The sequence below is a fragment of the Candidatus Polarisedimenticolaceae bacterium genome, assembly GCA_036275915.1.
Lineage (GTDB): Bacteria > Acidobacteriota > Polarisedimenticolia > Polarisedimenticolales > DASRJG01 > DASRJG01.
In genome coordinates, this window is record DASUCV010000013.1 from 1 (window position 1) to 46984 (window position 46984).

At 69.0% G+C, this 46984-nt stretch carries 33 protein-coding genes; 21 read left to right on the forward strand and 12 right to left on the reverse strand.

Annotated elements, in window-relative coordinates; genetic code table 11:
- Both VFV19_11445 and VFV19_11450 read right to left on the reverse strand, forming a co-directional pair.
- A partial coding sequence (locus tag VFV19_11445; protein ID HEX4824913.1) for a proprotein convertase P-domain-containing protein occupies window positions 1–4017 on the reverse strand: 4017 nt, incomplete at its 3' end.
- Window positions 4018–4164: 147 nt separating this feature from the next.
- Complete coding sequence (locus VFV19_11450) at window positions 4165–5661, reverse strand: hypothetical protein (GenBank protein HEX4824914.1); 1497 nt, start codon at window positions 5659–5661, stop codon at window positions 4165–4167.
- 26 nt (window positions 5662–5687) lie between these two features.
- Here VFV19_11450 and VFV19_11455 point away from each other — a divergent pair, with 26 nt between their 5' ends.
- The 3 genes from VFV19_11455 to VFV19_11465 are packed head-to-tail and all read left to right on the forward strand — an operon-like array spanning window position 5688 to window position 12139.
- Window positions 5688–7217, forward strand: a complete 1530-nt coding sequence (locus VFV19_11455; GenBank protein ID HEX4824915.1) for a glycosyltransferase family 39 protein — start codon at window positions 5688–5690, stop codon at window positions 7215–7217.
- Window positions 7214–8737: a glycosyltransferase family 87 protein gene (locus VFV19_11460; GenBank protein HEX4824916.1), complete on the forward strand. Its 1524-nt coding sequence runs from the start codon at window positions 7214–7216 to the stop codon at window positions 8735–8737. The genes VFV19_11455 and VFV19_11460 overlap by 4 nt, the downstream gene beginning before the upstream one ends.
- A gap of 27 nt (window positions 8738–8764) precedes the next feature.
- A complete protein-coding gene (locus tag VFV19_11465; GenBank protein HEX4824917.1) occupies window positions 8765–12139 on the forward strand; it encodes an AAA family ATPase in 3375 nt (1124 codons plus the stop codon).
- An 8-nt stretch (window positions 12140–12147) separates the two neighbouring features.
- On the opposite strand, the gene VFV19_11470 is transcribed toward VFV19_11465, so the two are convergent.
- From VFV19_11470 to VFV19_11485, 4 genes are read right to left on the reverse strand one after another with little or no spacing between them, the layout of a single operon-like run.
- Window positions 12148–13989, reverse strand: coding sequence for a serine hydrolase (locus VFV19_11470; protein HEX4824918.1), 1842 nt, complete (start codon window positions 13987–13989; stop codon window positions 12148–12150).
- Window positions 13990–13994: 5 nt separating this feature from the next.
- On the reverse strand, window positions 13995–14345 hold the full coding sequence (locus VFV19_11475) for a cupin domain-containing protein (protein ID HEX4824919.1): 351 nt from the start codon (window positions 14343–14345) through the stop codon (window positions 13995–13997).
- A 29-nt stretch (window positions 14346–14374) separates the two neighbouring features.
- Entirely contained in the window at window positions 14375–14866 is a 492-nt protein-coding gene (locus VFV19_11480) for a hypothetical protein (protein HEX4824920.1), read from the reverse strand.
- The gene (locus tag VFV19_11485) at window positions 14863–17469 is read right to left on the reverse strand and encodes a PAS domain S-box protein (GenBank protein ID HEX4824921.1); all 2607 of its coding nucleotides are present in this window, start codon (window positions 17467–17469) and stop codon (window positions 14863–14865) included. Before VFV19_11485 ends, VFV19_11480 begins: the two co-directional genes overlap by 4 nt.
- A gap of 210 nt (window positions 17470–17679) precedes the next feature.
- On the opposite strand from VFV19_11485, the gene VFV19_11490 reads away from it, so the two are divergent.
- Genes VFV19_11490 through VFV19_11500 form a run of 3 tightly spaced genes read left to right on the forward strand, consistent with a single transcriptional unit; the run spans window position 17680 to window position 22618 of the window.
- Complete coding sequence (locus VFV19_11490; protein HEX4824922.1) at window positions 17680–18342, forward strand: TetR/AcrR family transcriptional regulator; 663 nt, start codon at window positions 17680–17682, stop codon at window positions 18340–18342.
- Entirely contained in the window at window positions 18339–19469 is a 1131-nt protein-coding gene (locus VFV19_11495) for an efflux RND transporter periplasmic adaptor subunit (GenBank protein HEX4824923.1), read from the forward strand. Before VFV19_11490 ends, VFV19_11495 begins: the two co-directional genes overlap by 4 nt.
- 11 nt (window positions 19470–19480) lie before the next feature.
- Entirely contained in the window at window positions 19481–22618 is a 3138-nt protein-coding gene (locus VFV19_11500) for an efflux RND transporter permease subunit (GenBank protein HEX4824924.1), read from the forward strand.
- Window positions 22619–22708: 90 nt separating this feature from the next.
- Here the strand turns inward: VFV19_11500 and VFV19_11505 are convergent, their stop codons facing one another.
- Together VFV19_11505 and VFV19_11510 are read right to left on the reverse strand one after the other, a co-directional pair.
- A complete protein-coding gene (locus VFV19_11505) occupies window positions 22709–23248 on the reverse strand; it encodes a Uma2 family endonuclease (GenBank protein HEX4824925.1) in 540 nt (179 codons plus the stop codon).
- Window positions 23249–23252: 4 nt separating this feature from the next.
- Window positions 23253–23720 (reverse strand): Uma2 family endonuclease, encoded by a 468-nt coding sequence (locus VFV19_11510; GenBank protein HEX4824926.1) that lies wholly within the window; start codon window positions 23718–23720, stop codon window positions 23253–23255.
- Here VFV19_11510 and VFV19_11515 point away from each other — a divergent pair.
- From VFV19_11515 to VFV19_11540, 6 genes are all read left to right on the forward strand, one after another.
- Entirely contained in the window at window positions 23604–23933 is a 330-nt protein-coding gene (locus VFV19_11515; GenBank protein HEX4824927.1) for a hypothetical protein, read from the forward strand. The genes VFV19_11510 and VFV19_11515 overlap by 117 nt on opposite strands.
- Entirely contained in the window at window positions 23933–27169 is a 3237-nt protein-coding gene (locus VFV19_11520) for a MopE-related protein (GenBank protein HEX4824928.1), read from the forward strand. Before VFV19_11515 ends, VFV19_11520 begins: the two co-directional genes overlap by 1 nt.
- The gene (locus tag VFV19_11525; GenBank protein HEX4824929.1) at window positions 27166–30411 is read left to right on the forward strand and encodes a MopE-related protein; all 3246 of its coding nucleotides are present in this window, start codon (window positions 27166–27168) and stop codon (window positions 30409–30411) included. The genes VFV19_11520 and VFV19_11525 overlap by 4 nt, the downstream gene beginning before the upstream one ends.
- Window positions 30412–30516: 105 nt before the next feature.
- Complete coding sequence (locus tag VFV19_11530) at window positions 30517–31356, forward strand: DUF6635 family protein (protein HEX4824930.1); 840 nt, start codon at window positions 30517–30519, stop codon at window positions 31354–31356.
- Window positions 31357–31391: 35 nt separating this feature from the next.
- The gene (locus tag VFV19_11535; protein ID HEX4824931.1) at window positions 31392–31991 is read left to right on the forward strand and encodes a hypothetical protein; all 600 of its coding nucleotides are present in this window, start codon (window positions 31392–31394) and stop codon (window positions 31989–31991) included.
- Between the two features lie 19 nt (window positions 31992–32010).
- On the forward strand, window positions 32011–33348 hold the full coding sequence (locus tag VFV19_11540) for an APC family permease (GenBank protein HEX4824932.1): 1338 nt from the start codon (window positions 32011–32013) through the stop codon (window positions 33346–33348).
- On the opposite strand, the gene VFV19_11545 is transcribed toward VFV19_11540, so the two are convergent.
- On the reverse strand, window positions 33340–34368 hold the full coding sequence (locus tag VFV19_11545) for a hypothetical protein (GenBank protein HEX4824933.1): 1029 nt from the start codon (window positions 34366–34368) through the stop codon (window positions 33340–33342). The genes VFV19_11540 and VFV19_11545 overlap by 9 nt on opposite strands.
- A gap of 101 nt (window positions 34369–34469) precedes the next feature.
- Between VFV19_11545 and VFV19_11550 the strand changes: the two genes are divergently transcribed.
- Window positions 34470–37103, forward strand: a complete 2634-nt coding sequence (locus VFV19_11550; protein ID HEX4824934.1) for a protein kinase — start codon at window positions 34470–34472, stop codon at window positions 37101–37103.
- A 37-nt stretch (window positions 37104–37140) separates the two neighbouring features.
- Here VFV19_11550 and VFV19_11555 read toward each other — a convergent pair whose 3' ends face one another.
- Window positions 37141–37365 carry a hypothetical protein gene (locus VFV19_11555; protein HEX4824935.1) on the reverse strand — a complete coding sequence of 75 codons (225 nt, stop codon included), beginning with the start codon at window positions 37363–37365 and terminating at the stop codon, window positions 37141–37143.
- 118 nt (window positions 37366–37483) lie between these two features.
- On the opposite strand from VFV19_11555, the gene VFV19_11560 reads away from it, so the two are divergent.
- From VFV19_11560 to VFV19_11570, 3 genes are read left to right on the forward strand one after another with little or no spacing between them, the layout of a single operon-like run.
- Window positions 37484–37732: a hypothetical protein gene (locus tag VFV19_11560; GenBank protein ID HEX4824936.1), complete on the forward strand. Its 249-nt coding sequence runs from the start codon at window positions 37484–37486 to the stop codon at window positions 37730–37732.
- 8 nt (window positions 37733–37740) lie between these two features.
- Window positions 37741–37917 (forward strand): hypothetical protein, encoded by a 177-nt coding sequence (locus VFV19_11565; GenBank protein ID HEX4824937.1) that lies wholly within the window; start codon window positions 37741–37743, stop codon window positions 37915–37917.
- Between the two features lie 15 nt (window positions 37918–37932).
- Complete coding sequence (locus tag VFV19_11570) at window positions 37933–38952, forward strand: tetratricopeptide repeat protein (GenBank protein ID HEX4824938.1); 1020 nt, start codon at window positions 37933–37935, stop codon at window positions 38950–38952.
- An 88-nt stretch (window positions 38953–39040) separates the two neighbouring features.
- Here VFV19_11570 and VFV19_11575 read toward each other — a convergent pair whose 3' ends face one another.
- Complete coding sequence (locus tag VFV19_11575; GenBank protein HEX4824939.1) at window positions 39041–39286, reverse strand: DUF6289 family protein; 246 nt, start codon at window positions 39284–39286, stop codon at window positions 39041–39043.
- A 116-nt stretch (window positions 39287–39402) separates the two neighbouring features.
- Here VFV19_11575 and VFV19_11580 point away from each other — a divergent pair, with 116 nt between their 5' ends.
- From VFV19_11580 to VFV19_11600, 5 genes are read left to right on the forward strand one after another with little or no spacing between them, the layout of a single operon-like run.
- Window positions 39403–41061, forward strand: coding sequence for an O-antigen ligase family protein (locus tag VFV19_11580; protein ID HEX4824940.1), 1659 nt, complete (start codon window positions 39403–39405; stop codon window positions 41059–41061).
- Window positions 41062–41066: 5 nt separating this feature from the next.
- On the forward strand, window positions 41067–42944 hold the full coding sequence (locus VFV19_11585; GenBank protein ID HEX4824941.1) for an O-antigen ligase family protein: 1878 nt from the start codon (window positions 41067–41069) through the stop codon (window positions 42942–42944).
- Between the two features lie 8 nt (window positions 42945–42952).
- The gene (locus VFV19_11590) at window positions 42953–43870 is read left to right on the forward strand and encodes a glycosyltransferase family A protein (GenBank protein ID HEX4824942.1); all 918 of its coding nucleotides are present in this window, start codon (window positions 42953–42955) and stop codon (window positions 43868–43870) included.
- The gene (locus VFV19_11595) at window positions 43852–44640 is read left to right on the forward strand and encodes an FkbM family methyltransferase (protein HEX4824943.1); all 789 of its coding nucleotides are present in this window, start codon (window positions 43852–43854) and stop codon (window positions 44638–44640) included. The genes VFV19_11590 and VFV19_11595 overlap by 19 nt, the downstream gene beginning before the upstream one ends.
- Window positions 44637–45995 (forward strand): lipid II flippase MurJ, encoded by a 1359-nt coding sequence (locus tag VFV19_11600; GenBank protein HEX4824944.1) that lies wholly within the window; start codon window positions 44637–44639, stop codon window positions 45993–45995. Before VFV19_11595 ends, VFV19_11600 begins: the two co-directional genes overlap by 4 nt.
- Window positions 45996–46011: 16 nt before the next feature.
- Here the strand turns inward: VFV19_11600 and VFV19_11605 are convergent.
- A partial coding sequence (locus VFV19_11605; protein HEX4824945.1) for an asparagine synthase-related protein occupies window positions 46012–46984 on the reverse strand: 973 nt, incomplete at its 5' end.

Genomic DNA, 46984 nt, shown 5'->3' on the forward strand with positions numbered 1-46984 from the left:
GGCGATCTCGTCGAGGCCGCCCGAATACCAGCGGAAGAACTGGTCGAACTGGAGGGTGACGACCGGCGAGCCGGTGAGGTCGAGGGCGGGGGTGATCAGCTCCTCGTCCTGCGTCGCCCCGACGCCGGCGGCGTCGCTGTCGACGATCGCGACCGGCGACTGCAGCGGGGCCGCAAAGACGCGGATGCCGGGGTTCCCCGTCGTCCAGCTCTGGGCCAAGCCGCCGCCGGTCCCGTTGTTGACGACCGTCCACGTGGGCGGGATGCCGGCGTTGAAGTTCTCGTTCAAGACCGTCCCCGTCGCCCCGAGCGGCCGCCCGAGCGGAACGGCGAAGCTGCCGTTCCAGCTTCCGAGGGACGAGCTGATCGTGATCTGGAACGGCACGGTGCCGCCGCACGACAGGTTCGTCGGAAGCTGCGCCGTGAAGTGAGGTGCCAGCGAGTCGGCCGACCCACCGATCGAGAGGGCCCCGAACGACGCGGTCCCGTTGACCATCGTGACGCCGGGCATCGGCGAGGTGATCGTCGCGGTGACGCCGGTGAGCTTCGACGTGCCCGTGTTCGTGAGCGTCACCTTGAATTGCACCTGCTCGCCCGCGTCCCAGAAACCGTTCCCGGAACCGGGGCCGCCACCGGGGCAGGTGTCGGCGACGACCGCGCTCGAGGTGTACGACGCGCGCGGCCCGCATGGTGTCGGCGGCACCGTGATCGTGACCTTCCAGTTGTTGAGTGTCCCGGTCTCGCCGGCGAAGTCGTCCTCGACCTTGAGCTTCCACGCCCCGGCGGAGTTCATGCCGTCGAGCACCGAGAGCGGGAACTCGGGGCGATAGGTGCCGGTGAACGGGGCGAGGCCGGTGCCGATCGAGGACGTCGCTTCGTCGTCCAGGACGGTCGTCGTGAAATTGTCGCCGCTGCCGCCGCGCTGCACGATGAGCGGGACCTGCGTCCCGTTCGGCGCGATGAGCGTGACGGTGAGATCGCTGTCGTTCGTGTGGGTGATCGTCAGCGTCACGTTGACGTCGAGGATCGTCGTCGCGTCCGGGACGTTGATCGTGCTGATCACGCCGTTCGAGCTGGCGTCCGGGATCGGGAGCGGCGTGTCCAGGCTCACGTAGTCCTTCTGTGAGATCTTGCCGGTCGTGAAGCTGTAATACGCGCCGGACGCGGTGTCGGTCGTCGCGTTGCCGACATTGTCGGTCGAGGCCGCCGAGAAGAAGTACGTCGTGCACTCGGCGAGTCCCGCGATGTCGACGGCGTGGTCGTAAACCTGCGCCGTGTTGCCGAGCGTCGTCGCCGGAGGCACGGCCGTGCCGTACTTGACGACGCTCGTCGAGGGCTCGTTGGTCTTCCACGCGACGCGGGCCGAGTCGAAGGAGACCCTCGACGCTTCGACCTTGGACAGCACCGGGCCAGAGCAATCGGCGAGCGCGGTCGTCTGGCGCGGGAGGTTCGTGCCTCCCTGTCCGTCGTCGGCGTCGATGTAGCTCGCCGTGATGAGGTCGCCGGTCGTGATCGAGAGCTGGCCGTCGGCGGCGGGGGCGTTCGTCGTCACGGCGATCGTGCCCGCGTAGGTCGAGCCGCCGGCCGGGCTCAACGTGACGATCTCGCCGCCCGGCTCCGTCGTCGAGGCGATCGTGACCGTGACGTTCGGCCCGGGGACGTTGCCGTCGACCACGGTGACGGCGATCGTCGCCGTGCAGTTGTAGGCGCCGGCGTCGAGCTTGATCGACCCCGCGAACGGCTGGGGCGTGATCGCGAGGCAGTTCGAGACCGGGCCGTCGCAAGCCTGGTTCGCCGTCCTCGCCTGGACCCGGTAGTACTCCGCGAACCCGTTGACGAGGCCGCCGTCGGTGTAGCTCGTCCCCACCGGCGACGCGACGATCGTCGAGCCGGCGGCGCAGGAGGCGTCGTTCCGCAGCACCGCGTACTTGGTCGCGCCGGGCACCGAGCCCCAGGAGAGCGCGGCGGACGCCGATCCGACAGTCCCCGAGAGCACCGGCGCCGTGAGCGCCGGGCAGCTCGTGTGGTTCTGGTTCGTCGTATCGGTCGCGAGGCCGCACGCGATCTTGTGCCGGTTGAACGCCGCGTAGATCGCCGCCGCGTGCGGGGTGCCGTTCGAGAGGTTGCCGTCGTCGTCGTCGGCGAAGCGCAGCTTCTGGAACCACGCCACCGCCGAGCAGCCATCGGAGTTCGGCGGAGCGCAGTTGAACGAGTTCCCGCCGGAGCCGTTCCGCGACGTGTACCAGATCCTGTCCGCGAGCTGCCACGCGCTCGCCGCGTCGAGGCCCGAGGCCGGCAGGTCGCGCGTCGCGAGGTCCCACATCGCCTCGCCGGGAACGTACGCCTCGCAGTGCACCTCCCGGCCGCAGGGGCCGCTGCCCGCCGGGCAGAAGCCGGTCGTGAAGCCGGTCGGCGTCGCCGGCGTCTGGCTCGCGTGGGCGGCCCAATCCATGTCGCGCAGGCCGGTGCACGAGAGGCACTGGTCGCCGTAGCCGCTGCAGTTCCTGCCCGGCTGAAAGCCGCGGCCGATGCAGGAGTTGTGCGTCGACATCAGCGCGGTGACGTCGGCGTACGCCTCCGACGGATTGTCGAATCCGCCGCCGTCGTTCTGGTCGAGGCCGTGGCCCCACTCGTGGAGGAAGACGCTGGCGATCTCGCCGGAGTTCGCGCATCCGCCGCCGGACTTGAAGAAGTTGACGCTGCTGCCGCTCCAGTACGCGTTGCAGGTCTGGTTGAGGTTGACGTTGTCGGTCAGCGTCTGGAAGAGCCACGGGCGGTTCGGCAGCCACGTGCGCGCGTGCTCGGCGATGCGGTTCAGATGGTAGAAGCTCGTGCGCGCCGCGTGCGTGTCGCCCGACGTCTGGCCCGGAGGCGTAAAGCAGTCGGTGCCGGTGGCCGTCGTGCCGAAGTCGATGCTCGCATCGCAGGTCGCCGACTGCAGGATGGCGCCGCACGTGTCGTTGACGCGGATGTACTGTCCGGAGAGCGTCGACGACACCGGCTGACCCGAGATGCAGGCGTAGAGCCCCATCGCGCTCGAGAATTGCGTCGATTCTCCGATCGTGAAGTCGGCATACGGCATCGGGTAGCCGGGCTGCTCGGTCCCCTCGGGTCCGATGTGATCGTTCGAGAACGGGTAGACGCCGCCCTTGACCTGCGCGTACTCGTTGTCGTCGAAGAAGGCGCGGACCGTGCCGTCGTGCGCGTCGACGAAGGCGACCCACGAGCCGGGCTGCCCTTCGATCTTGAGCGCGACGCGCCACACGAGCGCGGATCGGTAGCCGGCGCCGAGCGCTCCGTTGTACGCCGCCGGCGTCTCGCCCGCTGCGGTGTCCTCGCCGGGAAGCGGGACGATCTGGAGCGCGGGCCGCTCGACTTGCGTCACCGCGTCGTGCGCGTCGAGGCGCATATACGCCTCCATCCGGTCGAACGCCTCGGCGCCGGTGAGGTCCGGCACGGGGCTCACGTCGACCTTGCTCCACCGCGGCGCGCCGAAGGCGACGAGGCTGCCGTGGCCGACGAGGAAGACGTAGCGCTCGCCCGCGACCGGCACGCCCCCGACGGCGCGGTCGAAGACGACCTGCCACGCGTCGGGTGCGAGCGTCGTCGTGGCGTCCTTGTCGAAGACCAGCTCCGAATCGTCGGCGAGGAGGAGCGCCCTGTTCCCGCCCAGGAAGATCCGCGCCTTGGACGCGAGCGTGTCGGCCGTCGCCGATCCCGCTTCGACCCATCGGATCCCGCGACCCTGGACGAGGAGCGGCGCTCCCGACCGGCGGTCGAGGTAGACCTGCCAGTCGTTTCCGTTCCCGCGGCGGAAGCTCTCCCACCCCGCTCGCACCGGATCGGCGGCGGCGAGGCTCTCGACCGGCGTCGTCGCGACCCCGATCGACTCGGTCTTGTCGTAGAGGACGAGGTCGTCGAAGCGACCCTTCACTTGCGGGATCTGGAGCGCGTAGGCGCTCCCCGCGACGATGATCGCGACCCCGAGAGCCAGCCGCCGGACGCACGTCCCCCTCATCGATACCCTCCAGGATCCGCGGAAACTTACGGCGATTCCCGCCCCGACCCAACCACCATCGCCACCCGCAGGCCGGAAACCATAGCGGAAGTCGGCGCTCTCCGCCCTGGAAGAGGGGACAGCTTCCGAAACTCGGCGGGACGGCGTCTACCGTCCCCGCGTGAGGATCGCGGTCGTCGCGTCGCCGTAGACGAGGCTGAACCCCATCTTCTCGAGCGCCGCGACGTGCCCCTTGTCCTTCCAGTTCTTGAGATCGAGCGGGCGCGTCACGATCGTGCGGACATCGTAGCGGGCGAGGTACGCGACGAGGTCCTCGGGAGGACCGAGCGCCTTGTAGCTGCGGCCGCAGAGGTCGCGGTACTTCAGGTAGTAGCCCTCGCCGTAAGCGTCGATGCGCGAATCGATGACGACGCGGATCTTCGGGAAGAAGTTGAAGACGAGCTGGTCGCCGTGGCTGAAGGTGTTGAAGACGTTACCGGCGATTCCGTGGTCGCGGATGAATGCGATGGCCGCATCGCTCATCGGCGCTTGGTTCGCGAACCCGACGCGGTGGCCGCGCACGTCGCCGCGCGCGAGGACGGTCGCGATCCCGAGCAGGGCGAGAACGGTGCCGGCCGAGGCGAGCTTGCGTCCCGCAACCCCCGCGAGTGCCTTTCCCATCGCGTACGTCCCCGCGAGCGCGAGCCACGCGGTGAAGCGGATCGCGTCGGCGGCCATCCAGCCGAAGAGGGCGAGGAGCAGGAGCGCCGTTCCGTCGAGACGGCGCCAGCGGAAGGCGACGACCGCGATCAGGATCGCGGCATACGCGACGAAGGCCCAGAAGTACGGCGTGTGCCGCGCCTGCTCGCCAAAGGTCGAGGCGAACTCGACGATGTTGTCGCGGAGGTAGGCGAGGCGCGAGAACTGCGCGGCGTGGACGAAGAGGCGGACGCCGTATGGGTTGACGAGCGCGGCGAGCGCCATCGCGGTTCCGGTCGCCGCGAGCGGAAGCTGCACGGTCCTGATCCGGAACGGCCGCTTCGCGCGCAGGTCGTCGATCGCGCTCCCCGCGAGGAAGATCCACGGCAAGAGAAGCCCGAGCGTGATCGAGGCGTGCGTGTTCGCCCAGACGAGCGCGATCACTGGAAGAGGGGACAGCGAGAGATAAGGGGAATCGGTACCTGTCCCCCTACTCGCTTCCGCGAAGCGCGTGAGCAGGATCGTCGTGCCGAAGGCGAGGAGGAACGCGAAGATCTCGGGGCGCATCTGGAAGCGGAAGTTCATGACGGTGGCTGCGGCGAGCGCGATCAGTCCGGCCACCGTGGCGTCCGCGCCGAGTTCGCGCGCCAGGAGGAACGAGAGCAGGACGACGCCGCAGGCGAGCAGGCACTTGAAGACGATCATCCCGGCGTAGCCGGCGATCGGGTAGAGCGCGCTCGTCGCGACCGACGGCAGCCACTCGTGCGCCACGAACGGCAAATCGCGCGCCTCGGTGAAGGCGTACTCGATCGTCGGCGGGATTCCGTGCGTCGCCGTGATCTCGGCGCCGACTTTGAGCTGGAGCCAGAAGTCGCTCTCGGAGATCGGCGTCAGGTTCGAGAGGACGACCAGGAGTACCGCCGCGGCGAGGAAGACGACGGACGGCCGCTCGGAGCTCCGCTTCACGACGACACGTATACACTCCCCGCCGCGTGGGCTCCAAGCGACCGTTCGTTCCCGCATTGATCTTCCTCGCGGCCGCCGTCGTGCTGGTCGCCGGCGTGCGCCTTCGCCTCCGCACGATGCCTCTCGAGCGCGACGAGGGGGAGTACGCCTACTTCGGGCAGCTCCTCCTCCACGGCACGGCGCCGTATGCAGAGGCTTACAGCATGAAGCTCCCGGGGATCTTCGTCGCGAACGCGGCGATCGAGGGCGTCTTCGGACAGACGCCGGCCGGGATCCGCCTCGGGCTTCTCGCCGTGACGCTCGCGACGACGGCGTTCGTCTTTCTCGCGGGGTGGCGCCTCGCGGGTGCGGAGGCCGGCGCGATCGCCGCGGCGTCGTCGCTGCTCATGAGCGTGAGCGCTTCGGTCCTCGGATTCGCCGCGCACGCGACGCAGTTCGTCATCCTCTTCGCGGCGGCGGGGCTCTACGTCCTTCTCGAAGCGATCGAGCGCGAGAAGGCGGCGCTGTTCGCGCTCGCCGGTCTCCTCATGGGGGTCGCGATCACGATGAAGCAGCACGGCGCCGTCTTCGCCGCGTTCGGGCTCGTGTGGCTCCTCGTCTCGCGCGCGAGAGCGAAGGCGATCGGATCGTACGTTGCGGCAGCGATAGCGCCCCTGGTCCTCGTCTTCGCCTGGCTCGCGGTCGCCGGCGTCTTCCCGCGCTTCTGGTTCTGGTGCGTCACCTACGCGGGGAGCTACGCCACGTCCGACTCGCTCGCGCACCGGCTCGACGTGCTGACGTACCAGCTTCGCGCGACGCTCCCGCTCGCCGGCTTCGGCGTTCTCGCGCTCCTCGGCCCCCTCTTCGTCCGCGGCCGGGCGTCGCTCTTCGCGTCGCTCCTCGCCGTCTTCGCCGCGGCCGGGGTCGCCGCCGGCTTCTTCTTTCGCGCGCATTACTTCGTCATGTTGATCCCCGCCGTGGCGCTCCTCGTCGCGCTCGCATCGCAGGCGGCGTCGCGGCGATTTCATCCGGCGCTCGGCGTGGCGCTCGCGCTCGGTGCCGCCTCCGCGATGATCGTCGTCGAGCGCGCGTACCTCTTCTCGCTCTCGCCGGTCGAGGTCAGCCGCAGCGTTTACGCAGGGAACCCGTTTCCCGAGGCGGAGGTCGCGGGAAGCTGGCTGGGGGGCCAGATGCGCGACGGCGAGCGCCTGCTCGTGCTCGGCTCCGAGCCGGAGATCAACTTCTACGCGCGCCGCCGCGGGGCGACCGGCTACGTCTACATGTACGGCCTCATGGAGGAGCAGCCGTACGCCGAGCGGATGCAGCGCGACCTGATCGCGGAGGCGGAGGCCGCGGCGCCCGCGTACGTCGCGCTCGTCGGCGCGTCGACCTCGTGGCTCCGCGGCCCGCGCTCGAAGGACGACGTGTTCACGTGGGCGAAGCGGTACCTCGCGGTCTCCTACAACCGCGTCGGCGTCGTCGAGACCGGCGATCCGCCGCGCGCGACGTTCGGTCCCGACGCCGCGCAAGCGACGCCGCGCGCCGACGGCTCGATCCTGATCTTCAAGCGCCGATGAAGAAGCAGAGCGCGCGTGAGGCGAAGCCGCTGTGGGCGTGGACCCTTCTCGCGCTGGCGGCGCTGCTCGTCATCGCCGTGCGCCTGCGCCTCGCATCGTTCCCTCTCGAGCGCGACGAGGGGGAGTACGCCTGGATCGGGAGCGGCCTCCTGAACGGGATCGCTCCCTACCTGCACGCTTACACGATGAAGATGCCGGGGATCGACACCGTCTACGCGCTCGCGATGGCCATGGGAGGACGATCGGTGACGGCGATCCGCGTCGCCCTACTCCTGGCCAACCTCCTCACGATGGGAGCGATCGTCGCCATCGGACGGCGCCTTTGGGATGACGCCGCGGGAGCCGTCGCCGCGGCGGCGTACGGCGTCATGGCGCTCTCGATCTCCCTCATGGGCTTCGCGGCCCACGCGACGCACTTCGTCGTTCTCTTCGTCGTGGCCGGCTTGCTCCTCTTGCTTCGCGAGCGTTGGTTCACCGCCGGGATCCTCTTCGGCGTCGCGATCACGATGAAGCAGCACGGCGCGGCGTTCGCGTTGATGCCGCTCGTCCTCCGGAGAAATGAAAGAAAATGGGGACTGCCCCCAGTTCTATTCATCGCCGGCGTGCTCACGCCTCTCGCCGTCCTGGCGGTCGCGCTCGCGGCGGCCGGCGCGTTTCCGAAGTTCTGGTTCTGGAACGTCATCTACGCGTCGTCGTACGCCCGCGGCTCGACGCTCGCCGAAGGGGTCGCCAATCTCGCCTACCAGCTTCGGCTCATGGCCCCGCTCGCCGGGTTCGCGGTCGTTGCGGCAGGGGGATTCATCGCGTCGCGAAATCGGCTCGTCCTCGCGCTCCTCGCGGCGTCGGTCCTCGCCATCCTGCCCGGCCTCTACTTCCGGAACCACTACTTCATCCAGATGCTGCCGGCCGTGGCGCTCGCGGTCGGGATCGGCGTCGCCGTGGCGGCACGGCGATTCGGGTCCGGCGCGGGGGTCGCTCTGTTCGTCGCGTGCGCCGGCCTGTCGATCGGGCACGACGCGACGCTCCTCTTTTCGGCGTCGCCGGTCGCGTTCTCCCGCACCGTCTACGGGAGCAATCCGTTCCCCGAGGCGGTCGACGTCGCGGCCTGGATCCGCGCGCACACCGCGCCCACCGACACGATCGCGGTCCTCGGCTCGGAGCCCGAGATCTACTTCTACGCGGGCCGGCCCGCGGCGACCGGCTATCTCTACATGTACGGCCTCCTCGAAGAGCAGCCGCATGCGCAGGCGATGCAGACGGAGATGACCGCGGAGATCGAGGCCGCGAAGCCCACGATCATCGTCGCCGTCAACGTTTCGCTCTCGTGGCTCCTCCGCGAGGGCTCGGTCAACAAGATCTTCGCGTGGGCGGAGAACTACATCGCGCTCGACTACGACGAGGTCGGCCTCGTCGAGATCGGCGAGGGCGCGTCGAAGCCGATCTGGGGCGCCGATGCCGCCGGGACGATCCCCGGCGCCGAGAATTACCTCCTCATCTACAGGCGGAAGCCCGGCGTCTGAGAGGGTGCTAATCTCGATGCCAACACCATGGAATTCGAGGAGACACGCCAGCTCGATCCGGCCGACGTCCCCCGATTGATCTCGGGCACGACGCTCGCGCGCCGCTACAAGCTCGAGTCGGAGCTGGGGCGCGGCGGCATGGGGATCGTCTTCCGCGCGAGCGACCTCACGCTCGAGCGTGAGGTCGCGGTGAAGGTCCTCCCCGAGGCGGCGGTGACGGGAGAGGCGCGCGAGCGGCTCTTCCGCGAGGCGCGCGCGGCGGCCTCGCTCAACCATCCGGGGATCGTCGCGGTCCACGACGTCGGCGAGCACCTCGGGATCCCGTTCTTCGTCATGGAGCTCGTCGACGGGAAGGACCTCCATGCGCAGCCGCCGAAGACCCTTCAGGAGATCGTCGCGCTCGCGGGGCGGATCCTCGACGCGCTCGAGCACGCGCACGCGCACGGCATCGTCCATCGCGACTTGAAGCCGGAGAACGTCCTCCTCTCGCGCACGGGGGTGAAGCTCGCGGACCTCGGCGTCGCCTTCCGCGCCGACGCGCGGAGGGTCACCGACTCCGGGGCGATCGTGGGCACCGTGTCCTACATGGCGCCGGAGCAGGCGCTCGGCGAGGCGGTCGACGGCCGCGCCGATCTCTACGCGCTCGGCGTCATGCTGTACGAGCTGGTCACGGGGCGCCTACCGTTCGCGGGGAGCCGGCCGCTCGAGGTCGTGAGCCAGCACGTCCACGCGCCGGTGATCCCTCCGCGCGCGCTGAAGCCGGATCTCCCCGCGGCGCTCGACGCCGCGATCGTGAAGCTCCTCGCGAAGCAGCCGGCGCACCGCTTCGCTTCGGCGGCCGAGGCGAAGGCCGCGCTCGAGCGGGCGCTCACCGCCGCCCCGGCGCCCGAATCCGAAGCCGCGAACGTCGCGCTCCTCGAGGCGCTGGCGCGAGGCAAGCTCGTCGGCCGCGCCGACGAGCTGGCGGAGGCGCGCGAGCTCTGGCGGCGTGCTCAGGAAGGATCGGGGCACGCCCTCTTGATCAGCGGCGAGCCGGGGGCGGGAAAGACGCGCCTCGCGCGCGAGCTCCAGATCCAGGCCGCGCTCGACGGTGCGCTCGTCCTCACCGGCGCGTGCTACGAGTACGAGGCCGCCACCCCGTATCTTCCGTTCACCGAAGCGTTCCGGCGTCTCGTGCGCGACGAGCCCGATCGGGCGAAGCTCGCCGCCGCCCTCGGCGATTCGGCGCCTCGCCTCGCGAAGCTCGCGCCGGAGATCGAGGCGCGCCTGGGGCCATTTCCCGAGCTGCCTGCGCTCGCGCCCCACGAAGAGCGGCTCCTCTTCTTCGACGCGGTGGCCGAGGTCCTGCGCCGCGCAGCGCGATCGCGTTCGGTCCTCTTCTACATCGACGACCTCCACTGGTCCGACAGCAGCTCGCTCTGGCTCCTCGCCCACCTCCTGCGCCGCCTCAAGGACGAGCGCGTGCTCTTCGCGGCGTCGTACCGCGAGATCGAGCTGGACCGCTCGCACCCGCTCTCCTCCGCGCTCGTCGACTGGAACCGCGAGCGCCTGACCACGCGCCTCGCGCTCAAGCGCTTCGGAAAAGACCAGACCAAGGCCCAGCTCGAGGCGCTCCTCTGCGAAAGCGTCACGGGCGAGTTCGCCGACGCGATCTACCACGAGACCGAAGGCAATCCGTTCTTCGTCGAGGAGGTCTTGAAGTCCCTGATCGACCAGGGCTCGATCCGTCGCGACGGCGGCGGGTGGCGGCGCGACGACGTCCGCGACCTCGCGATTCCGCAGAGCGTCAAGGCCGCGATCGGCCATCGCCTCGACAAGGTCCCGCAGGCGGCGAGCGACGTGCTCCGCGCCGCCGCCGTCCTCGGAAAGTCCTTCGAGTTCCGGGAGCTGATGGCGGTCGCGGGAGAGAAGGGCGAGGACGCGCTCCTGGATGCCGTCGATTCCGCGGTCGCGGCGCAGCTCCTCATCGCGGGTCGCGACGAGAGCTTCGCGTTCACGCACGACAAGATCCGTGAGGTCCTCTACGAAGAGCTGAACCCGATCCGGCGCCGCCGCCTGCACAAGCGCACCGCCGAGGGGCTCGAGAAGATCGCCGCCAACCGCCCGATCTGCGCGGAGAAGCTGGCGCACCACTACGTCGAGGCGGGGGAGCACGAGCACGGTCTCACGTGGGCGAAGCGAGCGGGGGAGGACGCGACGCGCGTCTTCGCCTACGACGAGGCGATCGCCGCCTACCAGCGCGGGATCGAGTGCGCGCAGGTTCTCGGGCGCGACGACGAGGTCTTGGCGCTCGAGGAGACCGCGGGGCGCACCCAGACGATGGCCGGCAACCTCGTCGCGGGGCTCGCTCACTTCGAGCGCGCGCTCGCGCTGACGCAAGACCCGATCGTGCGCGCGGGCCTCCAGATCGCCGCCGCCGGCTCGCTCGTCGCCATCGGCGACATGCGCGGCGTCGACTACGTCCGCCGCGCCCTCGAGGTGCTCGACCCCAAGACGCGTCCGGTCGAGGTCGCGACCGCCCTCATGATCGAAGGGAGGTTCCAGCACCTCGTCGGCCAGCACCGCGCCGCGGCGGACCTCCTCGAGAAGGCCGCGGCGCTCGCCGTTCCGCCCGAAGACGCCGCGAGCCTCACGCCGCTCCTCGCGACGACGCTGACGCAGATCCACCTCTACACGGCAGGCGCGTACCAGCACCTCGGGCTCTTCAACGTCTCCGACACGTGGGCGAGCCGCTGCGTCGCCTACGGCGAGAAGTACAAGGTCCTCTACGCGCAGGCGGGCGGTTACGAGTTCCTCGGCGAGAACGCGTGGTCGCGCGCCGAGTGGACGAAATGCCTCGAGTACGCCGCGCTCGAGACCGAGATCGCGAACCGCCTCCACTCGCGCGAGCGGATGGCATGGATCGCCGCGTACTCGGGTTCGGCGTACGCGGGACTCGGCGATCACCGGCGCGCCGCCGAGGTGTTCGCGGACGGAATCGCGCTCGCCGAGATCGTCGGCGATCGCCGCGTCGCGCTGATCATGCACGCCTACCTCGGCCACGCGCAGGCGTCGGCGGGCGACATCGAGCTCGGCGCGGCCACCTCCGAGGCAGCGTTCGCGCGGGCCGAGGAGTCGAAGCTCCTCTACATGCGCACCGAGGCGCACCGCATCCTCGGCGAGATCCGGCGCATGCAAGGCCGCGACGAAGACGCCGTCGCCCTCTTCGAGAAGGTGTGGTCGCTCACCGACGGCACCGACGCCAAGGTCAGCCGCCTCTGGACCGGCGCTCCGCACGTCGAGGCGCTCCTGGCGCTCGGCCGCCGCGACGAAGCGAAGGCCGTCCACGCACGTTGGGCCGAGATCGTCGCGGCGAGCGAGGGCGCGCACTTCCAGCGTGCGGTCGATCGCTTGAAGCCCTAATAAAAGGACTACCGATGGGTCGTCAGCGTGCCGGCGTTCTTGAGCGCGGGCACGATCCCCCCACCGACGATCTCGTTCCTCCACCGGTTCCAGATCCCGCCCTGCCCGTAATTGCCGCCGGTGAAGACGACGACCATGTCGAGCTCGGGCACGACGATCAATAACTGACCGCCGTTGCCGGTGGCCTCGTAGTCGGGGATCACGCGGTCGCCGGCGCGGATGCCGTTCAGGTGCCACGCCAGACCGTCCTGACCCTTGAGGTAAACCTGGGGGAACGCGTCGGCGGAGAGGCCGGTCGTCTCGGGTGAGATCTCCTGGCGCGCGGCAGTCGAGGTCTTGACCCAGTCGGCGTCGACGATGCGGTGACCGCGCCACACGCCGCCGGCGAGATAGGCCTGGCCGATCTTCAAGAGGTCGCGCGGGCGCAGGTAGGCGCCGCCACCGAGGTAGCCCTCGCCGTTCGGCATGAGGTTCCAGTGCCACGCGCCGAACTGGAGCGGGCGCGCGATGGTCTCGTCGAAGAGCTGCGGGAGCCATGTGCCGCTCGCGGTCGTGAGCGCGGCGCCGACGAGATTGCTGTTCGCTGAGCAGTAGGCGTACCGCGTGCCGGGGTCATGCGCCATCGGGAGGTCGAGCGTGTACCTCCACCAGTTCGGCTCGCGCGTCTGGCTCTGCATCGTCCCCTCGTTGCCGGGGGAGGCGTCGTCGTTGTCGTCGCAGGCGAGGCCGGCGGTGTGCGTCATGAGGTGGGCGAGCGTGATCGAGGACTTCCGCGGGTCCACATTCGCGAACGGCCCCATCGGTGCAAGCAGGTCGTAGAGCTTCGTCTCCGGCGCGATCGCCTTTTTCCGCATCTCGAGCGCGCCGAGCATGACCGAGCCGAAGGTCTTCCCCGCCGAGCGAACGTCGTGGGGGCGGTCGCAGTCGAAGCCGTAGAAGTACTCCTCGAGGACGAGCTTCCCCTTGCGCGCGACGAGGAGCGAGTGCATGAGCACCGGGCGCTTTTCGCTCGGGTCGGCGTCGATGATCTTCTGCACGACGGGGACGAGCGCGGCCTCGTCGATGCCGGCGTCCTTGGCGCGCCCGGTCGTCCAGCCGTCGCCGGTGGCGGGCGGCACCTTGTACACGTACTTCGTTCCCGGCGGGCGCGGGTAGAAGGCGGTGGCTTCCTCGGCGGTGCAGCGGGTGAAGACGACCGCTCCGCCGGCGTCTTTCCAGTCGAGCTTCAACCGGTCGGGCGAGCCCAGGAACGTCGCCGTAATCCTGAGGTCCGGCGTCCTCTCGCCCGTAGAGGCGCTGAAGAGGACGACGTCGGCGGCGCGCGCGACGCGGAACTGTGAGGAGCCTCCGGTCGAGTTCCCTCCCGGGTTGCGGAAGGCGGCGACGAGCACGCCGTTCTGGTCGCGGAAGATGCGGAGCCACAGCGTGTAGGTGTCGTCGAGCGGACGGACGGTGCCGCGCCACGTCTTCTCCGAGCGCCTGAGCGTGAGCGGCGTCGCGAAGCCTTGTCCCGTGCGGTCGGCGCCGGTCGGGCCCTGGATCCAGTAGCCGTCGATCGTGCTCTCGTCCTTCGCGACCTTGCCGCGGAACTCGGCGATCCCTTGGACGAAGGAGAGGCGGATCTCGTCGCCCTTCGCCGGCGCCGTCGTTCCGAAGCCGTCGACGCTCGCACGCCAGCCATCGGGCGCGCGCTCGACCTTCATGTCGCCGGTGATGGAAGGACCGAACGAAGTCTCGTAATTCCAGATGCCGAGCAGCTCGTCTTCCGGCGCGGGAGCCGCGTCGTCCGCTCGCGCGCCGAGCGCGACGAGCGCGGCCGTCGCCATCGCGATGAGATGGGCGCTCTTCACCGCTCCTAGATCACACGGCGCGGCGCCGCGGTCGCCGGATCGCCGGTATTCGGCGTTCCTGTTCTCTCGATGAGCAGCACGTGGACCTCGTCCTCCGCGACAGGGCAATGCTCGACACCCTTTGGTACCACGAATAGCTCGCCTGGGTTCAACGTGATGTCGCCTTCTCGCAGGCGAATGATGAGGCGTCCCTTGAGGACGAGAAAGAAGTCGTCAGTGTCGTCATGTTTGTGCCACGTGAAAGTGCCCTTGAGCTTCGCGACCATGAGGTCGTGGCCGTTCAACTGGCCTACGACGCGTGGCTGCCAATGATCGGGAAATGTGGAGAGCTTCGCGGCGAGGTTGATGGGGTTCACGATGGGCTCCTCGAGAGGAGCATCATCGCCTACCTCAACCCCCACAGCATCAACCCGAACGCGACCATCCCCGGCGGCGCCGACGAGTACGCCAGCACCGCGATGAGCGTCTCCTGGAATGCGGTGCCGCGCGCGAGGCCGTGCGGCAGCTCGCCGACGAGGCGCAGCGTGTCGACGCCGACGCCGAGGATCGCGGCGACCAGGTACGCCGCGAGGATCGCGAGCGTCGCGTAGATCGAGCACCAGAAGGCGAGCCGCGCGGTCGTGGGTGTGAGGCGAAGGCGCGTCCACGCCAGTCCCTGTGCGAGGAGCAGCACGCCTTCGAACGCGCTCAGCGTGTGGACGGAAAGGCCGACGCGCTCGGAGCGCACGACCGGGACCAGGAAGCCGAAGAAGCAGGAGAAGAGGATGAGCACGACGCCGAGCTGGAGCAGGCGGTTCCCCTGGCGCGGGAGGATCTGGAGCGATTCCCACCGGAGATGGGCCTCGCGCTCGACGACGGCGAGCCCGCGTCGCGTCACGCCGCGCCGGTTCCCTTGAGCGCGTCACGCTCGGCGAGGATCTTCATGAGCACGACGTAGTCGACCGGCTTGACCATGTGGTAATCGAAGCCGGCGGCCTTCGACTTCCGGCGGTCGGCCTCCTGGCCCCAACCGGTCAACGCGACGACGGTCATGCCGCGGCCCCACGACTCGGAGCGGATGCGCCGGCACGCCTCGAAGCCGTTCAACTTGGGGAGGCCGATGTCGAGGAGGACGACGTGAGGGCGGAACTCGGCGGCCATCGTGACCGCCTCGAGGCCGTCCTTCGCGATCTTCGTCTCGTTGCCGGTCAGGTCGAGCAGCATGCTGAGCGACGCCGCGGTGTCGGGGTTGTCGTCGACGACGAGGACGCGACTCGGGCGGGGGATCGGCACCGTGTCCCGCTTCGAGCGGTCGCCCGGCACCACGTCGGCCTTCGGCAAGCCGGGGAGCGCGGGGAGGCGCACGATGAACTCGCTGCCCTTTCCCGGGCCCTCGCTCGTCGCCTCGATCGTGCCGCCGTGCAGCTCGACGAGGCGCTTCGCGAGCGTGAGGCCGATGCCGAGGCCGCCTTGCGTACGCTCGGGGCTGCGGTCGACTTGCGAGAACATCTCGAAGATGCGGCCGAGCTGCTCGCGCGTGAGGCCGACGCCGCTGTCCTTCATGGTGACGACCGCCGTGCCGTCGACGCGCGCCGCGGTGACGGTGATCTCGCCGCCGGGCTCGGTGTACTTGCACGCGTTGCTGAAGAGGTTCCCGAACACCTGGACGAGACGCAGGGGATCGGCGCTGAGATAGATCGGCTCCGGCGGCAGCGACATCGTGAGCCGGTGGCGCGCGGCGTCGCAGATCGGACGGCCTTGTTCCATCGCGTGGTGGAGGATCGACGCCAGCTCGACCTCCTCGCGCCGCAGCTCGACCTTGCCGCGGGTGATGCGGCTGACGTCGATCAGATCGTCGACGAGGTGGATGAGCTGGCCGAGCTGCCGCTCCATCGTCTCGCGCGGCTGAACGAGCAGACCTTCCTTGTCGGTGCGCTTCATGACCTCGAGTGAGTTCCTGAGGGGGGCGAGAGGGCCGCGCAGCTCGTGAGCGAGCGTGGCGAGGAACTCGTCCTTGCGGCGGTCGGCGGCGCGCAGCTCGGCGAGGAGGTCGCCGATCTTCGCCTCGCTCTTCTTCCGCTCGGAGATGTCCCGCGCGATCTTGGACGCGGCGACGATCTTTCCGGTCTCGTCGCGGATCGGCGAGATCGTCAGCGAGATCGCGACCTCGGAGCCGTCCTTGCGGACGCGGACCGTCTCGAAGTGCTCGACTCGCTCGCCGGCGCGGATGCGCTCGAGGATCAGGTCTTCCTCGCCGAGGCGGTCGCGCGGGATCAGGATCGTGATCGGCTTGCCGATCACCTCTTCGGCGGGCCAGCCGAAGAGGCGCTCGGCGCCGGCGTTCCAGGTCTGGATGATGCCTCCGGTCGACTTGCGGACGATCGCGTCGTTCGACGACTCGACGATCGCGGCGAGGAAGCTCGCGCTCGTGAGGCGCTCGGCCTTCTCGCCCTCGAGACGCCGCCTCTCCGTCACGTCGCGGAAGACGAGCACGCAGCCGAAGATCGTGCCGTCGGCGTGACGGATCGGCGCCGCGCTGTCGTCGATCCCGCGCTCGCCCCCGTCGCGGTTCAAGAGGACGGTGTGGTTCGCGAGGCCGACGACGACCCCTTCCCGGAGCGCCCGGCTCGCGGGGTTCTCGACCGGCTGGCGTGTCTCGACGTTCACGATCTTGAAGACCTCGTCGAGGGGCCGGCCCTTCGCCCCGGCGGAGGGCCATCCCGTGAGCGTTTCGGCGACGCGATTGAGCTCGGTCACGCGCCCGTCTGTGTCGGTCGTGATCACCGCGTCGCCGATGCTCGCCAGGGTCGTGCGCAGCTTTTCGTGCTCCTCGAACTTCTCGGTCGCCGCGCGGCGGCGGATCGCGACGTTGCGGTTGCTGAGCAGGAGGACGAGCCCCACGAGGACCAGGCCGAGGGCTGTCGCGACGGCGTTCGTCGCGAGCGCGATCGTCGCGCTCGTGCTCGCGACCGCGTCGCGCTCGGCGAGGAGATCGCGCTCGACGCCCTCCATCGCGGCGACGCGCGTCCGGATCGCGCCCATCATCTTCATGCCGCTGTCGCCGCGGACGACTTCGAGGGCGCCCGCGGCGTCGCCGTACTGGTGCATCGCCACCGTGCGCCGGAGCTCGGCGATCTTGCCGTCGATCTCGTGCGACAGCGCGGCGAGCTGCGCCTGCTGGCGCGCGTCATCGGCGGTGAGCCCGCGGAGATGCTCGACCGTGCCGCTCGTGCGGCGGAGGGCGTCCTCGTACGGCTCGAGGTACTTCGCGTCGCCGGTCAAGAGGTAGCCGCGCTGGCCCGTCTCCGCGTCGGTCAGCATCGTGAGCAAGCCTCGCAGCTCGGCCACGACCTCGTAGCTGTGGGACACGCGTCCCTCGGTCGCGGCGAGGCGCGTCATATTCGTGTGCGCGACGATGCCGCCGGCCAGAACCACCGCAAGCGCGGTGAGGAATCCGGCCACGACGAGGACGTCACGCGGTGCCGTCTCGCGTCGGGGCACGTTCAAGCTCTCGGGTTCGTAGAAAAGTGTCGCACGCTCCCACCTTTCTCTTCGGACCGCGTTTCCTCGACCCCTCGGGCAGTGTACGTCGCGCGATTCATCCCGTCTGTCGGGAGAATGCCCGCGTCCGGGTTGGGCGCTTCCCTACGCCACCGTGAGAATTTCGGCGGCCGCTCTTGACAAAGTCCATCCGTTTGTCACCATGCCTGAATGAGTATTCATTCAGTCGGTCAAGAGCAACCGGTCAACGGCCCCGACCACGCATCGGAAAGAAAGAAGCAGATCGTCCGCGCGGCGATGACCTGCTTCGCCCGGCGCGGGTTCCACGTCACGACGATGCACGACATCAGCGCGCAGGCGCAGATCAGCGTCGGGCTCATCTACCGGTACTTCGAGAACAAAGACGCGGTGATCGCGTACATGGCCGGCGAGCACCTGGCCGGCCTTCGCGAGGTCCTGGAGGAAGCGCGGAAGGCGCCGACGCTCTTCGAGGGCCTCAAGATCATCGCCATCTGCCACTGCGAGGAGGAGCCGGATCTCCAGCCGGCGTTCGTCGCCGATCTCTTCGCCGAGGCGGCGCGCAACGAGCACGTGCGCCTCATGGTGCGCGACGTCACGCAGTTCTTCATCGACGGCCTCGCCGAGCTGATCGCCGGCTCGAAGGAGGCCGAAGCCGCGCGGGTCGATCCGAAGACCGCGGCCGAGATCATCATGGATTCCACGCGCGGCATGACGATGCGCGCGATCGTCGATTCGTCGACGCTTTCGGCGAGCCAGATCCGCGAGCGCCAGCTCGCGATGCTGCGCGCGCTGTGGCCCCTTCTCTTCGCGTCCGCCGCGCCCGCGGCGACGCTCGAGCGGAGTTCAGCATGAAGCGGAAGATCCTCATCTCAGTGCTGGCGGTCGTCGCCATCGTTGTCGTGCTCGGCGGGCTCAAGACGCTCCAGATCATGGCGATGATCAAGAACGGCGCCGCGTTCACGCAGCCCGCGGAGACGGTGACCGCCACCGACGTCAAGCAGGAGACCTGGGAGTCGCTCCTCCACGCCGTCGGGTCGGTGACGGCGGTCCACGGCGTGGTCCTCAAGGCCGAGCTCGCCGGGACGGTCCTCGACATCGCCTTCGAGTCGGGCGCGAAGGCCACCAAAGGGCAGGTGCTCGTCAAGCTCGACACCTCGCTCGAGGAGGCGCAGCTCAAGTCCGCCGAGGCGCAGGCGGAGCTCGCGCGCCTGAACTTCGAGCGCGCGAAGGACCTCAAAAAGCAGGGGGTGATCTCGCAGTCCGACTACGACGCCAGCGAGGCGTCGTTCCGCAGCACCGCAAGCCAGGCCGACACGATCCGCGCGACGATCGGGAAGAAGACGATCCGCGCGCCGTTCTCGGGGCAGCTCGGGATCCGCTCGGTGAACCTCGGGCAGTACGTCGACGCCGGCGCCGAGATCGTGAGCCTGAACTCGCTCGATCCGGTCTACGTCGACTTCAATCTCCCGGAGCAGCAGGCGGGCCAGCTCAAGAAGTCGCTCGGGGTCCGCATCACGGCGGACGCGGCGCCGGGGGCCTCGTTCGAGGGGAAGGTCACGGCCTTCAACCCCGACGTCAACGCTTCGACGCGCAACGTGAAGGTCCAGGCGACGGTCCCGAACGCGTCGGGCGCCCTGCGCCCCGGGATGTTCGCGCGCGTGCAGGTCGTCCTGCCCGAGTCGCAGTCGCTCCTCATCATCCCGCAGACGGCGGTTCTCCACGCGCCGTACGGCGACTCGGTCTTCGTCATCAACGACGTCAAGGACGAGAAGTCGGGGCAGTCGGCCAAACAGGTCCAGATGACGACGGTGCGTCTCGGGGAGACGCGCGGTGACTTCGTCGCCGTCACCCAGGGGCTCAAGGCCGGCCAGACCGTCGTGAGCTCCGGCGTGTTCAAGCTCCGGAACGGCGCCACCGTCGCCGTCGACAATTCCCTGGCGCCCGAGGCGCGCACCGCGCCCAAGCCGCCGAACTCCTGATCGGGGGACACGTGCGCGCCTTCACCGATCTCTTCATCCGGCGGCCGGTCCTCGCGATCGTCGTCAACGTCCTGATCTTGATCATGGGCGTTCAGGCGATCCGGACGCTCAACGTCCGCCAGTACCCGCGGAACGAGAACGCGAGCGTCACGGTGACGACGGTCTACGTCGGCGCCTCGGCCGATCTCGTGCGCGGGTTCATCACGGCCCCGCTCGAGCGGTCGATCGCCGCAGCGGACGGGATCGACTACCTCGAATCCCAGAGCGCCCTCGGTCTCTCGACGATCACCGCGCGCCTGAAGCTCAACACCGACAGCCGCAAGGCGCTCGCCGAGATCGCGAGCAAGGTCGATCAGGTGCGCGGCGACCTGCCGCCCGAGGCGCAGGTCCCGGTCATCAACATCGAGACCGCCGACTCCCAGTTCGCCTCGTGCTACCTGAGCTTCAGCTCGCCGGTGCTCCAGCAGAACGAGATCACCGACTACCTCGTCCGCGCGATCCAGCCGCGCCTCTCGGCGATCGACGGCGTGCAACGCGCCGACATCCTGGGCGGCCGCACCTTCGCCATGCGGATCTGGCTGAAGCCCGAGCGGATGGCGGCGCTGAACGTCAGCCCGCAGCAGGTGCGGCGCGCCCTCGCCGCGAACAACTACCTCGCCGCGGTCGGGCAGACGAAGGGCTCGCTCATCCAGGTCAACCTGACCGCGAACACCGACCTCCGCTCGGTGCCGGAGTTCAAGCAGCTCGTCGTCCGCCAGGAGAAGGACTCGCTCGTCCGCCTGGGCGACGTCGCCGACGTCGCGCTCGGCGCCGAGGACTACAACACCGAGGTCCGCTTCTCGGGCGAGACCGCGGTCTTCATGGGGATCTGGGTCCTCCCGAACGCAAACTCGCTCGACGTGATCCAGGCGGTCCAGAAGGAGGTCACGAAGATCCAGGCCGACCTCCCGAGCGACATGAAGGCGAAGGTCGCGTACGACGCGACCGGCTACATCCGCGACGCGCTCCGCGAGGTGACGAAGACGCTGATCGAAACGCTGATCATCGTCATGATCGTGATCTTCCTGTTCCTGGGGTCGTTCCGGTCGGTCCTCATCCCGATCGTCGCGATTCCGGTGTCGCTCATCGGCGCGGTCTTCCTGATGCAGGTCTTCGGCTTCACCGTCAACCTGCTCACGCTCCTCGCGATCGTCCTCTCGGTCGGCCTCGTCGTCGACGACGCGATCGTCGTCGTCGAGAACGTCGAGCGGCACATCCGCGAAGGCTTGACACCGATCAAGGCGGCGCTCTCCGGAGCGCGCGAGCTCCTGGGACCGATCATCGCGATGACGATCACGCTCGCGACCGTCTACGCGCCGATCGGCCTCCAGGGCGGGTTGACCGGATCGCTCTTCCGCGAGTTCGCCTTCACGCTCGCCGGGGCGGTCGCGATCTCGGGGGTCGTGGCGCTCACGCTGTCGCCGGTCATGTCGTCGCGCCTGCTCTCGGCCGAGGCCGAGAACAAGGGCTTTGCCGGCCGCATCAACCGCGATTTCGACCGCTTCCGCAACTTCTACGGCCGGATGCTCGACCGGACCCTCGAGGCGCGTCCGGCGGTCTACGTCTTCTGGATCGGCCTCGCCCTCCTCTGCATCCCGATGTTCCAGATGTCCCAGAAGGAGCTGGCCCCGACGGAAGACCAGGGGGTCATCTTCGGCATCGTCGAAGCGCCCGCGAACGCGACGATCGACGACACGGTCCGCTACGCGAACAAGGCCGACGAGATCTTCCGCGGCGTCCCGGAGACCGCCTACACCTTCCAGCTCACCTTTCCGTCGTCCGGGTTCGGCGGCGCCGTGCTCAAGCCGTGGGGCGACCGCCCGCGCACCGCGTTCCAGATCCTCCCCGAAGTGCAGGGCAAGCTGTCCAAGATCCCCGGCATCAACATGTTCCCGATCATGCCGCCTCCGCTCCCCGGCGGCGGCAATTTCCCGTTCGAGGTCGTGATCGGCTCGACCGTCGAGCCGGACCGCATCCTCGAGGTCGCGAAGAAGCTGCAGGAAGCCGCCGCGACCGCCAAGCCGCCGATGTTCTGGTTCCCCCCGATCATCGACACCAAGCTCGACCAGCCGCAGACCGAGATCGACATCGATCGCGACAAGGTCGCCGCGCTCGGCCTCGACCTGACGCAGGTCGGCTCGGACATCTCGGCGATGATCGGCGGCAACTTCGTCAACCGGTTCAACATCGAGGGACGCAGCTACAAGGTCATCCCGCAGGCGCAGCGCGAATCGCGCCTGACCCCGGACCAGCTCCAGCAGATCTACGTCACCGGGCCCGACAACTCGCTCATCCCGCTGAGCACGATCGCGACCCTGAAGAACACGACCCAGCCCCGCACGCTGAACCGCTTCCAGCAGCTGAACGCCGTGAAGCTCTCCGGCGCCCCGGCCGTGCCGCTCGACAAGGCGCTCAAGTTCATCGAGGACGAGGCGCACAAGATCATGCCCGAGGGGTACGTCCTCGACTACACGGGCGAGTCGCGCCAGCTTCGCACGGAGGGGAACACCTTCCTTCCGGCGTTCGCGCTGGCGCTGACGCTGATCTTCCTCGTGCTCGCGGCCCAGTTCAACAGCTTCCGCGACCCCTTCATCATCCTCGCCGGCTCGGTGCCCCTCGCGATGTTCGGCGCGCTCATCATGACGTTCCTGAAGATCCCCGATCCGAATACGCACTTCTTTACGAACGGCTGGACGACGACGCTCAACATCTACTCGCAGGTCGGGCTCGTCACGCTGATCGGACTCGTCTCGAAGAACGGGATCCTCGTCGTCGAGTTCGCGAACCAGCTCCAGCGCCAGGGGATCCCGAAGTTGCAGGCGATCCAGCAGGCGGCCCGCACGCGCCTGCGCCCCGTCATGATGACGACCGTCGCGACGGTCGCCGGCCACTTCCCGCTCGTCCTCGTCACCGGCGCCGGCGCCATCGCGCGTAACTCGATCGGTCTCGTCCTCGTCGCCGGCATGTCGATCGGCACGTGCTTCACGCTCTTTGTCGTACCGTCGCTCTACATGCTCATCGCGCGCGATCACACCAAGGAAGGACGACTCCCCGAGGAAGAGGAAGACACCACCGGACACGGGGAGCATGAGCTCGCGTTGGGGGCGTGAGGAAGTTCACAGTCGACAGTTGACAGTTTTGACAGTCAAAGACAAAGAGGGGACGGCTTCCGGGAGACGGAAGCCGTCCCCTTCGTCTTTCTAGAGGTCGGAGAAGAGCGAGGCGAGCGGGACCGAGAAGCCGGGGAGAACGTCTTCGCCTTCGAGCGCGCCGTCGGCGGCGATGAGGCGCGGGGGGTCGAGAGACCGGTAGGTGGTTGCCAACCTCCTCCTTGGATCGATGACCCACACGAGCCTTCCGTTCGCGTGCAGGTATTCGGCAACCTTGATGAGAATTTCGCCGCGGCGATTCGTGGGCGAAAGGACCTCGACCGCCAAGTCCGGTGCGCCAGGGATGAACCGAAGAAGATTGTGCCCGGAGAGGCGTTCACCGCGAACGAACGCGAAATCTGGCCCGCGAACCGTGTCTGGACTGACTGACAGTTTGAAGCCGGTCGCGAAAAAAACCTTTCCCAGTTTGCGAGCCGCGACGAATTCGTGGATCCGCAGAAAAAGGCGCTGCCGCACTTGATCGTGCAAAGGCGACGGCAGCGGCTCCGCGACGATGAAACCTGCCACGAGCTCATGACGCTCATCGCTGTTCGGGAGCTCGAAGAGATCGTCTTCGGTCTTCAATTCCATCAGCTCATATCTCTTCGAAGAGCGAGGCGACACGCACCGAGAATCCCGGAAGAACGTCCTCGCCTTCCAGCATTCCCTCAGGCGAGATGTGATGTGGCGCGTCGAGCGCGCGATAAGTCGTCGCCGTTCTCTTCTCGGGGTCGATGACCCAGACCCAGCGGGCGCCGGCGTCGAGGTAGTCCGCGACTTTCTCCCGGATCTCGCCTGCGCGATTCGAAGGCGAGAGGATCTCGATGGCGAGATCGGGAGCGCCGCGAAAGAACTGCGTGTCGTCATAGTCGGCGAGCCGCTCGAGAGCGACGAACGACAAGTCCGGGCCGCGAACCGTATCAGGATCGCGCTTGAGCAAGTAACCGTGAGCGCCGAAGATTTCTCCCAAGCCCGCGTCCGTCACGAATGGGTCGAGTATCTTCAAGAACCGGCGCATGACGCGATCGTGACGCCCCCTGACTTGAGGCTCGGCGACGATCAACCCAGAAACGAGCTCATGCCGCATCTCATCGTCTGGGATCATCATCAGATCGCGTTCCGTTTTCACTGTCACGACGCGCGAGCCCTCTATGAAGAACTACCCGACGGAGAGCGACCCGCAATCGAAATCGAAGCTGGAGAGGTTGCAGGCATGCAACGTTTCGCATCGCCTCTTGCTTTTCGATCGGCGGCTGGACGATATTCCCGCCAGTGATGCGCCGAACGCGGGGATTCGTCGCGCTTCTCGCCGTCGTGTTCGTGTCGGTGGCGGCTTCCCATTCAGCGTCGCCCCGCACGATCACCATGGAAGATCGCATCTCGGCTCAGCGCGCGATCGAAGAGGTCTACTGGCGGCATCGCATCTGGCCGAAGGAGAACCCGGGAAAGAAGCCGTCGCTCGATGCGGTGATGCCGGAGAGCATGTTGCGCAGCCGTGTGGATGACTACTTGAAGAAGTCGAATGCGGCCATGTCGATCTGGCGCCGTCCGATCACGGCAGGGCAACTCCAGGCCGAGCTGAACCGCATGGCGCGCGATTCGCGCGATCCGAAGCTGCTTCAAGAACTGTTCGACGCTCTCAACGACGACGCGGAGCTGATCGCCGAGACGCTGGCGCGTCCGATTCTCGCCGACCGGCTGATCCGTAGCTGGTACGCCGGTCGCCACGAGTCCATCGATTTCGACATCTGGTGGAAGAGCCAGGCACTGCAGTCCGACTTCGCTGCGGCAGCCCATCCCTACGTGCTCCCGCCGCTCGCCGCGACGTGTGCCGGCGGGACTTGGTCTCCCACGCGGACTGAGGTCCCCGATCCGCGCTACGATCACTTCACCGTCTGGACGGGATCCGAAATGATCGTCTGGGGAGGGCGGAGCCGTCTCGGTCCGCTCTCGACGGGCGGCCGCTACGACCCGGCGACCGACACGTGGGAGCCCATCTCGTCTGTAGGTTCGTTTCCCACAACTTCCTCCCAATCATCGGTCGTGTGGACCGGTACCGAGATGATTCTCTGGGGAGGGACGCAGTCGGGCTCGGTTCACACCGTCGATACCGGCGCCCGTTACAACCCGGCCACGGACACCTGGCGTCCGACCTCGACGGGCGCGAACACGCCGGCCGCTCGCTTCGAGCACACCGCCGTCTGGACCGGAAGCGAGATGATCGTCTGGGGAGGAACGGACTACACCTTCCCCGGGCCCGTCGTCGGCGGCCGCTACAACCCGGTGACCGACACCTGGGCGCCGACGTCGACGGGCCCCGGCCTGCCGAGCCCGCGCGTATTCGCGAGTGCCGTCTGGACCGGCTCGGAGATGATCGTGTGGGGTGGGACGCTCGTCGGCCCCGGCACAGCGACGAATACAGGCGCCAGATACGACCCCAGTGCCGACACCTGGACCGAGGTGCCCATCGATGACGGTACGCCGTCCCCCCGTCAGAATTCGTCCGCTGTTTGGACCGGCTCCGAGATGATCATCTGGGGAGGCGAGAACTCGCCTTCGTCGACCAACGCCAACCGCTATGACCCGGTGGCGAATGTGTGGCACGTCACGTCCACCGCACCGCTGCCCGGCCACTCCCGCCTCGGACAATCCGTAATTTGGACCGGCTCCAAGATGATCGTCTGGGGCGGGGCCGGGTCCGTCCCGGCCGGATGCGCGTACACGCCGTCGACCGATGCGTGGTCACCGATCGCCTCCGCCCCGTCTCCCACCGCCAGCGGGCAAATGGCGGTCTGGACCGGAACGGAGATGATCGTTTGGGGCGGCGGCTATTACGACGACTACAACAATTATGGTGGTCGGTACGACCCGTCGACCGACTCCTGGGTCTCGACCTCGATGAGCCCCGCGGTCCCATCGGCGCGCGAATCGGCGTCGGCCGTCTGGACCGGGAGCGAGATGATCGTCTGGGGTGGCGTGATCAATCCGTTCCGCTCCAACTCGGCTTATCTCAACACCGGCGGTCGGTACTCTCCTGCAACCGACAGCTGGGCGCCGACCTCGCATGGCGCCGACGTTCCGACCCCACGGCGTTATCACACTGCGGTGTGGGACGGCCGCGAGATGATCGTTTGGGGCGGTACTCCCGCTCCGACCGTCGGCCTCAACACCGGCGGCCGTTACGATCCAATCAGCGATAGCTGGCGCCCGACTTCCATCGGCGTCGGTGTTCCACCTGCAGGACAGTACTTCGTCGTCTGGACCGGACACGAGATGATCCTTGTTTCCACTTCCTGCGCGGGCGGTCGATACGATCCCATCGCCGACGAATGGACGAGCATCGCAACCGCCAGTGCTCCGTCAGGCTGCGGTTCGGCCGTCTGGTCGGGTAGCGAAGTCATCACGTGGAGCGGACTCAACTCCAGTGGCGGCCGTTACGACCCCGTTGCGGATCACTGGACCTCGATCGCTTCGACCGGCTCGCTTCTCGGTTACCGCTTCGACTACACGAGCGTGTGGACCGGAAGAGAGATGATCGTGTGGGGCGGCTTGGGAAACAGCTACTACAACGACGGTGCACGGTACGATCCTTCGACCGACAGCTGGCAGCCGACATCGACGGGAGCCAATGTGCCGTCGGCGCGCTCTCAGGCGCAGGCCGTTTGGACGGGCTCCGAGATGTTCCTGTGGGGCGGCGCAACGCCCTACCAATCGCCGACGGACATCGGCGCGTTGTACCGTCCGGACACCGATTCCTGGACTACGGCGCCATTGAACGACGAAACGCCGACGTCGAGAACGACTTTCGCGATGATTTGGACCGGCGCTCAGGCGATCGTTTGGGGCGGCGACCCGGGGACCGCAACCGGCGCCCTCTACTGCGCTTGCCCGAACGGCTCGATGTTCTATCGCGACGGGGATGGCGATGGGTACGGCAACCCCGCGATCACGGTGGCGAGCTGCGACGGGACTCCGCCCGCCGGCTACGTCGCCGACGCGACCGATTGCAACGATGCGGCGGCCAGCACACACCCCGGAGCCGCCGAAGTGTGTGATGGCGTCGACAACAACTGCGACGGTGTCATCGATGAAGGGCCCGGCGGCTTCGACGCCGACGGCGATCTCGTCGCCGGCGCGTGCGACAACTGCCCGCTGGTCTTCAATCCTACGCAATCCGACTTCGACCACGACGGCGAAGGCGACGCGTGCGATTTGAACGACGGCGAGATCTGGCAGTGGCGCGCTGACAAGACGTCGGTTTCGTGGCAGGCGGAGCAGGGGCCGACGGAGTGGAATGTCTACACCGGCGATCTCGCGGTGCTCCGTGCAATCGGCGTCTACACCCAAGGCTCGAACCAGTGCCATCTCGCGTCGACGACGGCGCCCGACACGAGTGATCCGGCGCCGGGGAGCGGGACGTTCACCCTCGTCACCGGCGTCACGAACGGTGTGGAGGGACCGCTAGGGAACAGCAGCACGGGTCCGAGACCGAATGGGAGTCCGTGTCCATGAAGAAGGCGATCGTGTTCCTGATCGTGTCGATAGGAATCTCATGGGTCGTCGCTGCGACGCCACGCACGATCACGATGGACGACCGCATCGTCGCGCAGCGCGCGATCGAAGAGGTCTACTGGCGGCACCGGATCTGGCCGAAGGAGAACCCTGGAAAGAAGCCGCCACTCGACGCCGTGATGCCGGCTTCGGCGATCCGCGCGAAGGTCAACGATTACCTCCAGCAGTCGAATGCTCTCGATGCCTTGTGGCATCGCCCGATCACTCCGGACCAGCTCCAGGCCGAGCTCGACCGCATAGGTCGCGACTCGCGCGACCGCAACACGCTGCGCGAAATCGTCGAAGCGCTCGGCAACGATCCGTTCCTCATCGCCGAAACGCTCGCGAGGGAGACGCTGGTCGATCGCTTGATTCGGAGCTGGCACGGCGAGGGAGGCACGGACCTATCGTTCGAGACCTGGTGGGCTGAGACGAAACACTCGATCCCCATGAACGACGGATTGGCGACGACGACGCGTACCTTCGCACTTCCAGTTCTCGATCCCGGCGCCTGCACGCCCGACACGTGGAGCCCGACGGCGATGGATGTGCCGGATGGACGGTACGAACACGTCGCCGTGTGGACCGGCGCCGAGATGATCGTTTGGGGTGGTGAGAACGGAGGGATCGCCGCGATCAACGGCGGACGATACGACCCCGCGACCGATTCGTGGAGGTCGACGTCGCTTGGCCCGAACGTGCCCGCGCTCGGGCTGTACAGCACCGCCGTCTGGACCGGGACCGAAATGATCGTCTGGGGCGGGCAGTACACGGATCAGGTCGGTACGAGTGGGATCACCTATGAAGACAAGGGCGCCCGCTACGATCCGGCGACCGACACGTGGCGACCGACGTCGATGGGTGCGAACACACCGGTCGGTAGGATGAACCACACAGCGATCTGGACCGGAACCGAGATGGTCATCTGGGGCGGGCGCGCCAAGGTCGGCGGCATTGGAACGGACGTCAACACGGGTGGACGTTACGACCCTGTTTCCGACAGCTGGATGCCCACGGGAGTCGCTTCCACGACGCCTAAGGCGCGAGAAGGCCACACGGCCGTCTGGACGGGAACCCGGATGATCGTGTGGGGCGGAAGCGGCATCGACGTCGCGAACTCGGGCGCGATCTACGATCCGGTTGCCGATACCTGGGTTCCGACGTCGACGGGAGTCGGCGCTCCGTCGGCGCGCTCGGGACATCTCGCCGTCTGGACGGGTAGCTTGATGATCGTTTGGGGCGGCCAAGCGTCGTCGAATTCCGTCAACACGGGCGGTCGTTACGACCCGGCGACCGATAGCTGGCAATCGACCTCGATCGGATCTGGGGTTCCAACGGGCGACTCCAGCCGCGTCGCCGTATGGACCGGCTCCAGGATGATCGTCGCGAACGGAGCCGCTGCAACGTACGACCCGCTGGGCGACACCTGGTCACCGATCGCGACTGGCCCGAGCAATGGGCTCGGTGCGTCGGCGGTCTGGACGGGCACTGAGATGATCGTGTGGGGCGGCCTGAGGGGCAGCAGCGCGTCCAATACCGGTTTTCGCTATTCCCCGGCCGCGAACTCGTGGATCCCGACACGTACGATGCAGGCGGCGCCGCCGGCGGCGCGTGGCGCGGCTTCAGTGTGGACCGGCACCGAGATGATCGTGTGGGGCGGCTGGGACAGCACGGGTGGTGGTGGCTACCGTAACACCGGCGGCCGCTATCGACCGGCGACCGATAGTTGGATGCCGACCTCCACCGGCGCCGGCGTTCCGCCTCCGCGCGAGCTCGCCACTGGCGTGTGGACCGGGAGCGAGATGATCGTGTGGGGCGGCAACGGCAACGGGGGCGGCCGCTACGATCCCACATCCGACGCGTGGGTGCGGACCTCGGATATCGGCGCACCCTCCAACAGGTGGTTTCACACGGCGGTGTGGACCGGGAGGGAGATGATCGTCTGGGGAGGAAGCGCTTCCAACTCATCCACGAATACCGGCGGCCGTTACGATCCCCGCACCGACACATGGCGAGCCACCTCGACCGACGCCAGCGTCCCGGTGCCACGCGCCGACCACGTCGCCGTATGGACCGGCTCACGCATGATCGTGTGGGGCGGGACCGGTGCGACGAACACAGGCGGGCAGTACGATCCCGCAACGGACTCTTGGGTGGCCACGTCGACCGGACCGAACGTCCCGATCGGACGGCAGGATGCGTCGGCAGTCTGGACCGGTGAGGAGATGATCGTCTGGGGCGGCTGCTGCACGAAGAATTCCGGCGGACGGTACGACCCGGTGTCGGACACTTGGCAACCAACCTCGATCGGCGCCGGCGTTCCGACCGCGCGGTCCGTGCCCACGGCGGTGTGGACTGGAAATCGGATGATCGTCTTCGGTGGTTCCGACACCTCCCACTATCCGAGGCCGAGCGGCGGCGCGCTCTATGACCCATCACTCGACAGTTGGTCTCCGATGACCGACTGGTCTTACCCGAGCCGGGTGCTGATACTCGGCTCCGCTGTATGGACCGGGTCCTCGATGGCTGTTTGGGGCGGCGATCCCTCCACCGCCCAAGGCGCGCTCTACTGCGCGTGCCCAAGTGGTCAGTTGTTCTACCGCGATGCCGACGGTGACGGCTACGGCGATCCCGGCGTGTCGATGCCGAGCTGCGACGGCACGCCGCCCGCCGGTTACGTCGCCGACGCGACCGATTGCAACGATGCGGCGGCCAACACACACCCCGGAGCCGCTGAAGTGTGTGACGGTGTCGACAACAACTGCGACGGCGTCATCGATGAAGGGCCCAGTGGCTTCGACGCCGACGGCGATCTCGTCGCCGGCGCGTGCGACAACTGCCCGTTCGTCTTCAACCCGACGCAATCCGACTCCGACCACGACGGCGAAGGCGACGCGTGCGATCTCAACGACGGCGAGATCTGGCAGTGGAGAGACGACAAGACGTCGGTGTCGTGGCAGGCGGAGCAGGGGCCGACCGAGTGGAACGTCTACACCGGCGACCTCGCGGTGCTCCGCGCGACGGGCGTGTACACGCAGGGCGATCAGCAGTGCCATCTCGAGTCGACGGTCGCAGCCGACACGAACGATCCGGCGCCCGGGAGCGGGACATTCACGCTCGTGACGGGAGTGACCGGCGGCGTCGAGGGGTCGCTCGGCAACGGCAGCATGGGTCCGAGACCGAATACGAACCCCTGTCCGTAACGGAGCTATTTGCCGGTCACGGCGGGCGGACCCTATGTTCGTCCCGCCGTGATCCGAACGCCCACGATCGAGGAAGCCGGGACTGCTGCGGTCGAACGCCCTTCGGTGGACCGCTGCATCCAAGCGTATGTAACGCGCTGTCGAGAGCGCATCCCCTCATTCGTCGAGAGCCATTTCTCCCTCGAGCAGACGTGGCGCCTTCAGCGACCCACGTTGGGACGCGATCTCCTCTACGCTCCTCTCAACTCGGCCTGGGCGCTGCCGTATCTCGCCCTCCGCAAAGCGGCCGAGGTGCTCGAGAAGGTCGGCTATCTGCGCCCCGCGCAGTGGGTGAAGCATCTGCCGTCGGGAGTGAAGACCGGCTACCAGATCCGGATCGAGCGGCTCATCACGGAAGATCTTCTCGAGTGGGACCGGGAGCGATCGACGCTTCCTCAAGGATTCCTGAAGGAGCTGACGGACGCTCCATCGCTGAGGACGAACTTAGAACGGCATGCGTCCGCCCGCACCGGCGCGGGCACGCTCCCGGAGCTCATCCGTGAGTTCTCGTCGGGACGCGCGATCGTGTCGGACCTCTCCGGGACGCTACTCACGCTGCTTCTGAGCTGGCTGCTCCTCGGGAGCACGTCTCTGAGCCTGAACGGCATCGCCCACGGCGTGGCGAAGCGTGACGCCCACGACCGCGCGGCCTCGCACTTCTTCCTGGGAAGGAAGATCGGCTCGCGCTTCTACGACGTCTTCCCGCCGGCGGTCCACGAGAGCAAGGTCTGGACGATCCTCGTCGTCCTGTTCATCGCCCTCACGGCCGGGGCCCTGGCCTGCACGATCCTGAGCGACCCCCTCCGCAAGATGCTGGGATTCCACCGGAACCGCCTGGGGATCTTGCTCGACGGCGTCGAGACGGAGCTGATCGTCCTCGCGCACAAGGCGAACACGAAGAACTGAGCCCCTGCCGCGCCGACCGGAGATACCATGCGGGCATGACGCATGCGATGTCCCGTCTCGCGCTCGCAGTTCTGGCCTTGTCCCTCGTGGGGACGCCGGCGCCGGCCGGTGAGGACGCCGCGAAGCCGGCTCCCGCGCGCAAGGTTCTCGTCGTCGCGAAGGTCAAGGAGGAGGCGAAGCGCCGCGCCCTCGAGGACGCCGCGGCGGCGGAGCTCAAGAAGCGGGGCGTCGAGCCGACGCTGGGCTCGGACGTCCTGACCGAAGCCGACTTCGCGAGCGAAGAGGTCATACGCCACAAGGTCGAGAGCCTCGGCGTCGACGGAGTCATCGGGTACGTCCCGCTGTCCGTCGACGAGACCGTCCGGACGTCTTCCGCGCACGTCAGCATCGGCATCGGGGGAGGCGGCGGCGGGATGGGGATGTTCGTCGGCGCGAGCGCTCCGATCGGCGGCTCGACGACGGTGCTGCGCAAGGTCAAGCTGCGCGCCCGCTACTTCGCGCGGCCTTTCGGGGCGCCTCTGTGGGAGAAGACCTACATCGAGACGCTCAAGGACGACGTCAGCGGGCTCGTCAAGTCCGTCGCGAGCGACACGGTGAACACACTCAAGAAGAAGAAGTTCATTCCCGCCAAGTAGGGGCTCGGACTCCCGCACCATGCCCGAGCGCGCGCACGCGAAGCCGCCAACGGCGCTCCGATTGGGCGCGCTCGTCGCGGTCATGTACTTCATCGTGTCGGGCGGGCCGTTCGGGCTCGAGGGACTCGTCGGCTCGGTGGGGCCGGGGCTCGCGCTCGTCATCCTCGTCGCGACACCGCTCCTCTACAGCCTGCCGGAGGCGCTGCTCGTCGGCGAGCTTGCGTCGATGCTGCCGCTCGAGGGAGGGTACTACCAGTGGGTGAAGAGGGCGTTCGGGCCGTTCTGGGGGTTCTGGAACGGCTGGCTCTCGTGGGTGTACTCGCTCGTCGACATGGCGATCTACCCGGTGCTGCTCATCCAGTACCTCGGGTTCTTCGTGCCGGAGCTCGGGCGCGTCGAGTCGTGGGCGATCGCCGTCGCGATGATCTGGATCGCGACGCTCCTCAACCTCCGCGGCACGCGCGCGGTGGGGCAAGCGTCGGGGTGGTTCGTCGCGATCGTGCTGGCGCCGTTCGCGGCGATCGTCGCGTTCGCGGTCGTGAAGCTGCTCGGCTCGAACCCGCCGTCCGCCGGGCTCAGCCCGTTCCACGCGACGGGGAAGACGTTCCTGGGAGCCGTCGGCATCGGCGTGTCGCAGGCGATCTGGAACTACTCGGGGTGGGACAACGCGTCGACGATCTCGGGCGAGATCGAGGACGCGTCCCGGAGCTACCCGCGGGCGATCGCGCGCGCGCTGCCGTTCGTGACGATCGTCTATCTGGCGGCGACGGTGCCGGTCCTGCTCGTGACCGATTGGACGACGTGGACCGACGGCGCGTGGCCGGCGCTGGCGACGGCGGTCGCCGGGCGGTGGCTCGGCGCGTGGATGGCGATCGCGGGGATGGTGAGCGCCTTCGCTCTGTTCAACGCCCTCCTGCTCGCGTACTCGCGGATCCCGCTCGTCTTGGCGCAGGACGGCCTGTTGCCCGCGTCCCTCGGCGAGGTCGACGACCGCGGCGTTCCACGGAACGCGGTGATCGTCTCGGCGATCGGCTACTCGGTGTGCGCGGTGATCCCGTTCGGCGGTTTGCTCGCCGGCGATGTCCTGCTCTACACCGCGGCGCTCGCAATGGAGTTCGCGGCGCTCCTGCAGCTTCGGAGGGCCGAGCCGGAGCTGCGCGGGGCGTTCCGGGTGCCGCTCGGCGTGCCCGGCCTTGCAGTCCTCGCCGCGCTTCCGATGCTGCTGATCGGCGGCGCGGTCGTCCTCGAAATCCAGAGCCACGAGATCGGCTTGCCAGGCGTCGTCGGCGCGATCGTGCTCGCCCTCATCGGGCCGGTCTGGTATCGGTTGGCGGCGCGCCGAGACGCGTCAGGGTGACGATGCGGATACGTACGAGAACGGTCTCGATTCGAAGATCTCGGCGTCCACCGGAACTCCCCCGCACGTCAGCGGCCGGCAGCGCCACGACTCGAGATACCGAATGAGCTCGCCGTCGGCCTCGAAGTTGAGAGAATCGACGACGACGATGTCGTGGACGCGTCCATCGCGGGCCAGCACGGCCCTAACCGACGCCGTCCCGGAGGACCTGGTCCCGGGAAACTGAGGGGTGTCCAGGGGCATTTCGGGGCCGATGTCGCACGAGAGCTCGGCCGCGAGTTCCTCGTCGGTGCAGATCGGACGGTTCGTGGCTCCATCGGGTCGGGACCACCGCGCAGCGTCGCTATCCAGATCTTCGAGCTCCATGACTCGGATCTCGAGGACCGTCTTCGACGCGTCTCGGCGACGGATCAGGGCGGGGAAGCTCCGCTCGTGCCACGGCCGATAGTTCTCGTACTCGATCGTCGTTCGGAAGCGCTGCATGGCCGATGCCGACGGCCCCGTCTCGTGGCGGATCGGTGCTCCGATCTGGGCGTCGATGATGATCTCAGACCAAGGGAAGCGTCCGTGCTGGCGCAAGCGAATCTTCGTTCCCGCTCGATGAGATTCCTTCACGCTCTCGATCGTGCCGCCGGCCGGAAGCTTCGCGCTGGCGGCGACATCGATCGCGTTGACGACGTCGAAGATCCTCAGACTCTGATACGGGGCGTCCGTCAAGATCCAGGCGCGCTCCCCATCCTGACCGGCAATCTGATGTCGCCCGGGATAGTCGATCTCTTCGCGCCAGGAGCTGGGTGCGCGCCACCAGATCTCGTAGCGCCCCTCTTTCCCGTCCTGCTTGGCCTCGGCGATCCAGAGCGACGCTCGCAGATGGAACGGCGGAGCGCCCTCGGACTTGATGTTCGTGACCTCGCGCGCGTGGGCGAGGGCGGTCGCCGCGTCGATCGTGCCCGGCTTGGATGCGGCGAGCGCACCCGTCACCGCGAGCACGAGAGTCAGGACCTTCGGTACTTCTCTCATGGCTGCCCCATCAACCGGTTACCGCACATTCTGCCCGTATCTCGTGTCGACCGGAGCATCTAAAATTCGGTCGCCGTCCTCCCAGCCCTTACAATCCGCCGATGCCGCTGAACACCGGAGCACGACTGGGGCCGTTCGAGATCACCGGAGCCCTCGGCGCGGGCGGGATGGGCGAGGTCTACCGCGCGCGCGATACGCGCCTGGGGCGTGAAGTCGCGGTGAAGGTCCTGCCGCCGGACGTCGCAGCGTCCTCGGGATCGCGCGAGCGGTTCGAGCGCGAAGCGCAGGTCGTCTCGTCGCTCCAGCACCGGAACATCTGCACCCTTCACGACGTCGGACGGGAAGGGGAGACCGACTTCCTCGTCATGGAGCTGCTCGACGGCGAGACGCTCGCGGCGCGTCTCGATCGTGGGCCGATGAAGCTCGACGAGGCGCTCGCGGTGGGGACGGAGATCGCGTCGGCGCTCGACGCGGCGCACCGCGCCGGCGTCGTCCACCGTGACCTCAAGCCCGGGAACGTCATGCTCACGCGCGGCGGCGCGAAGGTACTCGACTTCGGGATCGCGAAGCTCACCGAGCCCGAGGGCACGATGCCGGGGCGCCTGCCGACGATGACGCCGACACGCACGACGCCGCTCACGTCGGCGGGAGCGCTCGTCGGCACGTTGAACTACATGGCGCCGGAGCAGCTCGAGGGGCGCGGGGTCGACGCGCGCTCCGACATCTTCGCGTTCGGCGCCGTGCTCTACGAGATGCTCACGGGCCGGCGCGCCTTCGACGGCGCGAGCCAGGCGAGCGTCATCGCGGCGATCCTCGAGCGCGATCCGGCGCCGTTGTCGTCGCTCGCGCCGATCGTTCCACCGGCGCTCGACCGGCTGGTTCGCGCCTGTCTTGCGAAGAACCCCGACGCCCGCCGGCAGAGTGCGCACGACGTCGCCGCGGAGCTCTCCGGGATTCGCGAGTCGCCGCTGCCGAGGACCGGTGAGATCACAGCACCGGCGCGGCGCGGGTGGCGGATCCCTTGGCCGGTGTCGGTGATCGCGATCATCGCCGTCGCGACCGTGGCGGCGCTGCTCCTGAGACGATCGCCGGAGGCTCCTGCGCGCGTCGTCGAGATCGGCGTCGCGACGCGGTCGGGGACGACGTCCAACTTCCGGACCTTGGCGCTCTCTCCGGACGGCACGACGCTCGCGTTCGTCGATGCGCCGGAGGGCGCCGGGGCTTGGCAGATCCGCGTGCGACGCATCGACGAAGCGCGATCGAGGCTCCTCGAAGGGACCGAATCCGGGCAGTGCCCGTTCTTCAGCCCCGACGGGAAGGAGATCGCGTTCTTCGCGCAGGGCAAGCTGAAGGCAGTCCCGGTCGCGGGCGGCCGCGTCCGCGACCTGTGCGACGCGTCGTACGGGGTCGGCGGGACGTGGGGAAAGTACGGCATTGTCTACTCGCAGTCGTTCAATGAAGGCATCCGTCACGTCGAGACCATGGGCGGCCGCCCGGAGATGGTGACGACGCTCGACGGATCGCGACACGAGTCCGGTCACGTCTGGCCCGTGCTGCTCCCGGACGGCCGGCACTTCCTCTTCGTGTCGCGCACCACCGCCGACGAACCCTCGCGCATCGAGATCGGCTCGCTCGACAAGGAGCCAAGAAAAGTCGTCGTGGCGGCCGACGCGCTGGTCGGGTACGAGGCGCCGTGGCTCCTCTACGTGCGCGGCGGTGCGATCTACCGGCAGCCGTTCGATCCCGGAAACGGCACGGTGTCCGGGGAGCCTGCCGTCGTCATCGACGACTCGCACTACAGCGAAGTCTGGGGGTCGGCGGGCGCCACGGTCGCCGGCGACACGCTCGCGTGGGTTCCTCATCATCCGGAGAAGATCTCGGCCGACTGGTACGCGCCGAACGGTGCTCTGGTCGGTCATGCGTTCGACGGGGAGGATCTCACCGCGGCGCGGCTCTCGCCCGACGGGACGCGGGTCGCGCTCTCCAAGTTCGACCGATCACGCGGCGCAAAAGACATCTGGGTCCTCGAGCTGGCGCGGGGACTCATGACGCGGCTCACCAAGACCAACGCGGACGACGGGCTGGGCGGCTGGTTTCCCGACGGAACCCAGATCGCGTTCCAGTCCGACCAGCGCGGCGCGATCGGCATCTACCGCATTGCCGCCGACGGCTCCGGCGCTCCGGTCGTCGTTGCCTCGGATCCGGATCACGACGAGCTCCTCGGCAGCGTCTCTCCCGACGGGCGTACGGTCTACTTCGAACGGGAAGGCGGCCCGACCGGCCCCGACCTCTGGAGGGTGCCGGTGGGAGAGCCGGCGAAGAGCGCGCCATGGATTGCGACACCGGACAGCGAGGATGGGCCGCAGGTCTCACCCGACGGAAGGTGGGTCGCGTTCGTGTCTACCAAGTCGGGCTCGCGCGAGGTCTACGTCCGCGGTGTCGAAGGCGGACCGGTCGTGCAGGTCTCCCTCGACGGTGGCAGCGGCGCTCTTTGGGAGCGGGACGGGAAGGCGCTTCGCTGCCTGGGCACCGACTTTCGGATCCGGCGAGTGCCGATCAGCTTCTCGGGGGATCGCCCGATCCCCGGCGCGCCGGACCGAAGCGCCGACATGGTGGTCGATCGCGCTGTCGATGCATCGATCGGGCCCGACGGTCGCATCCTCCTGCTCCGCAACGTCTCGCCGCCGGAGGATGCGATCGTGATGCGTCTGGGATGGAAGTCGCGGCTTCGTTGAAGCGTCCCGCCCCCACGGGACGCTTCATGGCCGAAGGCTAGATCTGACCGCTGGGAACGCAGCCGGTCGCGTGGGCGCAGCTCGCGACGCAGCCGTTCGAGTACGTCACACCGTTCGAGCAGGTGACCGGCGCGTAGATGTCGGGACAGATGCAGCCGCCACCGCCGAACCGCGCGTGGGCCGGGGCGGACAGCGCGAAGACGCCCAGGACGAAGGTGGTGGAGAGGATCGAGCCGACCGCGAACTTGACGAAACGACGCATGGAAACCTCCTTGGGGGAAAAAAACGGCGGCGATTCTAACCCGATTCGACGTAGGTTGAGGCTGGCCGGAACCCGTGAGCCGCCTTCGGCGTAGGATGATGCGGAACAAGGGGGGGTCATGCGTACGCTCCGCTCGTTGAAATTCCTCTTCACCGCACCGTTCATCCTCGTCCTCTTGGTCGTCATCAACTGGATAACTTCGCCCGGCCACTGGTGGGTCCAGTGGGCGGCGCTCGGTCTCGGTATCGCGTGGGTCATCGCGCTCTTCCGGGTGATGCGGGCGCTGGTCCTCGTCGGCGGGCTCGCTGCGCTCGCCGCGTGGCTCGCGAACCGCGGCAAGACCAGCGGCACCGGACCGCTCGCCTAGGAGGCGCCATGAAGAAGATGCTCCTCGCCGCAACGATTGTCCTCGCCGCCTGCGGCACGCACCCGACGGCCCCCTTGAAGGGCGGGATCGCGCTTCCCTTCATCGAGAACGACTATGCCGGCGCGCTCACCAAGGCGCGCGAGGCGAAGCTGCCGATCTTCGTCGAGGTCTGGGCCCCGTGGTGACATAGCTGCCGCTACATGCGCGCCACGGTCCTCACCGACCAGGCGCTCGTGAAGCAGGCCGGGCGGTTCGTCTGGCTCTCGATCGATACCGAAGACGCGAAGAACGCACCCTACCTCGAGAAGTTCCCGTGGGAAGCGGTTCCGACCTTCCAGGTCATCAACCCCGCCGCCGAGACCGTCGCCTTTCAGTGGGTCGGCGCGTGCGACGCGAACGAGCTGGTCAAGCGCTTCGACGAAGGGGAGAAGGCCTTCCACGAGGCGAGCGCGAAGCCGGCCGCGCCGACAGGGGCCGACAGCGAGCTGAACGCGCTCGCGATGGCGGACAAGAACCAGGAGTGCGCGGAGAAGGCGCTGGCGTTGGCGCCGACCCTTCCGCCCGGCGCGATGAAGGCGAACGTCGTCTCGACCGGGCTCGACTGCGCTCTCGGCGCGAAGCCCGAGGAATCGCCGTGGCGCCCGGCGGCGCTCACGACCCTCGAGGCGGCGACGAAGGAGGCGCTCACGTACCCGGGCCTCCTCGACGACGACCGCTCGGCGCTCTACGGCGAGCTGGTCGACGCCCGCGACCGCCAGGACGACAAGGACGGCGGCAAGGCCGCGGCCGGTGCCTGGCTCGACTGGCTCGATCAGCAAGCGAAGAGCGCGCCGAGCTCCGAAGCCCGCGCCGCCCTCGACGGCTACCGGGTGAGCGCGGCGATCCGCGCGGCGGCGCCCGAGCGCGTGCTCGCCTCGATTCAGGCGTCGGAGCGCGAGCTGCCGAACGATTACAACCCGCCCGCTCGCCTCGCTTTGGTCTACCGCGAGATGGGGAAGTACGACGATGCGCTCGCGGCCTCCGACCGGGCGCTGGCCAAGGTCTACGGCCCACGCAAGATGACGATCCTGGACGCCCGCGCGACGATCTACGAGAAGAAGGGGGACGCCGCGAAGGCGAAGGCGACGCTCCAGGAGGCGCTCGACTACGCGAAGACCCTGCCCGCGCCGCAGCAGCCGAAGGGGATGATCAAGCGGATCGAGAAGAAGCTGAACGGGTGAATCGACAGAGTCAACAGTCAACAGTCGACAGTTGACAGCCCCCCAGCTGTCAACTGTCAACCGTCAACTGTGAACTGTCGACTTCCCGTCAATTCGGGCAGATCTGGTCGGTGCAGTAGATCGTCTGGCAGACCTTGTAAGACGAGGTCACACCCCAGTTGATCACCGAGCCACAGCAGCCGGTGCCGCGCGCGCCGACCGCTTTCTTGTGCGTGGCGTCGCTGTAGTAGGTGCAGACCGAGGTGCCGGCCTGCGAGCCGGGAAGCGTCGTCACGAACGCGACGATCCCGATGCCGAGCGCAACGGCAGCAATGAGCGAGCGAGTCCCTTTCATCGTGCGGATCCTCCTGTGAGAAAAAGCGTGTGCGGGAGGCTAACGTGCTCCGCCTTCCGGAGTCCAGCCGAATTCGCGATACCATGCGGCGTGCGGACGGTCGCCGGAACGAACGCGTGAAGACCGTTCAACGCGCGGCCGCGGCGTCAGCCGCCGCCACCGCTCTCCTCGTCGTATGCATCGTGGCCCCGCCGGAGGTGTACGGCCTCGGCCTCGCCGCGTCCGGCATCCTCGTCGCGATCGCGGCGGCGACGTCGTCGGCACGGAGCGCGGTCTCCGCGTCATCGCCGTGGGTCTGGGCCGGGCTCGTCGCGGCCGCCTTCGCCGTGCGCATCGCGATCGCGCCCGGAGCGGCGGTCGAGCCGGTGGTCGTTATGCTGCTGGCAGCGATGGCGGGAATCGCGGCTGCGGCGGCACCGGTGCCGCTCGACCGCGCCGGTGGCGCGATCGCCGCCGCCGTCGCGCTCGTCGGCGCGCGCGCTCTCTACGAAGCAGCGGTGGGGCTCTCGGCGTCGGCCGGCGTCGAGAGCGATGCCGCGATCGCGAACCGGCTCTCGCAGGGCCGGCCCTACGCGGGGTTCGTGACGCCCGCCGCGCTCGGATGCTTCCTGGTCATGGCGCTGCCGTGCGTCGTCCTCTGGGCGCGCGAGCGGCGGGGTCTCATGCGGATCGCGGGGACGGTTTCGGCGATCGCGGGAACGGCGGCGCTCCTCGCGACGCGATCGGTGACGGCCATGGCGGCGCTCGGCGGCGCCGTCGCGCTCGCCGCGGTGTCGCGGCGCGTGTCCACGCGTCTCGTCGTCGTCGCGGGCATCGTGCTCGGCCTCGGGATCGGTGCCGCCGCGCTCGTGCGCCCGGACGCCGTCACCGCCCCGTTCCGCGCCGACAGTCCGTGGCGCCTCCGCGCGGGAAACGTGCGCATCGCCCTCGAGATCGCGCGCGACCACCCGCTCCTCGGCGCCGGGCCCGCCGGCTACGGCGAGGCGTTCCCCGCCTACCGGCAGCCCGGCGACAACGAGTCGCAGCACGCGCACGATCTCCCGGCGGAGCTGATCGCGGACTTCGGAATCCCCGCGGGGCTCGTGATGAGCGCGGTGTTCTTCATACTCTTCCTCGGGCCGCTCCTGAGAAGAGGGAACAGCTTCCGAAGCTCCGGGGAGGGAGTTTCGGAAGCTGTCCCCTCCGGGTTCGCGGTCGGGCTCGCCGCGTTCGCGCTCCACAACCTCGCCGACTTCACGGCGTTCATGCCGTCCTTGCTCCTCATCGCGGCGGTCGCGCGCGGGTGGCTCGCCGAGCCTCGCGCCGAGGGCGAGGAAGCGGCGCCGGCGGGCCGCCTCGCGTGGAGCGTGCTGGCGGTCGTGCTCGCCGCGGTCGCGGCGGGCGCCGGTCTCTCGCGCGAGGCGCTTCACGACGCGCGGCAGGCGGCGATCGCGGGGGACCGGCCCGCGGCGGCCGCCGGCGCTGCTCGAGCGGAGAAGCTCGCGCCCTGGGATCCCGACCCGGCGCAGTTCTCCGCGGAGGCGGCGCTCGCGTCGCAGCCCCCCGACGCGGCGGCCGCGCTCGCGGTAGCCGAGCGCGCGGTCGGCCTCGCACCGCAGCGCGCGTCGGTACGGCGGACGCGGGCCCACGCGCTCGCGGCGTCGGGCGATACGGCGGGCGCCTACGCCGATCTCGTCGAAGCTTCGCGCCTCTACCCGATGCAGCCGGCCTACGCGACCGAGCGCGACGGCCTCGGCGTCTCGCTTCAGAGCGCCGCCCGGGGAGCGTCGCATTGAGCGGCGTGTTGCGGATGGCGGCGGTCGCGCTCGTCATCGCGGTCGCCACGCTCGGCGAGGGCGGGGCGTCGGCCGCGTCGCTCGTCGTTCAACACGTCCTGATCGCGGCCTTCGCCGTCGGCGCGGTCCTCGTCCGGCGTGAGGCGCGGTTCCACGTGTCGCCTCGCGTTGCCGCCGCGTGGCTCGTATTCGCAGCGCTCGTCGCGGCCGGCGCGCTCGCCGCACCCTACGCCTACGGTGCGTGGCTCGTCGTCGTCGAGATCGGCGCGTTCGGCACGCTTGTCTCTCTCGCCGCCGCCGATCCGCAGGCGTGGGCGCGCGTCGTCCCCCCTGCCGTCGCCGCGCTCGGCGCGCTCCACGGCATCGTCGCGATCTTCGAGAAGGTGAGAGGCGACGCGCGGCCGGCGTCGACGTTCCTCAACACGAACCACCTCGGCGCGTGGCTCTCGGCGGCGTTCCTCGTCGCCGCCGGCACGGCGGTGGCGCACCGCGCGGCGCGGCGCCTCGCCGGGGCGTATGCGGCCGCGGCGATCGTGGCGCTCGCCGGCGTCGTCGTCACCGGCTCGCGCGGAGCGGCCCTCGGCCTCGCCGTCGGGGCCGCGGCGCTCGGGGCGTCGTTGTGGCCGTCGCTCTCGGGGCGCGCACGGCGTGCCACGATCGCGGCCGGCGCCGCCGTCGTGCTCGCCGCCGCCGGCGGTGTCGTCCTCCGGTTCCGCAGCGACGACGACCCGTACCGCTTCTACCGCGTGCGGATCTGGACCGCGTCGGTGCACGCGCTCGCGGCGTCGCCGTGGGCCGGCACCGGGCCCGGCCAGTTCGCCGCCGCCGCGGCGAACTTCAACTTCCCCGCGGATGGGACGCCGCTCCGGTTCGAGCGCAGCTTCCGCACGCCTCACTCCGACCTCCTGCGCGCGTTCGTCGAGTTCGGCGCACCGGCCGGGGTCGCCGCGCTCGTCGCGCTTGCTCTCCTCGTGGAGGAGACGACGCGGCGCCGGCGTGACCGGAGCGCCACGATCGCTCCGGCGGCCGCCGCGCTCGTCGCCCTCGGCGCGCAGGCGCTCGTCGACGATCTCACGAGCCGTCCCGCGCTGGCGCTCCTCGCGGCCGCGCTCGCAGGCCCGCTCCTCGCCCGGGAGCGCTCCGCGCCTCCTGCGGCCTGGCGCATTCCGGCGGCGCGGCTCGCGGCGGTCCTCGTCTTCGCCGCGCTCGGTCCCGCCGAGATCGCCGGCTACCTCGCCTGGAAGGACGTAGCGGTTCTCCCGCGCGGGCCGCTCTCGCCTCCGGGGCTGGCTCGACTCGAGCAAGCGATCGCCTGGAATCGCTGGGCGGCGGATCCATGGGCGCGCCTCGCCGCGCACCACGCCGGCGATGGAAAGACATGGACCCTGGACGCGTACGCGGCGGCGCGCGAAGCCGCGGGGCACGCGGCGCGCCTCCAGCCGCGGGACGCCTTCTACGCCCGCGAGGCGGCGCGCGTCGAGGCGCGGGCCTGTCTCACGATCCTCCCGTTCGCCTCCGTCCGCGACGGCGCGATCGCGCTCTACGAGAACGCGGCATCGCTCGCGCGGACCGACGCGACGATCCCGCTCGAGCAGGCGCGCTTCCTCCTCCGCGCGGGCGATCCTGCCGGCGCGAGGCGCGCCGCGGAGAGCGCGCTCAAGCTCGAGCCGGGGGCCGCGGCGGGGCACCTCTGCCTCGCCGAGGCGCTTGCGGCCGCCGGTCAGGCGAGCGCCGGAGAGGCGCGGCGCCAGCTCGACGAGGCGGTCCGGCTCGCGCTTCCCGGCGGTGCGGTGCCGTCGTCGCCTTACGGCGCTTCGATGCGGACGGTCGATCCGGCGGAAGCCGACTCCCTCAGAAGGATCCTGGAAGGAGGAATGCCCTGAGCCTGCGCATCTCGGTCCTCACGGCGACCTACAACCGCGCCTCGACTCTGCCGCGTGTGTGGGAGAGCCTGCGCGCGCAGACCTGGCGGGAGTTCGAGTGGATCGTCATCGACGACGGATCGACGGACGGGACGCGGGCATTGATCGAGGAGTACGCGGCGCGCGCGGAGTTCCCGGTCTACTACGAGCGGCAGGAGAATCGCGGGAAGCACGTCGCGATCAACCGCGCGGCAGCCGTCGCGCGCGGGGAGCTGGCGGCGATCCTCGATTCCGACGACGCCTGCGTCCCCAAGGCACTCGAGCGGTTCGCCTACTACTGGACGACGATCCCGGAGGAGCGGCGGCCCCTCTTCTACGCGATCGTCTGCCACTGCGCCGACCCGTCGGGGCGGCGCATCGGAGGGTCGTTCCCCTGGGAGATCGTCGACGCACGCGGCCTCGACGCGCGGTACGTGTGGAAGGTCCCCGGGGAGAAGTGGGGCGCGGTCCGGACCGATCTCCTCCGGTCGCACCCGTTCCCGGAGGATCGCGACCGCACGCTCGTTCCTGAAAGCCTGGTGTGGGACCGCCTCGCGCAGAGGTACCTCGCCCGCTTCGTCAACGAGGATCTGCGCATCTATCATCTGACCCCCGGCGCGACGTCGCTCGGCTCGTCGGGCGATCCCGCGAGCCATCCCTGGGGGCGCATGGAGCAGCACCGCCTGGTCATCGACGAGCAGCTCGAGTACTTCCGCCAGGCCCCGCTCGCCTTCGCGGCCGCGGCGGCCCACTACGTCCGCTTCGCGCGCCACGCGGGCCTGTCGGGGCGCGAGCAGCGCAAGGCGCTCGCGCACCGGGGGGCGAAGCTGCTCCGCTTCGCCGCGGCGCCGTTCGGCCTCGCGGCGTTCCTCTACGACCGAGGGCGGCGGTGGATGCGCCGCTCGTGATCTTGCGGGCGATCACGACACGTCTCCCGAGGATTCGCGGCGCCGGGATCGTCGGGAACTGGGCGCGCGACTTCTACGCGCGCCGGCCGCGGCCGCGTGTCGTCGCCGACGTCCTCGGGCTGCGCATGACGCTCGATCCGATGGAGAACGTCGACGGCTCGCTCCTCTTCTTCCCGCACCTCTACGACCATCGCGAGATCGCGGCGCTTCTCGACGCGCTCCCGAAGGACGGCGTCTTCGTCGACGTCGGCGCTCACATCGGGTTCTACGCGCTCCAGGCCGCGCGCCGCATCGGCGCCGGAGGCCGGGTCGTCGCGATCGAGGCCGATCCCAAGACCGCCACGCATCTCGCCGAGAACGTGGGCCTGAACCCGGGACTCCCGGTGACGGTCGTTGCGGTCGCGGTGTCCGACGAAGAGGGGACGGCGCGCCTCGGCCTGAACACCGCCGGAAACCGCGGCGGCAACTCGCTCCTCGCCACCGGCAGCCGGGCGATCGACGTTCCATGCCGTCCGCTTGCCGCGATCCTCGCCGACGCGGGGTTGACCCACGTCGACGGGATGAAGCTCGACGTCGAGGGGATGGAGTTCCGTGTCCTGCGCCGCTTCCTCGCCGATGCCACGGAGGCGATGAAGCCACGCATCGTCGTGCTCGAGCATCAGAGCCATTTCGTGGACGCCGGGGGCGGCGACGCGAACGCGCTCCTCGAGAGCGCCGGGTACCGGTGCGCGCTGAGGACGAGCATCAACCGGGTCCTGGTGCGCCCTTGACCGAAGGCTGGCGCGACAAGCTGGTCCGCCGCGCGGGAGGCGGCCTTCTGCCCGCGATCGCGATGGTCGCTGCCAGCGCCGCGGCGACGCGGGTGGCGGCGACGATCAAGGACCTCGTCGTCGCGCGGCGCTTCGGCACGTCCGACGCCCTCGACGCGTTCCTGATCGCTTTCGCGCTGCCGGTCTTCTTCGCGGGGACCTTCCGGAGCGCGTTCTACTCCGCCTTCGTCCCGCGCTTCCTGGAGGTGCGTGCGCGGCGCGGACCCGACGCGGGGACCGCGCTCCTCGCCGAGGCGGCGACACCGCACCTCTTGATCCTGGCGGGGCTCGCCGGAAGTCTCGCGCTCTTCGCCTCGCCGATCATCGCGGTCGTGGCGCACGGATTCTCCGATGAGAAGCGCGCGCTCGCGCGGGCGCTCCTCGTGGCGCTCGCGCCGTTCGTCGTCCTCGACGGCGCGTCGGGGATCTACACCGCGGCGCTCAACGCACGCGGCCGTGTCGTCGCGGCGGCCCTCCTCGCGACGATTCCGCCGCTCGTCACGCTCGGCACCGTGGCGGTGCTCGCCTCTCGCGCGGGGGCGTACGCGCTGGTCCTGGGGAGCCTGGCCGGCGCCGTGCTCGAAGCGACGGCCGCGATGGCGGCGGTGCGGGCCACCGGGGTCGGCGTCCTCCCCGCGCTCTCTCGCCCCGGGCCCGAGGCCGCGGGCGTGCTGCGCGGCTTTACGATCCTCGCGGGAGGCGGCCTCCTCATGTCCGCGAACGCTGTGATCGATCAAGCGATGGCGGCGACCGCGGGGCCGGGGAGCGTCGCCGCGATCGGCTTCGGCGCGAAGGTCCCGGCGGCGCTCGTCGGCCTCGCGGGCCTGGCGCTCGCGACGACGACCCTTCCGCACTACGCCTCGCTCGCCAGCGAGCGGCGCTTCGACGAGATGGCGTCGGGATTGAAGCGCCACGCGACCCGCATCGCGCTCGTTTCGGCCGCGGGCGCCGCGGCGCTCGCTCTCATTTCCCGGCCTCTCGTGCGCCTGCTCTTCGAGCACGGCTCGTTCACCGCCGCCGACACCGCCCGCGTCGCCGCGATCCAATCGCTGTACGCTCTCCAGCTCCCCGGCTACCTCGTCGGAATCGTCGCCGCGCGGCAGCTGAACGCGCTCGGGCGCGATCGCGCCATCCTCGTGGTCGCCGCAACGAACTTCGTGCTCAACGCGGCGGGCAATTGGGTCTTCCTCCACTGGATCGGCGTACCCGGGATCGCGCTCTCGACGTCGCTCTTCTACTCCATCGGTGCGGTCGTGCTGCTTCTGACGTGCCGGAAGGCGTTGCGCGAGAAAAGACGGTCGATCGTCGACAGTTGACGGTCGACGACCCGCTTCACACGCGGTGCGCCTCGCGCCACGACTGGAGCATGAGGACGTCCCACAGGTAGTAGTGCCACTGCCGGCCGCCGCCGAGGTGCTCGCGCCACTTCGCGCGGATCGGGGCGGGGTCGAGCATCCCGTCACGGAGGCGTGTCTCGCCGAGGAGCGATTCGGCCCAGTCGCGAAGGGGTCCGCGCAGCCACTGATCGATCGGGAGGCCGAACCCCATCTTCGGCCGGTCGATGAGATCGGCCGGCAGGTAGCGCTCGAGGACACGGCGCAGCGCCCATTTCGTCTCGCCGCTGCGCGCCTTGAGCGCCAAGGGCATCCGCCACGCCAGCTCGAGGATGCGGTGATCGAGGAGCGGCACGCGAGCCTCGAGGCCGAGGCTCATGCTCGTGCGATCGACCTTCACCAGGATGTCGTCGGGGAGATACGCGAGCGCGTCGTCGAGCATGAGCGGGTGGATCGCGTCCTTGAACGCCGGGACGGGGAACTCGTCGGCGAGGCGGGAGAGCGGCCGCGCGCCTTCGACCATCGCCTCGGCGTTCTTCCAGTGCGACATGAGGTCGAGGTAGAGCGCCTTGTCGCCGGAGAGCGCCACGAGCTCCGCCGCCTTGTGGATCTTGTCGCCGGCGGCGCCGCCGCTGCCATAACGCTTGAGCCAGGGGTCGGCGAAGCCGAGAAGGCGGTTCGCGGCGCCGACGGGAACCGCACGGAGGAGCCCGGCGACCGCGGGGCGGGCGATCCGCGGCACGCGTCCGAACGTTCGCCGGAGATCGCCGTGGAGCGCATAGCGCCGGTACCCGGCGAACGTCTCGTCGCCGCCGTCGCCCGACAGGGCGACGGTGACGTGACGGCGCGCCAGCTCGCACACGAGGAGCGTCGGCACCTGGGACGAATCGGAGAACGGCTCGTCGAAGATCGAGGCGATGCGCGGCACCGCGGCGAGGCAATCGGCGGCGCTGACCACCGCTTCGGTGTGC

Coding starts and splice junctions, on each gene's coding strand:
- VFV19_11570 (HEX4824938.1), top strand. CDS start 37,933: ATGCGCGCCACGGTCCTCACCGACCAGGCGCTCGTGAAGCAGGCCGGG.
- VFV19_11465 (HEX4824917.1), top strand. CDS start 8,765: ATGGAATTCGAGGAGACACGCCAGCTCGATCCGGCCGACGTCCCCCGA.
- VFV19_11565 (HEX4824937.1), top strand. CDS start 37,741: ATGAAGAAGATGCTCCTCGCCGCAACGATTGTCCTCGCCGCCTGCGGC.
- VFV19_11490 (HEX4824922.1), top strand. CDS start 17,680: ATGAGTATTCATTCAGTCGGTCAAGAGCAACCGGTCAACGGCCCCGAC.
- VFV19_11505 (HEX4824925.1), bottom strand. CDS start 23,248: ATGGAATTGAAGACCGAAGACGATCTCTTCGAGCTCCCGAACAGCGAT.
- VFV19_11550 (HEX4824934.1), top strand. CDS start 34,470: ATGCCGCTGAACACCGGAGCACGACTGGGGCCGTTCGAGATCACCGGA.
- VFV19_11560 (HEX4824936.1), top strand. CDS start 37,484: ATGCGTACGCTCCGCTCGTTGAAATTCCTCTTCACCGCACCGTTCATC.
- VFV19_11495 (HEX4824923.1), top strand. CDS start 18,339: ATGAAGCGGAAGATCCTCATCTCAGTGCTGGCGGTCGTCGCCATCGTT.
- VFV19_11525 (HEX4824929.1), top strand. CDS start 27,166: ATGAAGAAGGCGATCGTGTTCCTGATCGTGTCGATAGGAATCTCATGG.
- VFV19_11520 (HEX4824928.1), top strand. CDS start 23,933: ATGCGCCGAACGCGGGGATTCGTCGCGCTTCTCGCCGTCGTGTTCGTG.
- VFV19_11545 (HEX4824933.1), bottom strand. CDS start 34,368: ATGAGAGAAGTACCGAAGGTCCTGACTCTCGTGCTCGCGGTGACGGGT.
- VFV19_11535 (HEX4824931.1), top strand. CDS start 31,392: ATGACGCATGCGATGTCCCGTCTCGCGCTCGCAGTTCTGGCCTTGTCC.
- VFV19_11460 (HEX4824916.1), top strand. CDS start 7,214: ATGAAGAAGCAGAGCGCGCGTGAGGCGAAGCCGCTGTGGGCGTGGACC.
- VFV19_11575 (HEX4824939.1), bottom strand. CDS start 39,286: ATGAAAGGGACTCGCTCGCTCATTGCTGCCGTTGCGCTCGGCATCGGG.
- VFV19_11540 (HEX4824932.1), top strand. CDS start 32,011: ATGCCCGAGCGCGCGCACGCGAAGCCGCCAACGGCGCTCCGATTGGGC.
- VFV19_11555 (HEX4824935.1), bottom strand. CDS start 37,365: ATGCGTCGTTTCGTCAAGTTCGCGGTCGGCTCGATCCTCTCCACCACC.